Consider the following 57,671-nt stretch of genomic DNA (forward strand, 5'->3'; position numbering starts at 1 on the left):
CGGGGTGGACGGGACCGTGATGGGGACGTTCCCCATCCAGGAGTACAGCTCGGGAAAGACGACGTCGACGACGTTCGACTTCGAGTATGACGGGCGGCTGGAGGTCATCTACGCGGACGAGCTGAAGCTGCGCATCTTCGACGGAGTGACGGGAGCGCTGCGCTGGGAGACGGCGCACAGCTCGGGCACGACGCACGAGTTCCCGATTGTGGCGGACGTGGACGGGGACGGGGCGGCGGAGATCGTGACGGTGGAGAACAACCACGGCGCTCCGGGCTTCAACGGCGTGCGTGTGTGGCACGACAAGAAGGAGGGTTGGGCCGGGACGCGCAAGATATGGAACCAGCACGCCTACAGCATCACGAACGTGAACAACGACGGAACGATTCCGGCGGTGCAGGCGGCGAACTGGCTCAACCCCAAGCTCAACAACTTCCGCTCCAACGTGGCCAACTACTTTGGTGAAGGGCCGAGCCCCTTCGCGGCCGCGGATCTGCAGGCGTTGGACGTGACGACGTCGTGCGACGGATATGGCTCGCTGGTGCTGGGAGCGCGGGTGCGCAACCAGGGACAGGCGGCGGTGGGGGCGGGAGTGAAGGTGGCCTTCTACAAGGGCAACCCGGCCTCGGGTGGCACGCTGCTGGGCGTGGCCACGGTGACGGACGCGCTGCCGGTGGGCGGTTCGGCCATCGCGACCGTCGTGGTGTCCTCCACCAGCTTCGGCACCACCGAGGTGTGGGCAGTGGTGGATGATGACGGCACGGGCAAGGGCAGCATCTCCGAGTGCCGCGAGGACAACAACGGCGCCTCGGCCACGGGCAACCTGACGTGCGGCGTGACGACGCCGACGAACAAGCCGCCGGTGGCGCTGTGCCGCGATGTCACGGTGAACGCCGACGTGTACTGCACGGGCAGCGCGAGTGTGAACAACGGCAGCTACGACCCGGACAACGGGCCGTCGCCGCTGTCCATCAGCGAGGTGCCCTACACGTCGCTGCCCCTGGGCACGCACCCCGTCACGCTGACGGCCTCGGATGGCGCGGCGAGTGACCAGTGCGTGGGCAACGTCACCGTGGTGGACAACTCGAAGCCGGCCGTCAGCTGCCCGGCCTCGCAGGTGCTCGAGACGTGCTCGCCCGCGGGCGCCCCGGCCACCTTCGCGGCCTCGGCCACGGACACCTGCGGTCCGGCCACCCTGTCGTGCTCGTACGCCTCGGGCTCCACCTTCCCGGTGGGCGAGACGCCCGTCACCTGCTCGGCCAGGGATGACGCTGGCAACACGGACTCCTGCGGCTTCAAGGTGACGGTGACTGGCGACACCACGCCGCCGGTGATCAGCTGCCCGACCTCTCCGATCGTCATCAGGGCCTGCGCCCCGAATGGCACCCGGGTCACCTACGCGACCTCGGCCACGGACAACTGCGGCGCGGTGCCCGTCAACTGCTCGCATCCCTCGGGCTCCACCTTCCCGGTGGGCGAGACGCCCGTCACCTGCTCCACCCAGGACGCTTTCGGCAACACGGCCTCCTGCAACTTCTCGGTGATCGTGGGCAGCACGGGCGGTGGCGGCGGCGGCGGTGGTGGCGGCGGCGGTGATGACGATGACGACGATGGCCACGGCGGCGGTGGTGGTCACGACGACGACGACGATGGCCACGGCGGCGGTGGTGGTGGTCACGACGACGACGACGATGGCCACGGCGGCGGTGGTGGCGGTCACCACGATGGCGACGGCTGTGGTGGCAACCACGGCGGTGGCGGCCACGGCGGTGGTCACGACGATGACGACGATGGTCATGGCAACGGCGGTGGTGGCCACGACGATGACGACGATGGTCATGGCAACGGCGGTGGTGGCGGTCACCACGACGGTGATGGCTGCGGGAAGAACCACGGCCGCAATGACCTCACCGCTACTCGTCAGACCACCACCCACTTCAAGGGCGATAACTGTGGCGGCGGTCACGGCGGTGGCGGCCATGGCGGTGGCGGCCACGACGATGACGACGATGGTCATGGCAACGGCGGCGGTGGTGGCCATGGCGGTGGCGGCCACGACGATGACGACGACGGTCATGGCAACGGCGGCGGCGGGCACCACGATGGTGACGGCTGCGGCGGTGGCCACGGCGGCGGCCACGACGACGATGACGATGGCAACGGCGGCGGTGGTGGTGGCGGCGGCGACGACGTCTGCGGCTACTGCAACGACGGCGCGCCCGTGGCCGGAGCGGACAAGGGCGTGCAGCTCTGGTCGCCCAATCACAAGTACGTGACCCTGTCGCTGTCCGACTGCGCCCAGCCGGCGACGGACTCGTGCGGCAATACGCTGCCGATCGACACGTACGGTCATGTGCTCCGCGTCACCTCGGATGAGGTGGAGGATGCCAATGGCAACGGTGACGGCCGCACCTGCGAGGACATGTCCATCATCGTGGGCAAGTCGTTCGTGCAGCTGCGCGCGGAGCGCGAGGGCAAGGGGGATGGCCGCGTCTACACCATCCACTACGCCATCACCAACGACGCTGGCCTCTCCACCGAGGCCACCTGCCGTGTGCTCGTTCCGCACGACCAGTCCGGCCGCACGGTGGTGGACAGCGGTGTGAAGTACTGCGTCGGCACGGGGTGCCCCGAGGGCACCACCGAGGGCAGCCCGCTCTGCAAGTGAGTTCGTAATCGGGTGAAGTGGCGCGGGGCCCGGGACCAGCGGTTGGTCCCGGGCCCTTCGCTTTTCTGGAGGTTTCGAGGGCGGGCGCTGGCGTGGTTTGATTCGGGCCCATGCGCTCGTTGCAAGCCCGGCTGCTCGCCCCCACCGACATCGCGCCGCTGGTCTGGTTCCGGCTCGTCTTCGGCGTGGCGATGGTGGTCGAGGTCTTCCGCTACTTCTCCCGTGGATGGATCAAGAGCTACTACATCGAGCCATCCTTCTTCTTCAGCTACTACGGCTTCGATTGGGTCAAGCCCTGGCCGGGCGATGGGATGTACGTCCACTTCGCGGCGCTCGGCGTGTTGGGGGCGATGATCGCCGCGGGCTTCTCGTATCGGGCCGCCATGCCCCTGTTCTGGCTCGGGATCACGTACGTCTTCCTGCTGGACCAGACCCAGTACCTCAATCACATGTACCTGGTGTGCCTCCTGGCCTTCCTGCTCATCTGGTTGCCAGGAGGCAGTGCCTTCGCGCTCGATGCGCGGCTGGGGCTCGCTCGTCCGCGAGACACCGTGCCCACCTGGATGCTCTGGCTCGTCCGCGCGCAGATCGGCCTCGTCTATTTCTTCGGTGGGATTGCCAAGCTCGAGTCGGACTGGCTCAGCGGTGTGCCGGGCTCGATGTTCCTTCGCGGATGGGAGCTCACCGAACCGCTCGCAGGGCACGAGTGGGCGGCTCGCGCGTTCGCGCTCAGTGGAGCCGCGTTCGATCTGCTCGTCGTGCCCGGATTGCTCTGGCCCCGCTCCCGCCCCTGGGCCATCGGTGCCGTGCTGGTGTTCCATCTCACCAACGCCCAGCTCTTCCGGATCGGCATCTTCCCCTGGCTCATGCTCGCCGTGACGCCGATCTTCCTCGAGCCCGCGACGGTGCGGCGGTGGCTCGAGCGGTGGTGGCCCTGGCGTACGCCCAAGGCCGTGGCGGCTCCCGTGAGTCCCCGATGGCAACGGGCCGGGCTCGCCTTCTTCGGGCTCTGGCTCGCGCTCCAGTGCCTCCTGCCCCTGCGCCACTGGTTCTATCCGGGCGAGGTCAACTGGACCGAGGAGGGTCACAACTTCTCCTGGCACATGAAGCTGCGCAACAAGGAGGGCATGGTCCGCTACTACGCGAGGGATCCCCGCACGGGTGCGAAGTGGAAGGTCGACCCCAGGCCCCTGCTCAGCAACCGCCAGTACCAGAAGATGTCGACGCGGCCGGACATGGTCCAGCAGTTCGCCCATGAGCTCGCGCGCCGGTACGAGCGGGAAGGGCGCCCGGGCCTGGAGATCTACGCGGACATGCGGGTGTCGTTGAACGGCCGCCCGCGCCAGCGGCTGGTGGACGCGGACGTCGACCTCGCCACCCAGCCCTGGACCTGGAAGTCCGCCTCGTGGCTCGTCCCACTCGGTGATGAGCCGCTCGTCTTCTCCCGGGCGGTGGAGCCCTGAGGTGAGCCCCCGCCGGGAGGTACGCGCCGACCATGATCGGACGTCCATCGTCGTGTATCAGGCCTATCCGGACGCCATCGCGGATGTGGCGCTCGAGCGGCAACGGTTCGGTCCTCCGTTCTCGCTGAACCGGATGACGTGGATCAAACCCAGCTTCCTGTGGCTGATGGAGCGCAGCAACTGGGGGCTCAAGTCAGGGCAGGAACGGATCCTCGCCGTGCGCCTGCGGCGGGAGGGATGGGAGGCCGCGCTGGAGCTCGGAGTGCTGACGGGCTTCGAGCCGGGTGCCCATGGCACGCCCCAGCAGTGGGACCGGGACTTCCAGCGCGCTCCGGTCCACATCCAGTGGGATCCGGAGCGCTCTCTGCGAGGACAGTCGCTTCCCCATGACAGCATCCAGGTGGGGCTCGGGCGGACGGTCATCGGCCGCTACGTCGAGGAGTGGATCCTCTCCATCGAGGACCTCACGGAGCGGGTGAGGAAGATCCGCAAGCTCCTCGATGCCGGGCGGGCCGAGCAGGCCACACGGCAGCTCCCGCGGGAGTCCGTCTACCCGGTCCCCGCCCGGCTGACGCGTCAGCTCGGGATGTGAGCGGGGCTCCGGGAAGGGCCACCTGCCGTGGCGAAGGAGGTTTCGGGTAGCATCGCGCCATGCGCGGCTTCTTCCTCCTTTTCGTGTTTTTCGCGGCTGGCTCCGTCCGGGCCGAGCCGGACACCTTTGGCCTGGGGACGGGAAAGGACGGCTACCTGCGCATCGACTCCGGGAGCCGCATCGTCAATCGCTACGCGCGCCTGACCGCCGACGCCGCCGTGGGCGCGAGCGAGCTGCCGGTCTCGGACATCAAGGGCTTCGCCGCCGGAGACCTGGTGCTCGTCCACCAGTCCACGGGCATCGCCGGGCCAGACTCGGGGAATCAGAGGCCCGTCGCTCTCGCTGGAGGCCGGGTGGGCCGCATCGAGTACGCGCGGGTCGCCTCGGTGTCCCCGGGCCTGCTCCGTCTCTCCTCGCCCCTGCTGTATGCCCATACGGGCAACCTCTCACAGGTAGTGTGGGTGCCCGAGTACACCGAGCTGGAGGTGCGCTCGGGGGCCACGCTGCGCGCCGCGCCCTGGGACGGGGGCCTGGGCGGCGTCCTCGCGGTGATGGTCTCCGGACGCCTGCGCAACGATGGGCTCATCACCGTGGACGGCGCGGGCTTCCGGGGCGGTGCTTTCTTCTCCCATGGAAACCTCAACTCGTGCACGGACCTCGATGAGCCGGCGGACAGAGGCGGCGCCTACAAGGGCGAGGGACTGGTGGCCGGCCGTTTCGGCACGGCGGCCGGACGCGGCAACCTGGCCAACGGAGCGGGCGGTGGCATCTGCCACAACTCGGGCGGTGGGGGTGGCGGACATGGAGGACTCGGAGGCAAGGGGGGGCGCTCGGCGCCTGCCGACGGAGAGCAGGACGTGGGCGGAATGGGTGGGGCCCCGGTGGTGTACCTGCCCTACGAGTACCTCGTCTTTGGCGGTGGCGGTGGAGCGGGGGAGGGCAACAACGAAGAGGGTTCGAGCGGCGGGGCCGGAGGTGGGTTGATGCTCCTGCGCGCCACGGAGGTGCGAGGGTCGGGCCGCTTCATCGCCACGGGAGCCACTCCGCCACCAACGCTCGGAGACGACGGCGCGGGCGGTGGAGGGGCGGGAGGGGCCATCTCCATCCGCACGGTGGAGGAAATGGAGTGCGGTGCGGTGGATGCGCGAGGCGGCGCGGGCGGAGACAACAGCGAGCTCGTCTTTCCGCTCGCACCGGGGGGTGGTGGGGCAGGTGGCGTGGTGTTCCTCCAGGGAGAGAGCATCACATGCTCCCGCTCGGTGCTCGCCGGAGCGCCGGGCCGGATGGCGGCGGACGGCGGCACGCATGGCGCTGGCCCCGACAGCGTGGACGTGGGCACGGCATTGGGTACCGCGCAGGTGCTCTCCATTCCCTTCAGCCATCCCGCCTCACCCGTGCTGACGCTGCCGGTGGATGGCGCGATTCAGGTGGAACCTGGGCTCCGCATCGAGGGCCAGGCCCGGGAGAGAGTCACGCGGGTGCTGCTCTTCTTCGATGGCGTGCTCCTGTCCTCCGTCGACACGGGGGCCGATGGACGCTTCTCGTATGACGTCCTCGGAGACCTTCCACCGGGGCTCCACGAGCTGCGCGCCTCCGCGGAGTACCTCGGTGTGCACAGCCCTCCCTCCGCGCCCGTGCGCTTCACGGCCGTGGCCCAGGCGGGGGACGGGGGGACGCCCGACGCCGGAACGGCAGCGGACGGCGGGACGCTCGACGCGGGAACGTCGGGGGAGGGGAGCGGCGGTGGCCCATTGCCGGATGTGCTCGAGCCCCTGGTGCTGGCGGTGGGCTGCGGATGCGGGAGCGCCCCGGGCGCGGGTCTCTGGACCGGGGCGCTGTTGCTGGCCGCGGTGGCCGTGCGCCGCCGCCGCCAGCCGTGAGCCGTCCGGCGCTCAGTTCTCGCCGAACATCAGCCGGCGCACCACGGGCACGGGCGGGTAGCCGTAGGAGACCACGGCGTCATGGAAGCGCTGCAGGGTGAAGTCCTTGCCCCAGCGCGCCTTCGCCTCCTCACGCAGCTCGAGGATCATCTTCTTGCCCAGCGCGTACACCAGGTAGGTGGGATCGCTCGTGCCCCGGCGCGCCTCGCGCTCGGCGTTGATGCGCGTCATGTACGCCTCCTCCTCGAAGAAGCGCACCGCCTGCTCGTACGTCATGCCGCGCGTGTGCAGCGACAGGCCCACCATGTACCGCGCCAGCCGCTGCAGGTAGAGCGCCAGCTGGTTCAGCTTCAGCTTGTCCGCCGCCACCCCGCTGCCGCCATAGCCCGCCTCCAGCATCATCTGCTCGGTGTACAGGCCCCAGCCCTCGCTGAAGGAGCCGCTGCCCATCAACTGCCGCACCCGCGAGTCCACCTTCTTGTTGGTCCACAGGAACTGCACGTAGTGGCCCGGGTAGGCCTCGTGGATGGAGACGATCTCCAGCGCATGGCGGTTGTAGAAGCTCATGTGCTGCTCCGTCTGCTCGGCGTTCCAGGACGGGTCCGGCGGCGTGACGTAGTAGTAGGCCTCCGTGGCGGTCGTCTCGAAGGGGCCCGGCGTGTTCATGCTCGCGAAGGAGAGCGCCCGGTTGAAGCTCGGCGTCTCCGCCACCTGCGCCCGCACCTCGCTCGGGATGGTGATGATGCGGTGGTCCACCAGGAACTGGCGGATCGTCTCCAGCGTCGCCCGCGTGGTGGGCACCAGCTCCGCCGGCGTGGGGTGCTCCTTGCCCAGCTCCCGGTACACGTCCATGGGCGCCTTCCTGGCGTCCAGCCGGCGTGCCACCTCGCGGAACTCGTCCTGGGTGCGCTTCAGCTCCGCCCGGCCCCAGGCCAGCAGGCTGTCGATGTCCTCGGTGACGCCCTCCTCGTAGGAGAGCTTCCGGCGGTAGATGGACTCACCAATGGCGAAATCCCCGTTGGAGCGCGGCAGCAGGTCCTCGCGCAGGAAGCGCACGTAGTCCTCCAGCGCCGCCAGGGCCTTGGCTTGCTCCCGCGCGAAGGACTCCTGGAGGGCCGCGTCCTTCACGGGCGCGAAGGCCTGGGGCAGGGTGCTGGCGAAGAGCGAGCGCGTGCCGTTCGCCTGTTGCAGGGCGATCTCCGTCCACAGCCGGGGCGGGTTCTTCAGCGCCGCCTTTCCCGCGGCGAACACCTCGGGCAGCCGTGCCATGCGTGCCACCGCCGAGCGCATCCGCTGCTCGAGCGGCGCGAAGTCCCGGTTGATGAGCGCATAGACGGAGCTGGAGGCGACGCTCAGGTAGGTGTTGGGGTTGCGCTCCCAGTTCCGCACCTCCTCGATGTCCAGGATGCGGGCCTTCAGGTTGGCCTCGAAGATGTCGTAGTCGGCCTGATCGAGCGGGGGCAGCTGGGAGCGGTCCACCTGTTGGGGGAGGGTGGTGAGCTCCTGTTTCAGGAAGGCGGCCCAGGCCAGCTGCTCCTCCGCGGTGAAGCCGGCGAGCTGGTCATCGTAGGTGTGCAGGCCCCTGCTGGTGGCGGCCTGGGGGAAGCGGCGGAACTGCTCCGCGAAGTGCGCATCGACGATGCGGCGCAGGGTCTGCTTGCCGGGAGACAGCGTGGCCGCGTCCGACTGCGGAGCGGGGCGCGAGGTGGCACAAGCGGACAGCAGGACGAGCAGCGCGGCGGCGAGCGCGCGGGTGGACGGCATGTACAATCAACACCTCCGGTAGGGTCGGGAGCCTCGCCCACCCACGTCCCCGCGACAACCCGGGAGTCGAGGAGCAGGAGATGCACCCGAGTGTTGCCTTCAGCGTCGATGACACGGAGGACTGGGGACTGCCCCTGGCGGGCCCTGGCCTGCTGCTGGACGTCCCCCACGAGGGCCCCTGGCGCCAGCCGCCGTCCCTGCATGTCGAGGCCGCGCCGGGCTATCGGCTGCGCCTGACCAGTGGTGGGCAGCCCCTGTTCTGGGTGCGCATCGACCCCTGGTGGGACCGGTGCGGCTTCCTCCATGGCAACACCAGCGCCCCCTGGGGGCTGCCCCGGCTGTCAGCGGCCGAGGTTCGCGAGGTGGAGCACGCCCCGGGGACGGACAGGTGGTGGGAGGCCTGGCTGTGGCGCCTGGGGCGTGCGCTCGCTCAATCCGAGCATCCGGTGCTTCACGCGGGCCGCTGGTGCTTGCGGCCCCTCCAGACCATCCCCGCCATCAAGGCGTGCCACTACCCCATCAGCACGATGGAGTGGAGTTTCGGCCAGCCGCCGCTCCCGCCCCACTCACCCGAGGGAGTGTTCCGCTTCGAGCGGTTCCGGGTGGAGTCGTGGTCCTCTTATGGCGATCCCTTGGAGATGCGCACGGGGGCGGTGATGCCGCTGCGTGCGCCCTCGCCCGAGGACGATGGGCGGGTGAAGAGCTGGCGAAAGCGCGCACGGGACGGGACGCTGCCGCCCGTGGTGCTGCTCTACGTGGATCTGCTCATGAAGTGGCTGGTGCTCGATGGGCACGACCGCATGCAGGCCGCGCTGCTCGAGGGTGCTCCACCGCCTCTGCTCGGACTCTGGCCGGTTCACGAGGTGGTGTTGCCCGCGCTCCCCGAGAAATATGAGGGCATCATGAAGGCGGCGGAGTACCACCTGCGCGCCGGGAAGACACCGGCGCTCGTCGACAGGGTCAACCGCATGCTGCGGGTCAACTATGCGCGGCACAGGCGGAGCACCGTGACGCGGGGCTGGCCGCTGAAGGGGGGACTCCAGGCCTGGCGGGCCGAGGTGCTCGCCTCCCGCCAGTGGAGTCCCTTCCCGGCGGAAGCCGGGGACTGGGAGTGGTTCGTGTCCGCCCCGTGATCCCTTTCAGGAGTGTGACCGATATTCCCTCTCCCCTCGGGAGAGGGACGGGGTGAGGGTATCTGCCCCCGTTCTTCAACCCGTGGCCCGCATCGTGGACAGGGGGTTCAACCCGGGATGCGTGGCACCCTCACCCCGTCCCTCTCCCGGAGGGCGAGGGGAAATGGCCGCGTTGTCAGCGCTTTTTCTCATGGGCACACCTTCGCGGACATACCTGAAGGGATTTAAAGCAGTTTGTCAGGCGTGATGGGCAGGTCCCGGACTCGCTTTCCCGTCGCGTGGAAGATGGCATTGGCGATCGCGGCCGCCACGCCCACGATGCCAATCTCTCCCAATCCCTTGGCACCGAGCGGATTGACGATCGTGTCCTCCTCCTCCACGAAGAGCACCTCGATGTCCTGCACGTCGGCGTTCACGGGCACGTGGTACTCGGCCAGGTTGTGGTTCATGAACCGGCCGAGCTTCTGATCCAGCACAGACTCTTCTTCCAGTGCCATGCCGAGCCCCCAGACGATCCCACCGAGGATCTGGCTTCGTGCCGTCTTCGGGTTCAAGACACGGCCGCCCGCGATGGCGCTGACCACGCGGGTGACCTTCACGGTGCCAAAATCCTCGTCGACCTTGACCTCCACGAACACGGCCGAGTGTGTGCACAGCGTATAGGCCGATTGTTTGTGTTTGTCGGGCAGGGACACCGTCTGTTCCTCGAGGTGGAGGACTTCCCCGTGCCGCATGGCCGCGGTGATGGACACCGCCCGTGAGGGGTCCTCCTTCGAGCGGATGTGCCCTCCCGCGAAGGACACCTCGTCCAGGCGGGCCTTCGCGAGGGGCGAATCCTTCACCTTCCGGGCGAGCTCGAACAACCGCTCGCGCACCGTCTCGCAAGCCGCCTTCACCGCCGAGCCCACCGATGACACTGTCCACGAACCGCCCTCGAGGGGTGACATGGGCAGAGAGGAATCCCCCAGCTTGAACGTCACATCCTCGACCGGCAGGCCGAGCGTCTCCGCGGCGATCTGGGTCATGACCGTATAGGTCCCGGTCCCGATGTCGGCGGTGGCGCTGCTGACGGTGAGCTTGCCGTCGATGCTCAGCACGGCCTTCGCGCTGGCCGGCTGCTGCATGGCCTCCCAGACGCCGGTGGCCATTCCCCAGCCGATGAGCTGTTTGCCCTCTCGCATCGAGCGCGGTGCCGGGGTCCGTTTGGCCCAGCCGAAGCGTTCGGCACCTTGCTGGTAGCAGGCCCAAAGCTCCTTGCTCGAGAATGGCTTGTCCTCGTTCTGATCCCGCTCCGCGTAGTTCTTCAGCCGAAGCTCCAGCGGATCGATGCCCACCGCGTAGGCCAGCTCATCCATCGCGCATTCCAATGCGTACACGCCCACGGTCGCTCCGGGCGCGCGCATGTCGATGGGCGTATAGGTATCAAGCTGCGCCACCTTGTAGTCCAGCCGGACGTTGTCGCACTGGTAGAGCAGGCCGGACCAGTTGACGATGACCTCGATGTAGTCCTCGAAGCGTGAGGTCTCCGAGACGGTTTCGTGGATGACGGCCTCGAGTTTGCCCTCCGCCGAGGCACCGAGCGCCACCCGCTGCAACGTCGTGGGGCGGTGGCCGAAGGTGAACATCTGCTGGCGGGTCAGCGCCACGCGCACCGAGCGTTTCAGCTCACGCGCGGCCATCACCGCCAGGAAGAGCTGATACTGCGGCCGCAGGCCCGAGCCGAAGGCTCCTCCCACGAAGGGCGAACGCACGCGCACCTCTTCCGGCGAGAGGTGGAACACCTTCGAGACGTACTTCTGGGTGTTCATCACGCCCTGGGTCTTGTCGTAGACGGTGAGCGTGCCGTCGTCCTCGTAGACGACCGTCGTCGCGTGCGGCTCCATCGGGTTGTGGTGCTCGACCGGAGATGAATACTCCGCGTCGACCCGCGCCGCGGCGTTGGCGAGGGCCTTGTCGGCCTGGCCCCTGGGTTTCGGTGGCGGTTCGAAGCCTCCCTTTCCCTCGCCCGGCGCATAGGCCTTCCCTCGCCGGGCCCGCAGGTCCGTTTCGTGTGAGTGGAGTTTGTATTCCACCTGGACGAGAGACGCGGCGTAGCGCGCCACCTCGAGCGTTTCCGCGACGACCAGCGCGATGGGTTGTCCGCTGTAGACGATCTCATCGTCATGGAGCGGCCGGAACGGTGAGCCCGAGGGGGCGTCCTCGTCTTGATAGTTGCGGTCGAACCAGGCGAGCCGCGGCCGGTTCTCGTGCGTGAAGACATGCAGCACGCCCGGGACTGCGAGGGCGGCACTCGTGTCGAGCTTCTTGATCCGCCCCCTGGCGATCGCACCCGACACGACGTAGCCGTAGGTGAGACCAGGGGCGTTGAACTCCGCGGCGTACTTCGCCTCGCCCGTCACCTTGAGGCGGCCATCGACGCGGTTGATGGGCTTTCCAAGCAGGGTCGAGGTCTTCGTCATGACGGCTGCTCCATGCCGGTGGCCTGCTCCAGGGCCCGCACCACGGCCCGTTTCGCCAGTTCGATCTTGAAGGTGTTGTGCCCGAATCCCTTCGCGTCCCGGACGATCGCCTCCGCGACGGAGCGGAAGTTCTCCACGGTGGCGGGCTTGCCACTCAACATCGCCTCGGCTCCCGTGTCGCGCCACGGCATGTGGGCCACACCGCCGAGCGCGAGCCGGGCCTCCCGGATGTGGCCTCCGTCCAGGTCCAACGCGGCGGCCACCGACACGAGCGCGAAGGCATACGACTGTCGATCCCGGATCTTCAGGTAGGTGTAATGTGTGGCGAAGCCCTTCGCGGGCAGGTCCACCGCGGTGATGAGCTCATCGGGCCGCAGATTCGTATCAATCTCTGGTGTATCTCCGGGCAGGCGGTGGAATCCGGAGAAGGGAAGGGTCCGCTCGCCGTCCGGCCCGGTCACGCGGACGGCCGCTCCGAGTGCCGCGAGCGCCACACACATGTCCGAAGGATGGGTGGCGATGCACTTGTCACTGGTGCCCAGGATGGCGTGGATGCGATTGAAGCCGTCAATCGCACCGCAACCCGTGCCGGGCTCCCGTTTGTTGCAGGGTGTAGCCGTGTCGTAGAAGTAATAGCAGCGCGTGCGCTGGAGCAGATTGCCGCCCGTCGTCGCCATGTTTCGCAACTGTGCCGATGCGCCCGCGAGGATTGCTTTCGAGAGCAAGGGATAGCGCCGCTGGACCCGTTCGTCGTAGGCGGTGTCCGCGTTCGTGACGAGCGCGCCGATCCGCAAGCCCCCGTCCTCGTTCTCCTCGATCTTCCCCAGGGGAAGCCGCGTGATGTCGACCAGATGGGCCGGCCGCGAGACATTCTCCTTCATCAAATCGAGAAGGTTGGTGCCGCCCGCGATGAACCGGGCCCTGTCATTCTTCGCGATGGCTCCGACCGCACCCGCGATCGTCTCCGCGCGCTCGAAGGAAAACCGATTCATTGTCCGCCGCTCCCTTCCCGCTCCCGCCGCACCTTGTCGATGGCCGCGAGGATGTTGGGGTAGGCGCCACACCGGCAGAGATTGCCGCTCATCAACTCGCGGATGTCCTCCACCGTCTTCGCCTTGCCCTCGTTGAGCAGCCCCAGGGCGGAGCAGAGCTGCCCGGGAGTGCAGTAACCGCACTGGAAGGCGTCGTGCTCGATGAAGGCCTCCTGGAGCGGATGGAGCGTCTGGCCCGTGGAGAGCCCCTCGACGGTCGTCACCTCCGCTCCGTCCTTCATGACCGCCAGGGTCAGACAGGAATTGATGCGCTTGCCATTGACGAGAACGGTACAAGCCCCGCATTGGCCATGGTCACAACCCTTCTTCGTGCCGGTCAGTCCGAGGGACTCACGCAGCAGGTCGAGCAGGGTCGTCCAGGGCGAGACCTCCAGTTGCTTGTCCACTCCATTGATCCGGAGGGTGAGCCGCTGCGTCGAGGGAGGCCCCGCTGGGGGTTCTCCGGGGGCCGGGTTCCTGGCTGAATGGCTCATGTGACCACCTTCGTGGAGGGACGCTCAGGGGCGTCAATCTCCATCGGCTCGCACGCGGCAGCCGCACGAAGGTCTTCACGCTATCGAGTAGTCGATAACAGGCCCGCCAGGCCGGCCCGCTCCTGTGTTGAAAGCGACGGACCGCACGTCCTACGCGGCCCCACTTCGCGCCGGGCCCAGCGACTCCACGAAGGTGATCAACTCGTCGATGTCGATGGGCTTCACGAAGTGGTGGCGGAAGCCCGCGGCCTGGCTGCGCGAGCGATCCCCGTCCTGGCTGAAGCCGGTGAGCGCGGCGAAGACGGGGCTCGCTCCTCCCAGCCGCTCACGAATGCGCTCGGCGACCCCGTAGCCATCCACCTCGGGCAGGCCGATGTCGAGCAGCGCCACCTCCGGACGGAACGTGTCGGCTTGATGGAGCGCCTGAGGACAGTCGTGTGCCACCGCCACCTCGTACCCGCTCATGCCCAGCAATTCCGCCAGGGCCTCGGCGGCGTCCACGTTGTCGTCCACCACGAGTACGCGGACGCGCTTCCCCGATACCTCCGTTGTCCCGGAGGGCACGGGCGCCTGCTGCTCCTCCGGGGGCAGGGGGGCCTCGGCCTGGGTGTGCCTCGGCAGCCAGACCGTGAAGCGGCTGCCCCGGCCGGGCCCGTCGCTGTGTGCCTCGACCCGGCCTCCATGCTCCTCGACGAGACTCCGCACGAGCGCCAGGCCGAGTCCCAGCCCTCCCTCGCTTCGATCCAGCGTGCGTGGACCCTGGATGAAGGGCTCGAAGAGCCGGGGAATGAGCTCCCGAGCCAGACCCTGGCCATCATCCTCGACCACGAGCCCGATGCCGCCATCGTGTGCTCCGGCCTGGAGCCGGAGGTGTCCGCCAGGAGGCGTGTACTTCGCCGCGTTCGTGAGCAGGTTGGCGACCACCTGCGTCAGCCGATCGGCATCCCCCAGCACCGGAAGGCCGGAAGGGGATACATCGGTTTCGAGCACGTGCCGCCGCCGCTCGATGAGCGGGGCCGCCGCCTCCACCGCCCGGGCGATCGCGGAGGAGAGCTCGAGCGGCTCGCGGTGGAGTGACAGCTGTCCTCGCGCGAGCCGTGCCATGTCGAGCAGATCATCCACGAGGCGCACGACGTGCCGGAGCTGCCGGGAGATGACCTCATGCTCGGGAGTCTGCGCGAGACCCCGCCTGCGCAGCACCTCCATGGACGTGACGATCGGCGCGAGCGGGTTGCGCAGCTCGTGCCCGAGCATGGCGAGGAACACGTCCTTGGCCTTCGTGGCCTCGACGGCCGTGGCGCGTGCCGTCTCGGCGGCGGCGAGGTTCGCGTCCCGCTCCCGCTCCCGTTCCCGCAGCAGCCGTCCGGAGCGCTCCAGCGCCTCGCCCAGTTGCGCGAGCTCGCGCACGCCGGACGGCTCCATGTGGGGAGGGTTTCCCTGGGCGAGGGCGGCGGCGGCGTCCGAGGCCTGGATGATGGAGCGCTCGATGCGCCGGGAAAAGAGCCAGGCGCCGCCCGTGCTCGCGAGCAACAGCGCGAGCCCGAGTCCTCCCACGGCGAGCATCGAATCGGTCACCGGCGCGTCGAGGATCCGCCGGGGACTGACGACCGCCGCGGTCCAATCCGATGGCTGGGTCCGGCTGAACGCCACGTAGACGGGCGCCCCGTCCATCGACACATCGGAGTACACGCCCTCGAGCGAGGCCCGGGTTCTCTCGTGGAACGAGGGTGTCGACTGCTGGCCAACGAAGCGCGCGGGAGCCCGGGTGCGGGCCGCCACCCTGCCTCGAGGGTCCACCAACGTGCGCGTCCACTCCTCGCTCTCGCTCGAGGGGTTGGCCACGATGCCCGCGAGGAGCGCCGGGGTGATGACGGCCGTCAACACGTAGCGGAGCTCGCCGTCGCGCATCACCGGCACCCGGATGGGAAATGCCAGTGCCCGCTGCTTGCCCCGGCCCACGGTGATGCCTCCGACCGCGGGCTGGCGCGTCTCGAGGACGCGCGCGAAGCTCTCCTGTTCGGCGAGGGGCGGGAGCGAGGCTCCCCACGGATGGTTCGTGTTGAGCAGAATCCTTCCATCCGTGGAGATCAACATCACCTGCTTCCACGATGGCTGGGTGCGGCTCACCCGCCCGCATTCCGCGTGGAAGGCTTCCAACTCATCGCGCTCCAGATGTTCAGACTCGGCCAGGGCCTGGAGCGTCCGGATGGAGCCGGACATCTCCCGCTCGAAGGCCGTGGCCAGGATGCGCGCCGAACGGAGCACCCGCCGCTCGGCGTCCTTGCGCTCCAGGCGCGCCAGCTGGAAGACCATGATCGCGGCGAAGACGACGACGGGAAGCAGCGTGCCGGCCGCGAGCCGGACGAGATGCCAGCGGAGTGGGAGGGAGGGGGCCGGGGAGGACAAGGGGAGACTCCCCGGCACCGTAGCCGGAGCACCGTGGGCCGTGCAAACGAGGCGGTGCCCCGGTGTCTACAATTGCCTCAGCCCAGCGAGACCTCGAGCCGGGACATGGCGCGCATGATGGGGTGCGGCTGGAACTCCGGCTCGCCCAGCAGCCGCATGTTCGGGAAGCGCTGCACCAGCGTGCCCACGACGATGTCCAGCTCCTGCCGGGCGAGCGCCGCGCCCAGGCAGAAGTGCTGGCCCGCGCCGAACGCAATGGTCTGGCTCACGTCGCGGCGGATGTCGAAGCGCTCCGGCTCCGGGAAGACCTCGGGATCGTGGAGCGCGGCCGTGACGAAGGGGATGACCATCTGGCCCTTGCGGATCTTCTGGCCGGCGAACTCCAGCTCCTCCTTGGCGAACTTGGGGAGGCCGCCCTTGCCGAAGAGATCGTAACGCAGGGACTCCTCGATGGTGTTGCGGATCAGCGAGGGGTCCGCGCGCAGCTGGGCGAGCTGCTCCGGATGGCGCAGCAGGCTGTAGAGCGCCCAGTTGGCCGCGTGCACCGTGGTGTCGGAGCCTGCGGTGATGAGCGCCTGGATGAGGGAGATCATCTCATCCTCGGTGAGCTTGCTCCCGCCATCGTGCGCGGTGATGAGGGTGCTGAGCAGATCGTCCTCGAGCAGGTGCTCGCGGCGATCGGCGATGAGCTCGCGGATCATGCGGACCCACCGCGGCATCGGGGCGATGAGCGCGAAGAGCTCCTCGGGCTTGTTGAAGGTGATGGAGGCGCGGATCACCGTGAGCCCGAAGGCGCGGAACTCGGCGCGCATCGCGTCCGGAATCTTCAGCATGTCGCTGATGACGCGCATGGGCAGCGGCTCGGTGACGGACGTGAGATTGACCCGGTCTCCCTTCACGTTCTCGGCGATGATGTCGTCGACGGCCTTCTGGATTTCCCCGCGCATCCGCTCGGCGGCCCGGGGGGTGAAGGCGCCGCTGACGAGCCTGCGCACGCGGGTGTGATCGGCGTCGGCCAGGCCGAAGAGGCCGTTGTCCATCATCTTCTTGTACTCGGCATGCTCGGGAGGCCAGGCCGAGGTGTTCTGGGCGAACTCCCAGACACGGTAGTCATTGCTGAAGCGGCGATCGAGCAGCAGGGCCCTGACGTCCTTGTGACGGCTGAAGACGAGAGCGTCCCCCCGCGGCTTCCAGTTGTAGACAGGTGCCTGCTCCCGCAGCCACTTGTAGGTGGGGTAGGGATTGGTGACGAAGGCGGGATCATCCAGATTGAGGACGAAGTCTGGGCCAAACTCTCGCGTCGAGGATGTCTGCATCATGGCTCTCGGGGTGGAGGGAAGCGGCCATGAGCGTATCGTGCGAAGCGCGCCTGGTGCACCGGATGGACGCCGATGCACGTTTCTAGAATTCCCAGTACGTGGGAAAGCCTGTCAGCAGTGCGCCACGGGAGCCTTCATGGTGAAGAGGAGCACGGGGCGCACGAGCGCCTCGAGCTCGGCCTCGTGGTGGAGCTGCTGGGCCGCGGCGCTCCGGAGCTCCCGCTTGCCGGAGAGCAGGTAGCTCGCGCCGATGAGCGCCAGGGCCGTGACGTAGATGGCGAGTTCCAGGTTCATGCACTGGTAGTGCTCGCGAGGGCTCTTTGTGACGAGCCACCCGGCTCGACGTGCACCACCACGTCCACCACCTCGGGGAACTCGGCCTGCAAGCGGGCTTCCACGGCGTCGGCCAGCTCGTGCGCCTGGGCGGTGGTGAGCAGGGGATCCACCTCGATCTTCAGGTCCACGTACACCGTCCCCTCCATTCCCCGGCTGCGCACGTCGCGGCACGAGCGCACGCCTGGCACCTGGCGGGTGAGGAGGTTCATCACCTTCTGCGGATCCAAGCGCGCCGTGTCCGAGAGGATGCCCACCGCCTGCTTGACGATGCCCCACGCCACCCGGGCCACCACCACCAGCACGGCCAACGTGACGATGCCGTCCGCCTTGGGGAAGCCCAGCGACACCAGCCCCATGGAGCCGAGCACCGCCAGCGTCACGCCCACGTCCGACAGCGTGTGCCGCGCGTCCGCCAGCAGCAGCGGGCTCTGCAGCTTCTCGCCCTGTTTGCGCTCGAGGGTGGTGACGGCCAGGTTGACCAGCAACGTGCCCACCATCACCCCCGCCATGAGCGGCGTCACCGTGGGGTGCCGGTCGTGCAGCAGCGAGTCGAGCGCCATGCGCCCCAGCTCCAGCATGGCGACGCCGATCAACATCCCGATGCCCAGCGAGGCCAGGGCCTCGAACTTGCCGTGGCCATAGGGGTGATCCTCGTCCGCGGGGCGGGCGGCCACGGACATGGCCACCAGGCCGAGCACGTTGGAGCCTCCGTCGATAAAGGAGTGCACGCCGTCCGCGGTCACCGCGGCCGAGTCACTCATCCACCCGAAGACGATTTTCGCCACCGCCACGGCCCAGTTGGCCACGAGGATGGCGGCGAGCACGTTGCGCACCTTCCGGTTGCGCTCGATCAGCGAGGAAGCATCCACGCGGCGCAACCTAGTGCCAACGGGGCCCACACGCGAGCCTTCCCGGGCGCTCGTGTCGTCAGTTGGGCTGACGGAAGAGCCGCATCCGGGGGCCGCCGCCCATCTCCATGAAGAAGCCGAACTTGAAGCGCACCTTGGAGTCGTCCTCCAGGAGGCCCGGCGGCGGATTGGGGAAGGGCTGCGCCTTCTTGAAGGACTCCACGGCCGCCAGGTCCAGGAAGTCCAGTCCGCAGCTCTTCTCGACGGTGATGCTGGCCACCCGTCCGTTCTCGTCCAGGGTGACGTTGACCAGGGTGTAGCGATCCCTGCCGCTGTAGGTCTGCCCCGTGGGGTCGCGCATCATCAGCGCCGCGTTGGGATCCCACTGCGTGCCCACGCTCTGCTTCACCCGGTTGAAGAAGCTGGCGTACTTCCACTCGCGGGTATTGAGGTAGGTGCCATCTCCCTCCTCCGCGTCCTTGAGGTGATCATTGGGCGCCCCGCCGATGATCTGATCCATCACCGCCTGCGAGGGCATCAGCCTGGCCATCCCCGGAGAGCCCAGGCGGCCCTGGGAGCCCTCCTCGCTGTCCTCGAAGCCCTGCTGGATGCGCAGCCGCTTGGAGTTGCCGGCCACCTCGTCGCTCTCGTCGCTGTTGTTCACCTCCATGCCCGGGCCGGGCGAGGCGGGATCCTGCTTGAGGGCGATCTCCTGGCGCTTCTTGGCGTCGGGCAGCTCGAAGGCGGACTTCTTGCCGCCTTCCTTCATGGGCCGCTCGTCCGCGCCCATGCCGTTGTTGCCGGCGACGTGCGGCGCCGTCTCGTCGCTGGCCCCCGAGCCCTCGCGGGGCTGGCGCGCCGTCGTCTGCGGCATGGCGTTGCGGTAGAAGGGCGTCTGCTCCTTCGCGCGCGTTTCCTTCTCCACCTTGTTGTCGTGCTCGGCGAGGTACTTGGCGTCCGGCGCTTCCTGCTGGTTGCCCGGGGCCACGTCCACCACCTGGCCCTTGGGCTTCTCCTCGGGCTTCTTCTTCTCCGGCTTCTTCTGCTCGAGGGGAGGGGGCACCTTGGCGTTGGGCGCCTGGGGACCGCGGTTCTTCGCCCACTCCTGCGCACTCAGGGGGCGCATGACGACGGCACTCGCCGGCTTGGGAGGCTTGGGCTCGGGCGGCAGGTTGAGCTGGATGTGGGCCATCAGCGCCAACAGTCCGACGAAGGCGCCATGCACCAGGAGCGCCAGGACGGCGGCAATGAGGTAGCGAGCGGGGTGTTCCCGCCTGCGCCTCCGCCTGGACGTCTGCTCTGGAACCGAAGGACCCGTCGACACGCGTGGTGATGATAACCCCTGAGCGCGTCCCATACTCCCGAGACGTTTTCGAGGCGACAACCTGGGTTGGACCGCTCCCCCTGGAGTGTACGCACTCTTCTAGTAGATGGGCGCGACCTCGGCACCGTTGTAATAGAAACGAAGGATGTCCTGGTAACGCTGCCCGGCCTCGGCCCGGCCGATGGCACCCGTCTGGCACATGCCCACCCCGTGGCCCCAGCCGCCGCCCCGGAAGCGCCAGCCGGTGAGGCGGCCCTCGCCATCCCGCTCCTCCTCCACCAGGGCCATGGCGCTGTTCAGCATCCCGAAGAGCCGGCGGATGTTCAGCTCGCCCCGGACCTGGGTGACGCCCTTCTCGCCCGCCACGGTGAGGGTGCGGGCCCGGCCGGACACTCCCCGCTCACCCAGGCTCAGCGCGTGCACCGGTCCCACCGCGAGGTGCGCCGTGAGCGCGTTCACCTGCTCCACGGTGAAGCGCTTCTCCCAGCGGTACTTGCCCGCCCTCGCGAAGGTGGAGAGGCGGCAGGCCGCGGGCAGCTCCGCCTGGAGGTACTCCGCCAGCGACGCGGGCGTAGGCAGTCCCTCCGCCGGGCCGATCAGATCCGGCCGGCCGCGCAGGCTCGGGTTGGGGGGGCCTCCCCAGACGACGTCATTGTCCTCCGTGTGGCCTCCGCACATGGCGCTGTACACCGAGTCCACCAGCTTGCCGTCCGAGGAGAAGAGCCCCTGGCCTCGCGTGGCCTCCACCGCCGCGCTGGTGCTGGCCGCCTCGCCCGTGCGGCCCCGGTACACCGCGCAGTGCTGCTCGGAGCACAGGAGGTAGGGGTCCGCCAGGTGCTTGATGCCCACCTTCGCCAGCACCTCGCCGCGCGCCGTTACCGCCTGCGCCATGAGGGCCTCCGGGTGGGCACGGGCGTAGATCTCCGAGGGCACCAGCCCCTTGAGCAGCTCCTCCAGCTTCACCACGTTCACCACCGCCAGCGTCCCGTGGCGATCCACCGAGAGCTGCAGCGTGCCGCGGAAGCTCCGGTCCTCGAAGCCGTGGTTGTCGTAGCCGACGTCGTGCTCCACCTGCCGCACGTCGAAGCCGGCGCCGTCCAGCGTCTCCACGAACAGGTTGTCCTGCGCGAGCCCCGCCACGTTGCCCGCCTCGTCCCGCAGCTCGAGGATGGCGCGCGCGGGGGCGCGGACCTCTTCGAAGAGGGTGGTGCGCACACCGAACTGGCGCAGCAGCTCCGCCTGACGATCCGTGGCCTGCTTCGGGGTGAGCTCCTCGTCCAGCAGCAGCAGGTAGCGCCGGTTGTCGATGACCTTTCCGGCGATGCCGTAGAGCGCGCCGAGCACGTGCGCGCGCACCGTCACGCCCCGGGCCTGCCACCGTGACTGCATCTCGGCGAGGCCCTCCTTGTCGGCGAAGGGAAGCTCCTCGAGCTGGATGCGCGCGGACAACTCCGCGGGCGTGCCGTCGGTGACGCGCACCGTCCACATCGAGCCCGCCGGGGCCTCCAGCATCCGCTCCGCTTCCCCGCCGAAGCGCAGCCGCATCCGCCCCCTGGGGGAGAAGCGCACCTCGCGGCGGCCCTGCATCAACCCGATGGGGACTTGCGGCTCACCGCCCCGGAAGTCCAGGCGCTTGAGGCTGTCCGGCCCGGACAATTCACCCGGAGGGGGTGCCTCCAGGGCCGGGATGGCGGGCTTGTCCGGGGGCGCTGGCACGGCGCGGTGCGCGCGGGACGAGGACTCGGAGCGCAGGACCTCCGGAGCCGGCGCGGACGCGGGCTGGCGCGGAGCGGCGCAGGTGACGAGGAGCAGCGCGAGGAGTGGGAGAACGGCTTTGAGCAAAGCCCCCCGACGCTACCTGTGGACGGCCCGCACCGCCACCTCCTGGTTGGATTCCAGGCAGCCAGGGTGGAGGGGTGGCGAATACCGGGACCCGGTACGGGGGTTCCTCCTGCTCATGACAATCCAAGCAAGCAAGATGAGGAAGACTCCGGCGGCCCTCCTGGCCGCTTGCTCGCTGGGCCTGGGCCTGTGGGCCTGTGGCGGGAGTGGGGGAACTGATTCCGGCGGGCAGCCGGGCATGCCGGACGATGCTCCGCGCCTCAATGCACCCACGGCCGCTTCCAGGCCGGGCGAGCCCGCGCCCATTGGTGCGCAGCCCGTGGCGAACACGCCCGTGGCGGACCTGCCCTCGCACGAGGGGCACTCGCCCATCGCCCAGCCATCGCCGCAGCCGGCCCTCGCCGAGCCCCCGGCGGTCCCCTCCGCGCCGCGCTTCACCCGGGAGTGGGTGGTGAGCGCCTCCGGGAACGATTCGGGTGACGGGAGCGCGGCCCAGCCGTTCCGCTCCATCGCCAAGGCCATCTCCGTGGCCGGGCCGGGCGAGGCCATCCGCGTGCTCGCGGGCACCTACGCCGAGCGCGTCGTCCTCGGTGACAACGCCAAGGCCGGCTCCGAGGGCGCGCCCATCACCCTGCAGGGCGAGGGCAAGCCCCGCATCGTCCCGGGCTCCGGCTCCGGCGCGCTCGTTCAGGTGCGGCGGCCGTACTGGATCATCGATGGCTTCGAGCTGGACGCGCAGCGTCAGCCCGTCTACGCGGTGACCTTCCAGGGGAACGTGAAGGGCTCGACGGTGGCCAACTCGGAGCTGCACCACGGCACGCTCGGCGCGGCCATCACCACGTATGACAGCGCGACGGGCGCGGTCATCGAGAACAACCACATCCACGACTTCGTGAAGAATTCGGGCAACCAGGACTCGCACGGGGTGGTGGTGCAGCCGACGTCGCGCGACATCACGGTGCGCAACAACGACATCCACGACAACTCGGGTGACTCGGTGCAGTGCCTGGGGCCCGAGGGCTTCAGCTCGCTGCCGCCCGCGGATGGGCTGCTCATCGAGAACAACCACTTCTACGCCAATCGCGAGAACGCGGTGGACATCAAGACGTGCCACAACGTCACCATCCGCCGCAACAAGATGCACGGCTTCAAGCCGAGCTCCACGGCGAAGGGTGACGCGGTGGTGGTGCACTACTCGGCGCGGGACGTGGTCATCGAGGACAACGAGGTCTACGACTCGGGCAAGGGCATCTCGGTGGGAGGCAACCACGAGGGGCCGGTGCCGAGCGGCGTGGTGGTGCGGCGCAACCGCCTCCACGACATCACGAAGCAGGGCGGGGGCGAGGGGACGGCCATCCGGCTGGAGAACTCGGAGGGCACGGTGCTGGTGAACAACACGGTGACGCGCGCGGACACGGCGCTCATCCTCGGCCACGGCACGGGCGGCCCCACGAGCAACCTCCAGGTGGAGAACAACCTCATCGCGGAGTCGGGCGTGGCGGTGAGCCTGGGCGGCCAGCGGCCGGGCTTGAAGATGGGGCACAACCTCTTCCCGGCGGGTGCGCAGTTCCAGGCCAACGGCCAGGCGGTGGACCTGGTGGGCTTCCAGCAGGCCGCGGGGGACAGCACGTCCACCACGGGCAACGCGGGCGCGGCGCCGCCGGCCTTCGGACCGGACTCGGTGGCCGTGGACCGGGGCACCAACGTGGGCCTGCCCTTCTGCGGTGGGGCTCCGGACATCGGCGCGGTGGAGACCGGCTGCTAGTCCCTTTCAGGAAAGTGAGCGGAGATATCCCCTCTCCCCACGGGAGCTGATCATTAGCCACATCTGGCCTGCCCCTCATTTCTCCCTCGGAGAATCCCCTTGGAAGGAGCAAGCAACCAAGCATCTTCCAGAGGGGCGCTCCGAGGGGGAGCTGGAGATGTGACTAATGATCAGCCACGGGAGAGGGACAGGGTGAGGGTATCCGAGCCCGTTCTTCAGCCCGTGGCCAACAGTGTGGGCAGGGGGTTCAACCCGGGTTCACCCGACACCCTCACCCCGTCCCTCTCCCGGAGGGCGAGGGGAAATGGGCGCGGTCAGCGCATGGGACGCTCGGACGCTCCTGAGAAGGCCCGGTGTGGATATCGCTCCGCACCGGGCTTTTTCCTTTCTCACGCTCGCGCCAGGGCGTAGCCCATGTACAGCTCGCTCACGTCCTTCGTCACCCCCATGTTGAGCCGTTGACCGGCCTCGGCGTAGCTCACCGTTCCCTTCTGTACGCCGCGCAGTGTCCGGAGCAGCCGGAACGGAGACACTCGCGGCTTCAGACCCACGACCTCCCGGTCGTCGAGCGCGTGCCGTTTCAGCACCGTCCGCAGCTCGCCCGGTTTGATGAACATGTTCCAGTCATGCAGTCCCCGGGGCTGTACCCGGGTGAGTGGCCACTCCTGCAGGACCTTGATTTCGATGAGCCGGCTCCGCCAGGTCCGGTTGATGGTGTCGAAGAAGTAGATGCCACCCGGCTTGAGCACCCGGGAGGTCTCGGCGATCACCCGATCCAGGTCGTGCACGTGCTCGAGCACGTCACAGCAGTAGACGATGTCGAAGGTACCGCCCTCGTAGGGGATCGATTCGCCACTGCCCACGCGGTAGTCGATATCGAGCCCGGTGGCACGTGCATGTGCGCGGGCCGCGTCGATCGACGCCGGGGACGGATCGATGCCACTGACACGGCAGCCGAGCCGCGTGAATTCCTCTGCGAGGTAGCCGCCTCCGCAGCCGATGTCCAGGGCTCGCAAACCCTGGGGCTTCATCCCGAGCCGCTCCAGCATCACCTGCCGGAAATAGCCGAAGCGTGCGTCATTCAGCCCCGTGCGGATGAGGGTCAGGGCTCCATCCTGCTCCCACCACGTGTGGGCCAGGCGATTGTAGAGGTCATTGTCAACGGGCATGGGTCTCTCCTTCGCAGAGGGAAAACGCAGTGGATGGATGTGACGGGCGCTCGAGCAGTTCGATGACGGCACACGTCCAGGTGAAGCCCGCGCCGACGCCCATCAGCAGGCAGCGCTCCCCTGGCTCGAGCGCGTTCGTTTCCACCAGGTGGCCGAACCCGGCGATCTGATCTCCCGCGCCGAGGTGGCCCACGCGGCGTCCCCAGGACCAGGTGGTCGCCGACTCCGGGATGCGGAGCGCCGCGAGGTATTCGCGCTCGAACAGGATGCGGCCCACGTGGGGAACGACGAAGCGGGAGATGTCCTCGAGCTTCGTCCGCGCTTCGCGCAGGGCGCGTGTAACAGCCCCGGTCAGCCCCGCCCGGAATCGCCGCAGCATGTCTTCCAGGCCCACGGCTTTCAGGTACTCGCGCTTGCGCTGGTGGACATCGATGGGGCCGGGCGCGTGTGCGAAGGGGGCCTTGCCCCGGTGCAGTCCTTCCAGGCTCGGGTCCGATACCGTGGCGACACTGAGCACTCGCGCGAAGCCCTTCCTCCTGCTGAGGAGCATCGCCGTGGCGCCATCGGCCAGGACCATGCCGGTATCGCACTTCCAGCGGTCGAGCAGCGGAGGACTGAACTTGTCGGCCGTGGTGATCAGGGCCGCAGAGTTCCGTGGCATGGTGGAGAGGTAGGTCGCGGCGAGCTCCAGGCTGGCCATGCCTCCGTTGGAGGCTCCTTTCACCTCCAGCGCCAGTGCGGAATGCTCGCCCAGCGTGGCGTGGTGGATGTACGACGCCGTCGAATAGAGATCGATGCCCTGGAAGTAGATGCTGGCATGCAGGAGCAGCTCGAGCTCTTCCGGGTCCAGGCCGGAGCGGGCCAGCGCACCGCGAGCGGCGTGGACCGCCATGTCGGGTGGGGACTCGTTGCCCGCCACGAGGATCGACTCGAATCGGGTTTCCTCTGCCTCCCGGGCGTCATAGCGGCCATCCGCGACGGCCTCACGAACACTGACGGGGCGGGGCAGGAATGCGCCGAGGCCCGCGATGAAGAGTTGTTCGACTCTCACGAGCCCCTCCCCAGTAGTGGCTGGGCTCCGTCTCGAACGGCATGCGTCTGGACGTGTCTGGGATTCACGGTGCCTCTCCTGCTCGGGGACGTTGGGATGAATGCCGGTCTCTCCCGGGCCCGCCTGCTCGTGGGGCGCCCGGGGTTGCGAGACTCGTCCTGAGAGAGGAGGGGGGGATTTGGATGTGACGCCGGGCGTTCCTCGCGGGACGCTCACCAGCCGGGCCGCCTGATGCCAGGCTCCCTTGCCCGCATGGTGCGAGGTACTAACGTGGTAGTACCTCCATCATCCAGGGGACCTCCTGTCATGGCGACATCGCTCAAGCTTTCACCGCAGCTCAAGAGCCGGGTCGAGGCAGCGGCGAAAGGGGCGGGCAAGAGCCCTCACGCCTTCATGGTCGAGGCCATCGAGCAGCAGGTAGCCCAGGCGGAGCGCAGATGGCGCTTCGTCGAAGAGGCCCTGGCCGCGGAGAAAGAGACCCTCGAGACGGGCGAGGGCTTCAACGCGGACGAGGTGCACGAGGCCATGGCGGCTCGGGCGCGGGGTGGCAGGAGCCGGCGCCTCAAGGCCACGCCATGGCGCGAGTGATGCGGTTCGTCTACCTGGGGTACTGAGCGGTGCCGCGGCGCTGGCGGGCGGCCCGGGACTCATAGAGCCGGTGGAGCAGATCGTAGAGGACGAGCTCCTGGGCCCGCGCGGCCGTGCGCAGCATGCGGTTGACGTGCATGTGTACGTGGCTCTCGGCGAGCTGCTCCACGCCCTGGAGCAGCTTCCCCTCCGCCTCCCGGGCTCGCAGCTCGCCCACCCACGGCGCCGAGCGCTCCGAGCGTCTTCGCAGCACCTCCCGTGCCGGTGCGAGCGCATCCTCCACCGCGGAGCCAGGCACCAGCAGGGCCTCCAGCTCCTTGCGGTGCTCGCGGAACTTCTCGCCGAGCTGCCGCTCGAACGCCACGTCCACGCGGAACTCCCGGCCATAGCCCTCGCGCAGCCGGCCCATCACCCGGCGTTTCGCCTCCAGGTCCATTCCAAGGTCCCCGAGCAGTGCGTCGACGCCGAGCAGGCTCGTGCGCCAGCGTGCGTCCGCGTCGCTGGAGTACAGCTCCAGCAACTCCAGCACCGCCTCGCTGTCCACGTGGAAGAGGCGCTCGGCCAGCAACATGGCCTCGGGCCCTCCGTAGCGCTCCACCTCGCGCTCGTAGGTGTCGAGCTGCACGCGCCACACCAGCCCTTCGTGCTGCAAGGGCGCCAGTGCCTCATACAGTCTCCCGAGCACCTCTCCCCGTAGCCGGGTGGGGGGTCCGTGCAAGCGCATGCGCACATGCCAGTCCGGGTCCCCGTAGCGGATGAAGAACCCGTGATCCGCCGCGCCCGAGGCCAGCGCCTCCCTCATCAACGGTGCCACCGCCTCGAGCAGGACGCGGTCGGCCGTGGCCGTGCCCGTGTAGAGCTTCGCGTAGAGCCACTCGGAGCCGGGGGCGAACGAGCGGGGCAACGGCGCGGAGCGCACCAGGGGCGCGGCGGCAGCCGGACGCTCCGTGCGCACGAAGGGCACCACCACCTCGTTGACGAAGGAGCCCTCGGGACCCCGCACGCAGCGGGCCTCGGCGGGAAGCTCGACGAGCTCCACGTGCTCGCGCCCCTTCACCAGGTGGACGAACGTCTCCACGCTCAGCACGTTGTCGAGGTCCACTGGCAGCACGTTGTCCGAATCCGTCACCCCCACGAAGCGCGGCAGCCCCAGTTCGTCGCGCAGCCGCTGCACCGCCTGGAAGCGCTCGCCGCCGTGCACCTCGCCCAGTGCCGCGAGTGACGCCGCCGGCAGCCGCCACCGGGCGAGCTGGAGGATGAGCCGTCCGGTGACGACGCGGGGCAGGAACGGGCTCGTCTCCAGGGCGCCCCACCTCCACTTCATGCCCGACGCCGAGCCCTGCTGCTGGAGCGTGGCCAGGAAGCGGTAGAGCCGCAGGTGGGCCTGGACGAAGTTGTGCGCGTTCGTCAGCCGTGGCAGCACCTCGCGCCCCAGGCTCGCCGAGCGCAGGACGATGCGGCGCCCCTGGATGCTGACGCGCAGGTCGGTGATGGGAATCCGCCGCTCCGGCTCCGCGCCCGAGCGCCCCAGGAAGACGATCTCATGCCCGCGCAGCACGGGCCGGCTCAGGATGTTGCCCACCCGTCCCTCGGGCTGGTGGACGAGCTCCGCGTGGAGGACTTCCGGGCGCAGCGCCTCCTCGGCACGCAGGTGCGCCTCCACGTGCCGGTGGAGCTCCGGGTCCGCATGGCAGAAGCGGCCCAGCAGTTTCGCGCCGGACGGCCCCACCACCGCTTCGACGAGCACCTGGAAGTCCCCGGTGCCGAGGGCTTCCTCCGAGGGCGCCAGCAGCGTCGCCATGACGGCGAAGGCATCCGGCAGGGGCGGCGCGTCCCGGGTCTCCAGGGCCTTCAGATCGTTTTCGTCCAGCACCAGCTCCCGCGCGCCCGTGCGCAGCGTTTCCACCAGCCGGCGCTGCAGGTACTGCTGCCGGACACCCCAGGCGACGCGCTCCTCGGGGGCCATGGCGGGGAACACGAGTCCCTCCAGCAGGGGCGAGGCCTCCGCGGCGGGCACGTCCTCCTGCTCGAAGCCGATTCCCGCTTCCTCGTCGAGCACCTCGACGAGGGGGACCTCCCGCTCGCCGTACCGCTGTTGGAAGGCCTCCCGGAAGGTGCGCAGGTTGAGCGGCTCCTGGGCGGGGTGGAGGCGATGCAGCAGCCGGACGGCGCGGGTGAGCTCCTCCACCGGCCCCGGGCCCAGCTTCAGCTCCGCGGCGGGCTTCACCATGTCCACCTGGAACATGCGCGACAGCTCCACCGGGGCGGGCAGGGTCTCCAACCCCCGGGCGAGGGCCCGGTATCGCTCGGGATCCACGCCGGGCGGGAGCTGCTTCAACTCCTCGAGGACCTGGCGGGCCTCCTCCAGCCGCTGGTGGACTCCGGCGGCCGCGGGGAAGGGCCGCAGCCGCGCGAGCAGATCATGGATGGGCTCGGGGCCCGTCACCGCGGGCGTCAGCTCCGGGACGAGCAGCTGACTGGAGATCAGCTCTCCGACATAGGCCTCGGCGTCCTCCAGCGGCACGTCCGGGTCCGCGTCCGCGAGCGCCTGGGCCAGCGTGCGCGGGCTCGCGCCGGAACGGGCCCGGGTCAGCGTGGCCTCCAGGTAGTCCGTGGGCTCCACCGCGACGAGGTGGTACGTGCGCGTCCGGCCCTGGAGGCGGGACTCGGCGTAGCGGAGCCGGCCCCCCGCCCGGTAGAGGCTGGAGTTGGGATGGTAGAGGAGCTCCTCGCGCAGCCCGGGGAGGGCGGCCAGCCGCTCCGCCAGCGTGCAGACATAGTCCATGTCCAGCCGCGCGTGCCGCTGGTACCGCTCGCGCCCGGCCAGCGCGAGCCGGGTGGCCGCGTCCAGGTGTCCCACGGAGCAGCCCGCGAAGAGGCCGAACGGGGTGGCGCGTCCGGCGAGGCGGGACCAGTAGCGCACGAGGGCGCGCTCGACCTTCTGTCCCCGCTCGCTCTCGGGCGCCTTCCTCCAGCTGCCGTGACTCTCATCGAGCGACGGTGAGGCGAGGAAGAGGGCCTCGCGAACCTCGGGGCGGGCGAGCGCGGCCTGGAGCCGTTCGCGGAGCAGGGCCCGGTCCGCGGCGAGTGCCGCTTCCAGCCGGGCCAGGTCCCCCTGCCGTGCGGCCTCGCGGGCCGAGAGCCCCTCGCTCCACGCGAGCAGCTCGTCGAAGGGCAACAGGGGCGTGCGGAGGGCGAAGAAGCCCGAGGGAACGAAGCCGTTGGGCGTGGGCGCGGTCATGGCGTGGAGGAGGGCGAGGGCGGAAGGGACATGAGGAACATCCGATCCCACGCGGGCTCCACCGGCGAGGCCGCGGCCAGCAGTGCCAGCGCGACACCGGTGGCCCCCGTGAGGAGCGCCGGGGAGGCGAGCCACTCCCGCGAGAGGTCGGGCAGCACCTCATGGGAGAGGAATCCACCCAGCCCCTCGCCCGGGCGGTGGAAGGAGAGGGTGTTGCGGAACCAGGCACGCGCGGCCCGCGCGAAGCGCTCCTCGCCGGTGGCGCGGAAGAGCCGGTGATGGAGGTGGGCCAGCCCGGCGGCGCCATGACACAGGCCCGCGTCCTGTACCTGCGCGCCGTCCGTCGAGCGCTCCGCCACCTCGCGGCAAAGCGCCAGGGCCTCCTGCTCCCAGCCAGGCTCCTTCACGGCCCGCGCCACCTGCAACAGGGTGAGCGCCATGCCTGGATCGCCGTAGCACCACGCCGGGCGGTTGGGCCAGGTCTGATGGTTGGCGCCGAGCCACGAGGGAAAACGCGAGGCGCTGGCGGCCGGCTGGCGCTGTGCCATCAACCCGCTCCAGCCTCCCCGGAGCAGCTCGAGCGCCTGGGACGCCGCGGTGCCCGTGGCGGCGGCTCCCGCCAGCACCCAGAGCACTCCTGGCACACCGTGGGCCACGCCCAGGTTGCACGCCCCCTCGGGGAACTGCCCGCGCATGGATGCCGGCAGCAGGGGCGGTGGTGTCCACCAGCGCAGGCCTCCCTCGGAGGGCTGGGCGAGCTCCGCGAGCCGGGCGACGATCTGCTCCAGGCAGTCCCGCGCACCCGGACGGGGAAGCCGCTCCAGCGCGTAGACGCCCAGCCCCACCAGTCCGCTCACGAGATCATAGTGGTACTCCCAGGGCTGGGTCCGCAGCAGTCCGGCGAGGGCCTCGTCGATCTCCGTGAGAGGATCCTCCTCCGCGACGGCCGTGCCCCGCAGGTGCTCGACGGCCCAGGCGATGCCGGAGAAGCCCTGGTAGAGATCGGGCGGCAGCGGCTGCGTGGCCACCGCCTCCGAGGCCGAGTCGAGCAGTTGCTCCACGCACTCCAGGTGCCGGGCTTGCGCACTTTCTCGTGCGAGGTAGGAGAACAGCAGCGCCATTCCGGCCTGCCCCGAGGAGAGGGTGGGGTTGGGAGCCGCGAGGCGCTCGGGCCGCGAGAGCTCCTCCGCGATACCGGCGGCGAGACGCAGGGCCGTCTCGCGCTCCGCTCCTTCGAGCAGGGAACTCCATCTCATGGGCTGGGGCATACGGGTTATCCCTATGTAGCCAATGCGTAGCCAATGCGCTGCGCCTACGGATTATTCCTTGTACCCAATTCTGACCTATCTGTCCCCCGTGACGGTTTTACGGCAATTCTAAACCCAGGTGGCACGCTTCGGATTTTCGCCCAATGACTAGCAAAGAGAGCTTGAAATCGGGAATCCAGGACTGTTAGGTTCTACACGCCGTCCCCGAGGACGGTTGAGTCCTCACACGATGTCGAGGAGCAGGCCATGAACGAGCAGAAGAAGCAGCCGAAGAAGCTGAGCCTGAACAAGGAGACCCTCCGCAACATCACCGCGCAGGGCCAGCAGATGAAGGCCCCGTATACCAGCCCGCGCTGCTCGGACTACTCCTGTCCGTCCGACGATTGCGCGTAATCCATCACGCGTACGTCGCATCGTGAAACAGGCCTGGCGGCTCCTCGGGAAGATCCTGGAGCTGTCAGGCCGTTTGTCTTTGCGGGCCCGCGGGAAGATTCTCAAACTTCACTTCCAATTCCAGATGTTTGCTGTATACGGCGGCGCGCCGGAACGACCGGGGACCCGGGGATGGCCGCGTTCCGGCTTCTATCCATTGGAGATGTGGTTTGATGTCTTCTTTCAAGAAGCAGTGCTTGGGTTTGCTGGCGGTTTCTGGGGTGGTGGGTTTCTCCGCGTGTGGCGTCAGCGAGATGGAGCCCGAGCAGCCGAAGTCCAGCGAGGCGCAGCCCGCGCTGGGCCAGACGCAGCAGGCGCTCTGGGTCGATCTCTACAATGACCTGGGCGCGCCCGTGGCGACCGGCAGCACCTACAACGCCGCCGACGAGTTCTCTCCTCCCGCGAGCTGCACGGACTCCTCGGGGGGTCCGGACGTGTCCTTCAAGTGGACCGTGCCGCTCACGGGCAGCTACACCATCTCGACCGGGGCGCAGCTCGACAGCGTCCTGCACATCTACACGTTCAGCACCACCGGACTGGGGACGATCAAGGGGTGCAACGATGAGGCTCCGGGACAGGTCCTCGTCTCGTCGCTCACCCTGAACCTGACCGCGGGGGAGGTGCTCCGCATCGTCGTCGACAGCTATACGCCGCCGACGTCGAGGAATGGCTCGTTCGCGCTGAACATCACGCCCAACTTCGAGCCGTGCCCCACTCCGCCGGGTGGCTGCTACCTGTCGGTGGGCACCTGGACGCGGAATGGCTGTGTCTACAACCTGGCGCCCACCGGTACGGCCTGCGATGACGGGAACGCCTGTACGGTGAATGACGTCTGCTCGAGCACCGGTGCCTGTGGCGGTTCTCCGAAGGTGTGCAACACGCCTCCGGGCCAGTGCTACTCCTCGGCGGGCACCTGCTCCAATGGCTCCTGCAACTACGTGCCCGCGGAGGAGGGGACGCTTTGCAGTGACGGCCGCGGCTGCACCCGGGGCGACTCCTGCAACGGTTTCGGTGGCTGCTCGAGCGGAGAGGACAGCTGCGCCGGCGCCTACTATTGCGCCGCGTCGGGTAGCTGCCAGCCCCTCCCGTAAGGCATGGCAGTGCGGCTCCAATGGACGCACATCATTGGAGCCGCCATTGGAGTCCGGCGACAACAACCTGAGCATCGTCCCCACCCGGTGTGGCGCTCTCCGCACCGGGTTTTTTCATCCGGGCCTACGCCGCCTGCTCGGGTTTGCGGTACCGCGACACCCCGAGGCAATCCGGCTTCGTGGCGTTGGGGCGCCGCAGCCACGTCGTCACCCGGCGGCCGTCCGGTTCCTCCTCAATGGAGAACTCGACGTCGCAGGGCTCCAGCGGCACGGGCGCGCACACCGAGCCGGTGAGCGTGTCCGCGCCCAGCTCGAATCGCAGGGCGATGGGGAAGGGGAGCGTGTTGTGGAAGCGCAGATCCTTGTAGCCATAGGCCACCGTGGCATCCGCCCCCAGGGGCGCGAAGCGGGTCTGCTCCGTGTAGATGTCCACCGAGTGCGCGTGCCGCTCCGTCACCCACAGGCCACCGCGCAGGGCCAGCAGGTACGTCAACCCCGAGAGCTGGCACAGCCCCCCTCCGATGCTCACCTCGAGCCGCCCTCGCACGAGGTTGCGGCCGGGCACGAAGCCCCGGCGTTTCGTGGGCTGCCCCACCAGGTGCCAGAACGAGAAGAGTTCCTCCGGCCCCACGCGCGTGTCCTGCAACTCGCGGATGGCCAGGGCGAGGTTGTGCTTCTTGCTCTCCACGTGCGCGGACTGGCCGAGCGGCTGCGTGACGCTCACGTACGCCGGCCACCCCCGTGCCTCGGCGCGGGAGTGCTCCGAGCCGGTGGCCATCCTCCTCCTCGCCCCCGAGCGCAGATCGCGCAGCGCACGCCGGGCGGCGGCCACCCGCACCCGGACGGGCACCGGGACGAGCGGGCGGAGGAGCTCAGTCCACCTTCTCAAGCCTCACCAGGTAGTACGAGGCGAGGTGCTTCAGCGGCGTGCGCCCGAGCACCACCTCCGCGGCCATGAAGGCCGGACGGGCCGCGTGCGGCAGGCGGTGGACGGGCGCCAGCGCGAGGCCTCGCGAGCTGGCGAGGCGCCAGTGGCCTCCCCCCAGCATCTTCAGGTCCCACGTCATCAACTCCGTGCCCGCGTGCCATCCCGTGGTCTGGTGGCGCACGAGCCGGCGGCGCAGCGCATTGGGAAAGTCGAACACCAGCACCCCTCCCCGGCGCAGCACCCGCCGGCACTCGGCCATCACCCGGCGGATGTCTCCCAGGTGCAGGTGCATGAAGAGGTGCAGGGCGAAGACGCTGTCGTAGCTGCCGTCGGCGGCGGGGATGCTCCAGGCCGGGGCGTGGTGGATGCGCCTGCCCGGCCAGCGCTCCCGGGCGCGCTCCACCATCTTCTCGCTGAGATCCAACCCCTCGCTGGCCAGGTCCAGGAAGCGGCCCGTTCCACAGGCGAGGTCGAGCACCCGTGGGCCCCGGAGCCACTCGCGCAGGGCCCGGCGCTCCAGCCCGTCCAGGTAGGCCCCGTACGAGGTGCCGAAGCGTTTCGTGTCGTACGTCGGCGCGAGGGCGTCGTAGTAGGCGATGACCTCGCGGGTCTCCGCGGACAGCTCTTCCGCGGAGGCCGGGGCCTGACCACTGACTTCGGAAGGGTCCGAGCTCATCGGGACAGGCCTCTGGGAAACAGGAGTCAGGGCACCTGGTTCTCGGGCGGCTTCCAGTTCGCGAAGAAGCGCGCCTTGAAGCGGGTGCAGTAGCGGACCAGGTTCTCCTGGGACAGGGTGTACTGCTTGAACTCCGTGTCCACCGGGTTGGCGATGATGCTCACCAGGAACGAGTAGACCACCGCGTCGAAGGACGTGGGGGATTCCCCGAGCAGGAAGGTCTTGCTGCCCATGATCGTCGCCAGCGCGGAGATGTCCTGCTTGGCCAGCGCCTGGACCTCCTCCATGTTGTGACGGCCCGTTCCCTGGTCATGGAGGATCCCCAGCATCTTCTGGCGCAGCGCCGTCAGGGGCACGGGGCCACCGGTGACCCTGGGCACCATCGTCTCCACGATGGGGATGTAGGCCCGCCAGCCCGCCTCATCCACCCAGCGCATGTAGACGATGTACCAGTAGGTGCACTCCTCCAGCATGCGCCGGATGGTGTGGCCGACCGCCATCTGCTCCGGCGTCAGGTGCGCATCGAGCGTGTCCCCGTGCTTGCGCTTGAGGTACTCGATGATGAACTGGGAGTCGCCCATGAGCTGCTCGTCGATCTCGACGTAGGGCGCCTTGCCCTTGGGCGCCTTGAGCAGCTCGGCCATCTTCACCTGGTAGGGCAGGCCCACCATCCGGAAGTACGCCTCCAGTTTGAAGCAGAAGGGGCTCAGGTTGGGTGTGCCCCAAGCCATGGGGGTCTGATAGAGGGTGATCATCGGTGTTGTCTCATCCAGTTGCCGAATGCTGCTGTGGTTCTTCCGTGCGTCCTGATTCTACCGGCTTGACGCGGACCTGGACTCCACTGAACGCGGCGTTGCCACTGAGGACATCCAACGCCTGGTCGTCGGTCAGGTCATTGATGCTCACGCCCGCATGCTCCCCGGCTACCCGGAGCCGCACGCCCTCTCGCCCGTGTCCGTAGCCGTGCGGCAGGCTCACCACGCCCGGCATCACCTCGTCCGTCACGCTCACCGGAGCCTTCACCTCGCCGACGCGTGAGGATACCACCGCTTGCTCGCCTTCCCGTAGACCCAGTCGCCGGGCATCCTCGGGGTGTACCATCAGCGTACATCTCGGCTTGCCTTTGACGAGCTGCGGCACGTTGTGCATCCAGGAGTTGTTGTCCCGCAGGTGCCGCCGGCCGATGAGCAGCAGGGAGCCGTCCCCGGGGGCACCCGCACCCTCGGGGAAGCTCCGGCGCAGGCGCTCGAGGTCCGCCACCAGCGGCTCGGGGGCGAGCTGGATACGGCGGTCGCGGGTGGCCAGCCGCTTCGGGAGGCTCGGCGCGAGGGGCCCCAGGTCCACGCCGTGGGGTTGGGCCTTGAGGCTCGCCAGGTTCAGGCCCTTGCGGAACGGCCGGAGCTTCATGCCGTACGGGCCCGCGCGCAGTCCCAGGTCCAGCAGGCCATCCGGGCCGAGTGCCTTGAGCGTCCGGTACGTCAGCTCGCCGCGCATGCGGGGCTCGCCGCGCAGGGTCTCCAGCCGGTGCTTCAGCTCCAGGAAGAGCTGCCAGTCATGGCGCGTGTCCGGGCCCGGCTCGAAGAGGGGCGGGGAGTACTTGGCGGTGTTGCGCACCGCCAGGACGTGGAAGGCCAGGTCATAGTGGCTGCGCTCCAGCTTGGAGCTGGGCGGCAGGATGATGTGCGCGTGCCGCGTCGTCTCGTTGATGTACGGGTCGATGCACACCATGAAGTCGAGCGACGCGAAAGCCGTGTCGAGCTGCCGCCCGTTGGGCGTGGACATGACGGGGTTGCCCGCCGAGGTGACCATGGCGCGGATGCGTCCGGGGCCCTCGGTGAGGACCTCCTCGCCGAGCGCGGCCACCGGCAGCTCGCCCGCGAACTCGGGCAGCCCGCGCACCCGGCTCCGCCAGCGGCCGTAGCTGCCGCGGCTCATGGTCATGGCCTTGGGGCCTCCCACGATGTCGAAGGCGGGGCGCGTGAAGAGGGCTCCACCGGGGCGATCCAGGTTGCCCGTCACGATGTTGATGAGGTTGATGAGCCACTGGCACATCGCGCCGAAGGCCTGCGTGGAGACGCCCACGCGGCCGTAGCAGACGGCGGCTTCCGAGGCGGACAGCTCGCGGGCGATCCTCCGGGTGGTCTCCGCGGGCACGCCGGTGTGGGGCGCGGCGCGCTCGGGGGTGAAGCCGCGCGCCAGCTCGCGCACGGTGGCCAGTCCGTCCACGAGCTCCGCGAGCTTCCCCAGCTTCGGGCCCGTCTCCTCCAGCAGGACGTGCAGGAGCGCGAAGAGGAAGAGCGCGTCGGTGCCGGGGCGGATGAAGACGTGCTCGTCCGCGGCCTGGGCCGTCTCCGTCTTCCGGGGATCCACCACCACCACTCGGCCCCCGCGCTGCTGGATGGCCTTGAGCCGGTGGCGCACGCCCGGAGCGCTCATCAGGCTGCCGTTGGAGGCGAGCGGATTGGCCCCGAGGATGAGCATGTAGCGCGTGTGGTCGATGTCCGGGATGGGGATGAGGAACTGGTGCCCGAACATCAGGTACGCGGTGAGCTGGTGGGGGAGCTGATCCACCGAGGACGCGGAGAACTTGTTCCGCGTGCGCAGCGCCCGCAGGAGGAACGGCAGGAAGATCAGCGAGCCGTGGTCGTGCACGGTGGGGTTGCCCACGTACACGCCCACCGCGTCCTTGCCGTGCTCGCGCTGGATGGCGTGCAGCCGCCGCGCCGTCTCGTCCAGCGCCTCCTCCCAGGAGATGGGCTGCCAGCCGGTGGCCGTGCGCCGGACGGGCTGCCGGAGCCGGTCCGGATCCTCGTGGAGATCCTGGAGCGCCACGGCCTTGGGACAGATGTGGCCCTGGCTGAACGGATCCTCGTCGTCACCCCGGATGGAGGTGACGCGGCCCTCGGAGGTCTCGATGCGCAGGCCGCACATGGCCTCGCAGAGGTTGCAGGTACGGAAGTGCGTCATCGTGTGCTCCGTCGGCGGGTGGCGAGGGCCAGCAGCGACAGCAGCCCCATCCACCCGGCCGCGCCCATGCTACCCGGAGCGGCGGAACAGCCACTGGACTTCTCGATGCGCACGTTGAAGGTGCACGTGGCCGAGTTGCCCGCGTCGTCCCCGGCCGTCACCTCCACGGGAGTGTTACCGACCTGGAACACGCTGCCGCTGGCCGGGGAGTAGGTGATGGTGGGCGAGGCCGTCACCCGGTCCGTGGCGGAGGGCTGGGGCAACTGCACCGACACCGGTCCCTTGGCGATGTTCACGTCCTGCGGGCAGCTGATCAGCGGCGGCAGGGAGTCCACCACCACGACGGAGAAGCCGCACGTGGCCACGTTGCCCGAGGCGTCACGGGCCTGGACCTGGACGGGCGTCTCTCCGACCGGGAAGGTGCTCCCGGAGGCGTGGCTGAAGGAGAGCTCCACGGTGGAGGAGACGGTGTCCACCACGTTGTTCACGGTGAACTCCGCGGGAGCACCCGAGGGGCCGAGGGCCTCGGTCCGCAGGGTGGCCGGGCACCGGAGCGAGGGCGCCTGGGTGTCGCGGACGGACACCTGGAAGGTGCAGCTCGAGGTGTTGCCGGCACCATCCTTCGCGGTGGCCGTGACGGACGTATTGCCGACCGGGAAGCGGCCGCCGTTGTCATGGCTGTAGGAGAGGGTCGGGCGGGAGAGCTCTCCGTCCGAGGCCTCGGCGGGCGGCCAGGTGACGTTGGCGCCGGTGGCGTTCTCGGCCTCGACGATCTGGTCCGCCGGGCACGACACCACCGCGGCCGTCGTGTCCTGCACACGCACGGTGAAGGTGCACTGCTTGCTGTTGTTCTGCGTGTCGGTGGCCGTCACCGTCACCGTCGTGTTGCCCTGGGGGAAGAGGGTGCCGGACGCGTGGCTGACGGAGATGGCCGGGGCGCGGGTGACGGCGTCGGTGGCCTGCGGTGCGGCGTAGGTGACGATCGAACCGCCCGAGGTGGTGGCCTCCACCGTGGCGTTCGCGGGGCACACGGGCTCCGGAGGCGTGGTGTCGTGCACCGTCACGGTGAAGGAGCACGTGTCCACGAGGCCCGCGGTGTCGCGCGCGGTGACGTGCACCACGGTGTCACCGAGCGGGAACAGACTTCCCGGCACATGGCTGTAGGAGAGGGCGGGCGGGAGCCCGGTGTCATCGCTGGCCGTCACCTCGAAGTCGACCCGCGCGCCCAGGAACTGCTGGGCCTCGGCGGGCAGGACCACCGGGCAGGTGACGTCCGGGGGCGCGCTGTCGGTGAGCAGCGACACGGGCATCAGCCACGGCTCGCGGCCGCGCCGCCCATCGTTCGCGCTGAAGGCGATGGAGTCCCCGGTGGGGTTGCTGATGCGGGTGAAGCCCGCGGGGTTGGAGCCGAGCTGCCAGGGGGCGATGTCGTGCAGCACGAAGGTGCCCGCCTCGGTGCCGTCCGTGCGCCACAGCTCGGTGCCGCTCACGCCATCATTGGCGGCGAAGAGGAGCAGGTTCTCGGCGGGGAGCGCGAAGAGCGACTCGGCGAGCACGCCGCTGCCCGCACCCGGGAGGATGTCCTTGACGCGGACGGGGACGGGCTCGGACGCGGTGGTGTCGAGCTTCCACAACTCACGGCCGGAGGTGTTGTCGTCCGCGGTGAAGAAGAGCGTCTTGCCGAGCACCGTGAGGGCGCCGGGATGGGAGCCCCCGCTCGCCGGCGAGAGGTCCCTGACGAGGACGGTGCCACCCTCCGTGCCATCGGTGCGCCACAGCTCGGGGCCGGAGCCATCGTTGGCGGTGAAGTAGAGGGTGCCGTCGATCGCAGCGAAGGCGGAGGGCCCGGAGTCGAGCAGGCCCGGGGCGATGTCCTTCACCCGGGAGGTGTTCGCCGGGGTGCCGTCCGTCTTCCACAGCTCGATGCCCGTGGTGGCCTCGTTGGCCACGAAGTAGAGGGTGCTGCCCACCACTCCGGCGATGTTCATCACGGCGCTCATGTCCAGGCTGTCGCGGACGTCCGCCACCAGCGAGGTGTTCACCGGGGTGCCATCCGTCTTCCACAGCTCGCGGCCGCCAGTCGCATTCCGGGCGATGAAGTAGAGCGCGTCACCCATGGGCGTGAAGCGCGAGGGGCGCGAGGACGGGCCGCTCCCCGGGGCGATGTCCTTCACCAGGGTGGTGCCCGCCTCCGTGCCGTCGCTCTTCCACAGCTCGATGCCGTTCGCGGAGTCCTGGCCGGCGAAGTAGAGGAAGCCACCGTGCGCGACGATCTCCATGGGGGTGCCAGCCGCGGTGGTGAGCCGGACGGCGCTGGTCACCCGGGCCGTGCCCGCGGCGGTTCCATTCGTCTTCCAGAGCTGGAAGCCCTCCGCGAGCGAGGGCATGGCCGCGAAGTAGAGGGCTCCATTCAGCGGCGTCAGGGCGCTCAGGCCCGACTCCAGGATGACCCCGGCCTGGTCCTCGGGGATGATGTCCGCGAGCGGCAGCGTGCCCGCCACCGTGCCATTCGTCCGCCACAGCCGGGCCGCCGCCTCCTGCTCGAAGGTGGTGAAGTACAGCGCGCCCTCCCAGGCGGCGAAGGGCACGGGGTTCGAGCCCTGGGTGGGCGTCAGCTCGGTTCCCACGGGGACGGTGGTGGCCGCGTCGCCCTTCGACTTCCACAGCGTGGGGAGCGGCGGGTTCTCGTCGGAGAGGCCCGTGCCCGGCGCGGTCGCCACGAAGTACACCGTGTCTCCGAGGACGGTGAGCGCCTTGGGGGCCGGATCCGCGAGGCGGTCTCCCGAGAAGACGTTGGTGCCGATGCGCCGCGAGCCCGAGGGTGTGCCGTCGCTCGTCCACAGCTCATGGCCCACGCCCGGCTCGTACCCGGTGAAGTAGAGCGTGCTCCCCTGGGCCGTCATCAGCAGGGGGCCCTTGCCGCCCGCGGCCTTGAAGTCCACCAGCTTCGTGGTGCCCGCAGCCGTGCCATCCGTCGCGTAGAGGGCGCTCTCGGTGATGCTCTCGTCCTTCAGCTCTCTCAGCATGAAGAAGAGCCGCGAGCTGGCGGCCACGAGCGAGTCGGGCTTCTCCACGGAGTTGTTGCCGGGGATGAGCTCCAGGACGCGCTGCGTGCCCGCCTCGGTGCCATCCGTCTTCCACAGCTCACGCCCCGTCGTGCCGTCCGTGGCGACGAAGTACACCGCGCCCTCGAAGGCCGTGAACTGCACGGGGCTGGAGCCCGCCGCGCCCGGGAGGATGTCCTTGACGCGCACGGTGCCCGCCTCGGTGCCGTCGGTCTTCCACGGCTCGGTGCCCGCCGTGCTCTCGGTGCCCGCGAAGTAGAGCGCCCGGCCGGAGCGGACGAGCCCGCGTCCCGAAGTGGGGGCGGGGACGGTCAGGCCCGTGCCGACCCGGACGGTGCCCGCCGGGGTGCCATCGGTGCGCCACAGCTGCCGGGCGCCCCCCGGATCCTTGACCAGGAAGTAGAGCTTCCCTCCGAGCTCGGTGAACGACTGGGGCTCGCTGCCGCCCGTGCCCAGGGAGATGTCCCGGACGAGCTGCGTGCCCTCCGGGGTGCCATCCGTGCGCCACAGCTCGGTGCCGTACGTGCCGTCATTGGCGCTGAAGAAGATCCACCCATTGAGTTCGGCGAACTCCGTGGGCCTCGAGCTGTCCGGGCCGGGGAAGATGTCCTTGAGCAGGAGGGTCCCCGCGGTGGTGCCGTCCGTGCGCCACAGTTCCACGCCATGCGTGTCGTCCGCGGCGGTGAACCAGGTGAGCCCCCGCGAGTGGAAGAGCTGGGAGGGCGTCGAGCCGGTGTTGCCCGGGACGATGTCGGCCACCAGGGCGGGGCCCGAGGCATCGAGCCTCCACAGCTCGGGCCCGGTGCTGTCCTCGTTGGCCGTGAAGAGGAGCGTCGTCCCCGCGGCGACGGGGGACCCGGGGTAGCGCACCAGCGCGCGCTCGGCCTTCACGCCCACGTCCACCACGGAGGCGGGACCTTCACCCAGGGCACGGCGGGTGGCCTTCGGCGCCTGCCGGGCGGGTTCCTCGGGAGTGGGGGACGTGCAGGCCCCCCCCAGCGCCAGGACGCACAAGGCCGCCAGGATCGTGTTCGTTCTCACCATGCTGTTCCTCGAAGACTCCCCCGCCGGCCCCCTGGGGCCCGGCCATGTCGGATCGGCGGCATTCAACCATATCCAGACCCGGCGGAAGGCCCTCCGACCACCTCCCGCAGGGCAGGGGGGCGGGGGCTTCTGGCTCCCGTGACGATCTCTTTCAGATGCAGGAGGGGGTCCATGGAGATAAGAGGCGGCTCCATGCTCACCCTGCGTGGTGCCCCCGCCCTCTCCGAGTTCCGTCTGGCCAAGCTGCTCGCTCGCTGCCGTGAGCTGGAGCCCGCCGTGGCCTCCGTCTACGCGGAGTTCGTGCACTTCGTCGACCTCGCGGCCGCTCTCTCCGAGTCCGAGCGGACCTTGATGGACAGGCTGCTGGAGTACGGCCCCCGGCTGGCCCGTAGTGAGCGGCGCGGCAGCCTGCAGCTCGTCATCCCGCGTCCCGGCACCATCTCGCCCTGGTCCTCGAAGGCCACGGACATCTTCCAGAACACCGGCCTGCGCTCCGTGCGGCGCATCGAGCGGGGTATCGCCTGGTGGGTCGCTGACCAGGCCGGCAAGGCCCTGGACCCCGATCAGCTCGCCCGCCTCCAGCCGGCGCTGCACGACCGGATGACGCAGGCGGTGGTGGGGCGCGAGGAGGACGCCGCCATCCTCTTCGCCGGACACACGCCCCGGCCGCTCACCACCGTGGACGTGGTGGGCGGAGGCCGGGCCGCGCTCGTCACGGCCAACCGCGAGCTGGGCCTGGCACTGGCCGAGGACGAGATCGACTACCTGGTGGCGCGTTTCACGGAGCTGAAGCGCAACCCCACCGACGTCGAACTGATGATGTTCGCGCAGGCCAACAGCGAGCACTGCCGGCACAAGATCTTCAACGCCTCGTGGACCATCGATGGAAAGCAGCAGGAGCGTTCGCTCTTCCAGTCCATCAAGAACACCTACGCGGCGCACAAGGAAGGCGTGCTGTCGGCGTACAAGGACAACGCGGCGGTGATGGAGGGCTTCGAGGTGGATCGCCTCTTCCCGGAGGTATCCACGGGCGAGTACCGCTTCCACCGCGAGCCCGCGCACATCCTGATGAAGGTGGAGACGCACAACCATCCCACCGCCATCTCGCCGCACCCGGGTGCCTCGACGGGCTCGGGCGGAGAGATTCGCGACGAGGGTGCCACGGGCCGGGGCGCGAAGCCCAAGGCGGGCCTGACCGGCTTCTCCGTGTCCAACCTGCGCATCCCCGGCTTCGAGCAGCCCTGGGAGCAGCCCTACGGCAAGCCGGAGCGCATCGTCTCCGCGCTCGACATCATGATTGAAGGCCCGCTGGGTGGAGCCGCCTTCAACAACGAGTTCGGCCGGCCCAACCTGTGCGGCTACTTCCGCAGCTTCGAGCAGCAGGTGCCCACGCCCGAGGGCGTCGAGGTGCGCGGCTACCACAAGCCCATCATGATCGCCGGTGGCCTGGGCAACATCCGGGACCAGCACGTGCAGAAGGGCACGCTGAAGCCGGGGGACAAGATCGTCGTGCTGGGTGGCCCGGCGATGCTGATCGGCCTGGGTGGCGGCGCGGCGTCCTCGATGACACAGGGCTCGAGCGCGGCGGACCTGGATTTCGCCTCGGTGCAGCGCGACAACCCGGAGATGGAGCGGCGTTGCCAGGAGGTCATCGACCGCTGCTGGGCGCAGGGCGAGACGAACCCCATCCGCTCGATCCACGACGTGGGCGCGGGCGGCCTGTCCAACGCGGTGCCGGAGCTCATCCATGACAACAACCTGGGTGGCCGCTTCGAGCTGCGCGAGGTGCCCAATGCCGAGCCCGGCATGGCGCCAGTGGAGATCTGGTGCAACGAGGCGCAGGAGCGCTACGTGCTGGCCATCGCGCCGGAGGATCTGTCGCGCTTCGCGGCCCTGTGCGAGCGCGAGCGGGCGCCCTTCGCGGTGCTGGGCGAGGCCACGGAGGAGCAGGAGCTGAAGCTGACGGACCGGCAGTTCGGCAACGCGCCCATCGACATTCCGATGGACGTGCTGTTCGGCAAGCCGCCGCGCATGCACCGGGACGTGAAGTCGCGGCCGCTGACGCACGCCGAGCTGAAGCTGGACGCGCCGGTGAAGGAGATGCTGGGGCGGGTGCTGGGGCACCCGACGGTGGCGGACAAGGGCTTCCTGATCACCATTGGTGACCGGACGGTGTCGGGCCTGACGGCGAGGGACCAGATGGTGGGCCCGTGGCAGGTGCCGGTGGCGGACTGCGCGGTGACGCTGTCGGCGCACGCGGGCTACACGGGCGAGGCCATGTCCATTGGCGAGCGCACGCCGGTGGCGCTCATCGACGCGGCCGCCTCGGCGCGCATGGCGGTGGCTGAGTCCGTGATGAACATCGCCGCGGCGCGGATCGGGCGGTTGGGGGACGTGAAGCTGTCGGCCAACTGGATGGCGGCGGCCGGCAGCCCGGGCGAGGACGCCAACCTCTATGACGCGGTGAAGACTGTGGGCATGGAGCTGTGCCCGGCGCTGGGCCTCACCATTCCGGTGGGCAAGGACTCCATGTCCATGCGCACGGTGTGGGAGGAGCAGGGGACGCGCAAGGCGGTGACGGCGCCGCTGTCGCTCATCGTGTCCGCGTTCGCGCCGGTGCTCGACGTGCGCAAGTCGCTCACGCCGCAGTTGCGCGAGCCGGGAGCGGACTCGCGGCTGGTGTTCGTGGACCTGGCGGGCGGCAAGCAGCGGCTGGGTGGCTCGGTGCTGGCGCAGGCGTACTCGCAGGTGGGCCCGCGCTGCCCGGACGTGGAGAGCCCCGAGGCGCTCAAGGGCTTCTTCACCGCGATCCAGTCACTCAACGAGGCGGGCCTGGTGCAGGCCTACCATGACCGCTCCGACGGTGGCCTGCTGACCACGCTGGTGGAGATGGCCTTCGCGGGGCACTGTGGCTTCGACGTGGACGTGGCCGCGCTGGGCCCGGATGCGGTGGCGGCGCTCTTCAACGAGGAGCTGGGCGCGGTGTTGCAGGTGAAGGCCGTGGACCTCCAGCGCGTGCGCGACGTGCTGACGCGGAATGGGCTGGGCGCGCACTGCCACGAGCTGGGCCGGCCGAGCGCGGCGCTGACGGTGCGGGTGCGGCAGGGCACGAAGGTCCTCCTGGAGGAGGACACGGTGGCGCTGCGCAAGGTGTGGTCTCGCGTGAGCTACGAGATGCAGAAGCTGCGCGACAATCCGCGCTGCGCGGAGGAGGAGTACGCCGCCAAGTGCGAGCCGGGCGACCCCGGCCTGTCGGCGCGGCTCACGTTCGACCCGAAGGAGGACGTGGCGGCGCCGTACATCTCGAAAGGCGCGAAGCCCCGGGTGGTCATCCTTCGCGAGCAGGGGGTGAACAGCCAGTTCGAGATGGCGCGGGCGTTTATGCGCGCGGGCTTCAGCGCGGTGGACGTGCACATGAGCGACATCCTCTCCGGGCGGGTATCGCTGAAGGACTTCACGGGCGTGGCGGCGTGCGGAGGCTTCTCGTACGGCGATGTGCTGGGCGCGGGTGGCGGCTGGGCGCGCTCCATCCTGTTCAACACGCGGGCGCGGGATGAGTTCGCGGCGTTCTTCGCACGCTCGGGCACGTTCGCGCTGGGCATCTGCAACGGCTGCCAGATGATGTCGCAGCTGCGCGAGCTGATTCCGGGCGCGGAGCACTTCCCGCACTTCGTGCGCAACGTGTCGGAGCAGTTCGAGGCGCGGCTGGTGCAGGTGGAGGTGGCGGAGAGCCCGTCGCTGTTCTTCAAGGGCATGGCGGGGAGCCGCATCCCCATCGCGTCATCGCACGGCGAGGGCAGGGCGGAGTTCGCGAGCGCCGAGGAGGCGGCGAGGGTGAACGGGCTGGGGATGGTGCCTGTGCGTTTCGTGGACAACCACGGGCGGGTGACGGAGACGTACCCGGCGAACCCAAATGGCTCGCCGCACGGAATCGCGGGCCTGACGTCGAGGGACGGACGGGTCACCATCATGATGCCGCACCCGGAGCGGGTGAGCCGGAGCGTGCAGTACTCGTGGTGCCCGCAGGAGTGGGGCGAGGACGGTCCCTGGATGCGGATGTTCCGCAACGCCCGCGCGGCGCTGGGCTGACTCGACGTTCAGCACGGCCCCACGATTGACGGCATGGCGAAGCTCCGCCGATCCTGTTCGGCGGAGGATCAAGGTCTGCCGCAAGGGCCCAGGCTCGAGCTGCGGCTCTACCCCGTCCCGGACATCGTCTCGGGCCTCATGGCCTGGCCGATGGAGCGCCTGGCGGACTACTTCGGGCGCGAGAAGCATGAGCGCCTCCGGGCTCTGAAGCGCACGTGGGATCCAGAGAACGTCTTCCACCGGAACAAGAACATCGAGCCGTAGGCCGGTTCGTCTCCCCCAGGCCTGGGCCTCGCACTCTGGAGGATGCTCGGTGGGCGGCCGAGGGCCAGGGGGACAGCGGGAGAGGTGCTATGAATCACCTCCATGCGCGTTGCCTGGATTCCGCGGCTCCTCGTCGTGCTGGGTCTGCTCGGAGGGGGTCTGCTCTGGCTGGTCCCCCGTTTCGAGATATTAATGAATGGGACCAGTCCCTGGACTCCACCCGAGCCGGCCGTGGCCGGGCTCCCCGCCGATACCACCCAAGCACTCCAGGCCCTCGCGGTCCATGGCTCCGTCCCCGAGTGTCAGGCACACGCGAAGGAGGAGGGGGAAGACGACGCCGAGGAACATGTGCACCGTCACATCATCGTTCCCGTGGAACCCCTTGCGCGGTTGGAGGGACAGGCGGAGAAGATCCGGTCCTACCTGGGGCACCCCTCGGAACCCGTCGTCTACCGCGCGGCCTCGCTCCTGTGCTTCATCCAGGACCGGCCGTCGAGACGTGCCCTGGAGTGGCTCGAGAGCCGCTACCCCCGCCGTCCCTGGGTCAGGCAGATCATGGCGGGGGCCGGCCTTGTTTCCGACGAGGTGTTGAGGTCTCGTCGGGCAGTCGGCTATCAGGCGGAATATCCCAAGGCGGGCCATGAGGCGCTGTCCTCGCTGCCCAACGGCAGCAGCCCCTCGCCCGAGGCGCTTGCCCTGGCACGGCGCATCTCGGAGGGCGACGCCAGCGCCGTCCGCCAGGCGCTCCAGTTCACCCAGGCGATGGAACTGGCGCGGCGACCGGACGGTGGCCACGCCCTGAGACAGGTCTCGACTCCCCGGGGACTCGCCCTCGTCTATCAGGCGATCCTGGAGCGCTGGGAGGCGGAGGTGCTCTCGTATTCTACGGTCTCGCCCCATCAGCAGCGGGAGTGGAAGGAAGGTCCCCTGGAGGGGATGGGCCTGGAGATCCTGATGTCGGTGAGGGGGCGCACGGGGAAGGCGCGGGAGGCGGTGCTCGTGGAGACAGTCGGGCTGATGCCCGAGTCCCTGAGGGAGCCCATGTACGCCGCGATCAAGCAGGACACCTCCCTCTTCAGGGAGATCGCACGCTTCGCCCGCTCGCCGGAGGGACAAGAGGTGACCGAAGTCACGGCTCGCGCCTTCATGGAGCGGCTCGAGCAGGAGGACACCCGCGAGCAGGCCCAGAAGCGCGAGGCCATGTCCGAGCCCATCATCGCGCTCTTCCGGGCGGGAGACGTGGCGGCACTGAAGCAGGTGGCCGCCTTCGACATGAACAACCCGTTCCGCCCGCTCCAGCAATCGCTGGCGGCCAGTTATCTACTCGCGCTAGGGGAGCATGAAGAGTTCGCCCTGGGCACGCTCGAGGCCTCACATCTCACGCTGAGGATTCCCGAACGCAACATCATCCGCGGTGTGGTGAAGCTGGTGCTCGATGAGGCGAAGTCCGGAGCCACGAAGAAGCGCCTCCAGCGCATCTACGAGCGGTTGAGCAGGCACTGCCAGGGAGAGGACTGCTCTGTCGAGCGTCCGCGGTGAGTCTCGAATCCCCTTGGTTTGGGTGTGTGGTGCGCTGGCGCAGAGGCTGCCACAGCCGCTCAATCGGCTGTAGCTGGTATCCAGCCCAGACTCGGGGAGGGGCTCGACCCTGGCTGGCCTGCGGGGGCCCGGCCTATGCCTCCGCGAGCGCCCGGCGATGGATGGCCACCCAGAAGTCCGCTGCCTGGCGCGCGCCGTCCAGCAGGGGCTCGGGGCCGTGCGCACCGAGCGACTCGCAGAGCGCCTGGGCCCGCGCGCCGTGCTCCACGTCCACGTCCAGGTGCACGAGCAGGAAGCGCGCCCGCGTCCTGTCCAGGCCGAGCCGCCCCAACCCCTGGCGTGTGTCACCCCCGAGGTGCCGCGCCACGCCCTCCAGCACGTACAGCGCGCCGAGGAACGAGAGCTGGCGCTCCGCTGGGATGCCGCACAGCGAGAACACGCGGTGGCGCGCGGTGCCCTCCCACGCGTCCAGGTAGCCCGGCGGCGCGTTGTAGTGGAGCGTCTCGTAGACGAGCCGGGGCACGGGTCGCGCCGGGTCCACGGGCGTCTCCAGGTTGGCGAAGGCCACGTGCGCGTCCGCCATCAGCGCGCGCACGCCCGGGGAGAGGGCCTCGCGGAAGCCGCTGCGAATCCACATCACATCGCCCACGGCGCACAGGTTGAGCGCTGCGGGCGCGTCGGGCTTCCAGCTCCCGGAGGCGAGGTGCCGGGCGACGCGCGCGAAGTGCTCGGCGTCCTCGGTGCGGCTCGGGGACGTGGAGGAGGCTCTTGGCGATGTAGCGCAGGTTGAGGTCCCAGCGGGACAACGGCCAGCGTCCGTCCTCGTAGCGGATGTCCGCGTACAGCTGGCGCAGGGCGTTCATGGGCGCTTTCGTTCCAGGGTGACGAGCCGCACGTCCTCGTCCACGACGGTGGGCCCGGCGAGCAGCGCGCGTCCCATGACGTCGAGGTAGCTGTCGAAGACGGGGGCGCCGCGCGCGAGCAGCCCGGGGCGCAGGTGGGTGTGCAGCCTCGCGAGGTTGTAGCCGGGCACGCGCGGATAGAGGTGGTGGTCCAGGTGGTAGTTGAGCCCGTTCCAGAGGAAGGTGACGAGCCGCGTGCCGCGCACCGTCGTCGCGGTGTGGAAGCGGTCCCCGCCCCATGTGTTGGCGTAGTGGTCCGCGATGGACTTGAGGCCGTTGAGGGGGCTGGCGAAGAGCACCGGCAGCAGCCAGCACTCCACTCGGTCGAATATGGGCTGCTGGGATTCATGACTCGGGTTGGTAACCGAAAGCTTCGACCAGGCGGGCGATGTGCACGTCCGCCGCGGGAGCCAGGTTTCGCTCCCAGGCTGAGAGCAGGGCGTCCACGTCATCGAAGAGGCGGGCCGCCCAGCCGAGGACGTCTTCCGCTTGGAGTTTCATGCTGTCCACCTCGCACGTGAGCAGTAGGTCCCATAGTGCCTCCACGTAGGTCCGGACCGCGACGTGCTCCTCCTCGGGCCAGTCCTTCCATCCCGCCATGAGGATTTTCTCCGCGACCAGCTCCGGGAAGACGGCGCCCACGGACTGGAACGGGAACAGCTCGAGGATTCGCGGGAGGTAGTATTTGAAGTCACTCTCCGTTCCCCAAGTGGTCATGGCCTTGAAAGCGTAATTGCCGAGGCTCTCCCCGGTGTGCGCTCGCAGCGGCGTGGCCGTGAGCCGTGCCATCTCTTCTTCACTCATGCAATGCATGCAGCCCATGACCAATCCAGCAGGCGCGTACCGGGCGAAGACGCGGTAGAGCGCCTCCACGGCGGTCTCGAATGCGCTGCTTCGGAGTGCTCCGGGTTGGGCCATGTCCTGAAGCTTCACAGTGGGAGCTGGCTCGCATCAACGTCCAGTCCGGCCCCACCATTGACGGCATGACGAATCTCGGCCGATCCTGCTCGGCGGAGGATCCATGTCCCGTCAAGTGCTGATTGCCGTGCTGTGTTTGTCGCTCACTGCTTTCGCTGACACTCCGAATCGCTTCGAGCCGCAAGAGTTGTCCAGCGAGGCGGTCGTGACCTTCGTCATGACCTGCTCCGAGAAGGTCAAGAAGTCCGACGCCAGCATCGGCGAGGCGCAGCGCCTGAGTTTCTGCTCGTGCGCGGCAGATGCGTTGCGCCTGCGGCACAAGCAGCCGGGGAAGGACAAGGCTCCGAGCGCCGAGGACCTTCAGCACTGCGCGAATACGCTCACCCGGTCATCGCCGGAGGCGGTCGCCGGGCAGATCCGGAGTCAGCCTGCGCAGTCGCCGTCGGAGCACAAGGTGGCGCCCGCCTCCACGCAGCCGGACACGTCTCGGAGCATGGGTTGGGAAGACCCGGAGGACACCTCGTCGTCGGAGTCTCCCAGCAGTGTCGAGCCCGCGCGCAGCTGCTGCAAGGTGTGCACGAAGGGCTGTCCCTGCGGAGACTCGTGCATCTCGTGCAGCAAGGTTTGCCGCAAGGGGCCCGGCTGCGCCTGCTGAGTCACGAGGATGGGGGCGCAGTACTTCCCATTTAATCAACGGCGCCGTTGTCAGGTGGTGCGCTGCTCACGCGTCAGGAACATCATGCTCGTCTGAACGCGTGATGGTTGATTCGTCTGTTCGCCAGGGATGTCCGGCCGTACGGGTCCGACACGCCAACTATAACGGTCCTAAGGTAGCTATTCTCGGGCGACCGAGTGCGCGAAGCAGCGTGGCCTCTCCCGTAGAGTCCCGCCGCGTGCCCACTGCCGTCAGCAGTCGACGGTAAGAGCGGCCGTAACCAAGATGCCCCGTACACTCGGGCACCCTGGCGAGCAGACGAACCCAACACCCATTCCTACTCGGCCCAGACGAGCGCCAGCTCGAGCTCGAATGCCTCGAAGGGCTCGGCGCGCACCCGCTCGTCTCCGGCGGCGGAGTCGAGGAGCAGCCAGTGGCGCCCCTCGATCCGGTAGATTTCGAGCGTCTGGGCCACTCAGCGGTTCGCGGGGCCCGCGGAGGTGTTGCCCTTCCGCCCGCGCTTCCCGGACGTCCACTCCTCCAACATGTTGCCGAAGCTCTTCATCTGCTGGCCCAGGTCCGTGGTGCGGACCAGTTCCTCCACCTGGGCGCGTGACTGGCGCGGCAGCTTCGCGTCCATCTGCGCGAAGCCGTATGCCAGTGCCGCCGCGATGGCCGTGTTGAGCCGCAACTGCTGCGGATCGCACTTGTCCAGCTCGTCCGAGCGCGCGTGGTAGTTCGGGCCGTAGAGCGCCGGCTCCTGGTTGGCCACCAGGTTGGGCACGCCCTGCATCATGAAGTCGAAGTTGTCCGTGCCAACAATCGGCGCGTCCACATGCGTGAACGGGCCCAGTCCCTTCACCGGCTCGAGCGCCTGGTCCACCAGGGGCGGCAGCTCGGGGCGGCCTCCCGTGAAGAAGCCGTTGATGCGCCCGCAGCCGATGTCGAACGAGGACGCCATCACGTGCTTGTCCAGCTCGGCCTCGTGCGTCTTCACGTAGCCCTCCGAGCCGTACAGGCCCTGCTCCTCGCCGTTCCACAGCGCGAAGCGGATGGTGCGCGCCGGTTTGATCCCCAGCCGCTTCATCTGCCTCGCCACGTCGATCAACGCCGCCACGTTGGCTCCGTTGTCCAGCGCCCCCGTGCCCAGGTCCCACGAGTCCAGGTGCGCGCCCAGCACCACCACCTCGTCCGGGCGCGTGCTGCCGCGGATCTCCCCGATGACGTTGTAGCTCTCGTAGGCCGGACCGATCTGGAGATCGAGCTCGGCCGTGAGCGTCAGCGCCTTGCCCGTGCGCAGCAGGCGCTGGGCTCGCAGCGCTCCGTCCCGCTCCATCACCAGCATGGGCCGCGTGTTGCGCATGCCCTCCGACACGTTGTGCCGGTAGAGCAGGTTGTTGGGCCGCGAGCCCACGTACACCACTCCCGCCACGCCGGCCGCGAAGGCCCGCGCTTCGATCTCCGTGGCCTCGGCGTACTCGCGGAACAGGTCGTCCACGTTCTTCAGCTCCGTGGTGTCCACGAGCAGGAACGCGCCCTTCGCCTTCTCCCCGAGCGCCTTGAAGTCCTTCACCGTGCCCCTGCCCGCGTCGAGCAGCGGCGCCGTCAGCCCGCCCTTCGGCGTGGCGGTGGAGAAGGGCATGGCCGCGATGCGGGGTGAGAACTCCAGCCCCTTGCCGCGCAGGGTGGCGGATGCCGAGCGCTCCAGCCACAGGCCCGGCATCTGGAAGGGCTCCTTGCGCGCGTCAACGCCCGCCTCACGGAAGCGCGCGAGCGCCCATTCCACGGAGCGCAGGTTCGCCGGCGAGCCCGTGGCCCTCCCTCCCACCTCGTCCACCAGGGACTGCAGATCGCTCAGCAGCGGCGTGTCCCCGAGGAAGGCGCCCACCAGCCGTGCCGCCTCGGCCCGCGAGGCCTCCGAGGCCTTCGCCGCGGGCTTGGACGGCTCGGCCGCCAGGGCCGGTGAGCCGAGAAGGGACAGGGACAGGAGGGAGGACAGCAGCCGGCGGGAGGAGGCAGTGCTCAGGCAGAGGCTCCAGGAAGAGTGGGGCCGCCATCCTGCCAGACTCCGGAAACACGAAGGCCCGATGTGAACCGGAGTCCACATCGGGCCCTTGTTGTGAGGCGCCACCCGGATTCGAACCGGGGAATGAAGGTTTTGCAGACCTTTGCCTTACCACTTGGCTATGGCGCCGCGAGAAGCGTGTACGCCTTATATGAACCTGAAACAGCCGGGTCAAGACAGGAGAGTGGGGAGCGTGCACATCCGTGTCCGGTAGCATCCCGGCCGAGCGGTCCCGCCAGCCACCGGAGGAACTTCAACGATGCTGCAGGGTTACGGGCTGTACCAGGAGGAGCACGAGGCCTTCCGCCGCACCGTCCGGGCGGTGGTGGAAAAGGAGCTGAAGCCCTTCGCCTCCCAGTGGGAGGAGCAGGAGGAGTTCCCCCGGGAGCTCTTCACCCGCTTCGGCGAGCTGGGCTTCCTCGGTCTCAAGTACCCGGAGGCCCATGGAGGTTCCAACGCCGGGGAGCTCTACGAGGCGGTGCTGCTCGAGGAGATGGGGCGCTGCGGCTCGGGTGGCGTCGCCGCCGGCCTGGGGGCCCAGCACACCATCGCCACCGGCCCCCTCCACAAGTTCGGCACCGAGGAGCAGAAGCAGCGTTTCCTCGCCCCGGCCATCCGGGGGGAGAAGATCGGCGCGCTCGGCATCACCGAGCCCAATGGCGGCTCGGACGTGGCGGGCCTGCGCACCACCGCCCGCCGCGACGGGGACCACTACGTCGTCAACGGCTCGAAGACCTACATCACCAATGGCGTCCGGGCGGACTTCGTCGTGCTGGCGGTGAAGACGAACCCGGATGCCGGGCACAAGGGCCTGTCCCTGCTGGTGGTGGAGAAGGGCACGCCTGGCTTCTCCGTGGGGCGCAAGCTCAAGAAGCTCGGGTGGCGCGCCTCGGACACCGGGGAGCTCTTCTTCGAGGACTGCCGGGTGCCCGCGGCCAATCTGCTCGGCGGCGTGGAGGGGCAGGGCTTCTATCAGATCATGGGCAACTTCCAGTGGGAGCGCCTGTCGCTCGCCCTGGGAGCGCTCGGGGCCATGGAGGAGATGCTGGAGGTCGTCATGGCCCACGTGAAGGACCGGCGGGCCTTCGGTCACGCGCTCCACGAGTTCCAGGTGGTGCGGCACCGGATCGCCGAACTGGCCACCGACTTCGAGGCCGCGCGCCAGCTCACCTACCACGCACTGCGCCTGCACGTGGGGGGCGAGTACGCCATCGCCCAGACGTCCATGGCCAAGAAGGTGGCCACCGAGACGGCATGCCGGGTGGCCGATGCCTGCCTCCAGCTCCACGGCGGCGCCGGCTACATGATGGAGTACGACATCCAGCGCCACTGGCGGGATGCGCGCCTGGGCCCCATCGGCGGGGGCACCAGTGAGATCATGAACGAGATCATCGCCAAGCAGCTCGGCCTCTAGGCGGGCGCGGAGAGGGGGCGGGCAGGCGGGCCTGGGGGAAGGGAATCAGGGGGCTCCTCGTTCTGCGGGACAGACACCGCAGCAGGAGGTCCGGGTGGTGGATCCCCGTATGCCTTGTACCGAGCTCTATGTCCGGCTCGGAGACGAGGAAGTACTCGTGCTCGACTGCCGTGATCCCGAGGATTGGGATCGCTACGGCCTGCATATCCCTGGAGCCCTGTGGATGCCCTTCGAGGAGATTCTGCGGGACTCGGGGGTCCTCCCCGACGACGAGCTGATCGTGGTGTGTGGGTGTTCTCCGGATGGCTCGGATGCGCGCCGCGCCTGCCGGCTGCTCAACCACCGGGGGCTCAACGCGGTGTGCCTGGAGGGGGGCCTCCAGGGGTGGATCACCCACGGGCTGCCCACCGAGAGCCATCTGACGGGAGCCTCGGCGAGCGGGCTGTGCTGATGCGCTGAGCCCGGGCGGGCGAGGCTGTCGCCGCGGTGCGTAGCGGTCCGGCGCCAAAGGGTGTAAAGGGGCCCCACCTCTCGACCCCCACGAGAAAGGGAGTCTGACACCATGGCCAAGCTTCGCGCTGTCCTCATTGGCGCCACTGGACTCGCCGGCCAGCAGTTCATCGCCGCGCTGAAGGATCACCCCACCATCGAGCTCACCGGGCTGGCGGCCTCGCCGCGCTCGGCGGGCAAGGCCTACGCCGAGGCGCTCAAAGCCTCCAACGGGATGACCGCGTGGTTCGTCCCCGAGGCGCTCCCCGCGTCGATCGCGAAGATGAAGGTGGTGAGCGGCGAGGAGGTCCAGGCGAAGGACTACGACATCGCCTTCTCGGCGGTGGAGTCGGACGTGGCCAAGGACATGGAGCCCCGGCTGGCGCGGGACATCCCCGTGTTCTCCGCGGCCAGCGCCTTCCGCTACGAGGCGGACGTGCCGCTGCTCATCCCCCCGGTGAATGCCGACCACGCCCGGTTGGTGCGCGAGCAGCAGAAGCGCCGCGGCTGGAAGGGCTACATCGTCCCCATCCCCAACTGCACCACCACCGGCATGGCCATCACCCTGGCTCCGCTGGCCGAGCGCTTCGGCATCAAGTCGGTGCTGATGACCTCGATGCAGGCCATGTCCGGCGCGGGCCGCTCGCCCGGCGTCATCGGCCTGGACATCCTGGACAACGTCATCCCCTTCATCCCCAAGGAGGAGGAGAAGGTCCAGGTGGAGACCAAGAAGATCCTCGGCACGCTGGACGCCGCGGGAGCCGCCATCACCTCGCATGACGTGCGGGTGTCGTGCACCTGCACCCGCGTGGCGGTGATGGAGGGACACACCGAGTCCGTGTTCGTCTCACTGGCGAGCAAGGCTTCCGTGGCCGAGGTGGTCCAGGCGATGCGCGAGTGGCGGGGGGCCGAGGTGTCGCGCGGCCTGCCGTCCGCTCCGCCCCGGTGGATCGAGGTGCTGGATGATCCGTTCCGCCCTCAGCCTCGGCTGGACCGGGACACGCACGGCGGCATGGCCACCACGGTGGGGCGGGTGCGCGAGGACGGCGTGCTGGAGAACGGCTTCAAGTACCTGCTCGTGTCCCACAACACGAAGATGGGAGCGGCCAGGGGAGCGATCCTGGTAGCCGAACTGATGCGTGCCCAGGGGCTCCTGGGATGAGTAGGCTCTAGGAGTACTTCATTTAGGGAGTGCTCCCCCCGTCCCAACCCATGTACTGTGCGCGCGCGCACGGACTCAGTCCAAGAGGAGATTTTTCAATGGCTTACGTGGTCACCGAGCCTTGCATCAAGTGCAAGTACACCGACTGTGTCGAGGTCTGCCCGGTCAACTGCTTCTACGAGGGCGCCAACTTCCTGGTCATCCACCCGGACGAGTGCATCGACTGCGGTGCGTGTGAGCCGGTGTGCCCCACCAAGGCGATCTTCCCCGAGTCGGACCTGCCCGGCGAGTACAAGGAGTACAAGGATCTGAACGCGAAGTTCGCCGCCCAGTGGCCGAACATCGCGGAGAAGAAGGCGTCCCTGCCCGAGGCCGAGGAGTTCAAGGACAAGAAGGGCAAGCGGAGCCAGCTCCTGGAGAAGCCCGGCAAGTAGTTCTGTTGCCCGAGGCGTCCGAGGCCCTCCGCCGAGAGGCGGCAGGGCCTTTTCCATGTCCGGAGTCCGGCTCAGGACGCCAGCAGGGCACTGAGCTTCAGCCCGCGAGCGGCCAGCTCCTCGCGGATGCGCACCAGGTCCTTCTGGGGCAGACGTCCGCGGCGCCCCTGGATGCGCAGGGACACCTCGCGCTCGCCCGTGCGCTCCACCTCCACGGTGGCATCCAGCGCTCCTCCCAGGCGCATCGCCAGCGCGGGCCGCTGCGACTTCACGAACACTTCAATCTGCTCGATGAGCTCCAGGGCCGCCTGCACGCGGACCTCCGGGTTCGACGGCTCCACCGCCGCCGAGCCTCCGACGCCTCCCGGTGGTGGGTTCCCCGTGGAGGAGACGGCCTCCTCGGGGAGGCGCGAGGTGGGGGTCTCGGGGCCCGGCGTGGTGGGGGCCGAGCGGGGAGCCACCGGTTCCGCGCGTGGCTCCCGGGCGAGCTCCCGGGCGATGAGGTCGGTTACGCGCTGCTGCACCTGTTCCTGGTTCGTCTGGTGGGCGTCTCCGCGCACGTCCCGGAGCCGGTGGGCCTCGGCATGGAGGCCCTGGCGGACCTGACCGAGGTGCTCGGCGCTGGCGATGGCGCCTCTCGGCGGTGTCCGCGCCAGCGCGGTGGTGGCCATGGCTCCGGTGGCTCCCCGTGGAGCGGTGACGAGGCTTCGGGCAGCCTGTCCTCCCTGGAGCGGAGCCTTCACCGTCTCCGGCGGGGTCTTCTTCAGTGCTTCCTGGAAACGGCCCTTGTCCGAGGCGGGCCGGGCCTGTGCTGTCTCGGGGTGTCCGTCGACCTTCATGGGTCCCTCGTGGTGCGGGGTGGGACCCGAGGGAGAGCACGGCCCATGCCAGGGGGGCTCGACGGAGGGACACGGGGGTGGACTCCCGGACCGTGGACGGGGAGCCCACCGGCGAGACGCCCACCCCCGATGCTCCCCCGGGGGTGTTTCCGGCTCCGGTGGTCCTACCGGCTCGGCTTGCCGAAGGCGCCCGACTGCTCGGGGGTGACGCCCATCAGCTCGTTGACGGCGAGGGGGCAGCGGGCCACGACATTGGGATCGGCCAGCACGTTGCCCTGGGACCAGTTGCGATCCTGGAAGATGAGCCCGTCGCGCAGCTCCACCTCGTCCACCGCCTTCTTGAAGCCCCAGAAGCGCCCGCGCACCATCAACTGGGTGCCCTTGGGAATGCGGCTCAGGTCCAGGTACTGCTGGGGCGCGAGCTTCGCGGTGATGTTGACGGAGGGGCGCTTCTTCGGCGTGCCGAAGGGGTTGATCTCGTTGTCTTCAGCGGGAAACGGGTACCAGACCAGCTTCGCCACGGCCACGAGCGGCTCGGGCTCCTCCTCGATGACGGGCTGGCCCTTGCGCTTCTTGGCGGGCTTCTTCTTGGGCTTCTCGATGTCGAGGTCGATCAACTCGAGGCCCCCGAAGGCCACCTGCCGGTCGAGATAGTTCTCGCGGAACATCTTCTCGGCGGAGCGGACGGCGGTGGCGTTGGCGCGGCGGACCTCGATCTCATAGCGGTCGCGCAGGGCGGGCAGGGTGAGGAAGAAGCTGTCGATGGGCTGGAGGCCCTCGGAGAGGAAGCGCAGCTTGCCCACGTCGATGGTGAGCACCAGGGGCCCGAGGTCCGCGGCGGTCTGGAACCAGTTGGGGGACAGCTTCCGGTCGATCAACACGCGGCGCACCATGGCCACCATGTACGCGTTGGCCTGGAAGCGCGGGGTGCTCAGCTGGGTGTTGAGCGCCTGGACGAGCAGGGGATCCAGGAAGAAGTTCTCGTCGCGCTTGTGCAGCAGGGGCGCGGTCTCGCCGAGCAGCGTGAGCAGCCCGCCGAGGAGCTGGGCACAGTGGGGATCGTTCGTTCCCTGGTTGAGGGCCTTGTAGAGGCCGGTCCTGAGGAAGCGGCGGTCGAAGTCCTCCTCCTTGATGTTGGGCACGTCGTTACCGGAGCCGAAGAAGACCTCCGGTTGGGCGGCGGCGGGGAGGGACGAGAGACAGAGGACGAGTGCGAGGAGCGCGGTTCGCATCGGGCGCAGGCTATCACGCCGGGAGGCGGGGCTCCTGGGGCGGGATGCGGAGAACGAGCGCGGTGGCGGCCAGCTCGAGGACGGTGGCGGCGGCGAAGAGGCGGTGCCCACCGAGCCAGTCGTAGCCGGCCCCGGCGGAGGAGTAACCCACGAGCCCTCCCAGGCCGAAGGTGATGGCGGCGAAGAGGCCCTGGCCGGAGGCGCGCAGGTGCGGGGGGACGCGGCGGACGACGAAGGCGATGCTGGCCACGTAGAAGACGCCGAAGGACAGGCCGTGGAGCAGGGAGAGGGCGGCGATGACGCCCCGGGAGGTGGCGAGGGAGAGCCCGGCCCAGCGCAGGGCACTGGAGGCGAAGGCGAGCACCAGGAGATTGCGAGGGGAGATGCGGTCGGCCACGCGGGGGTAGAGGAGCATCACGAGCACCTCGGCGGTGACCCCGAGCCCCATGGAGATGCCCACCACGGAGGGGGGCAGGCCGAGCGAGCCGACGAAGATGGAGAAGGTGCCGTGGTAGGGGGCGCAGGCGATCCAGTGGAGGGCGCAGGCGGCGAGCAGCCAGCTCAGCTCCCTGTCGGCGAGGAGCTGGAGCCCGGCGAGGGGGTGGACGGGAACCCGGGCCGTGGGGCCGCTGGAGTCACGGAGGGTGAAGCTCCACAGGGTGAGGGTGAGCAGGAGGGAGAAGGCGGCGAGCACGGTGGCTCGGCCCACGGAGTCCACGGAGAGGCCGAAGACGGTGGAGGAGAGCACGAAGCCGAGCGAGCCGAAGAGGCGCAGGTGGGAGTAGGAGCCACCGGTGCGGGCGATGTGCTGGAGGGCGAGGCTGT

The 57,671-nt window shown here is 69.2% G+C and carries 44 protein-coding genes and 1 tRNA gene (1 of these 45 running past the window's edge); 17 read left to right on the forward strand and 28 right to left on the reverse strand.

What is annotated here, in order from left to right:
• The 4 genes from BO221_RS56950 to BO221_RS50730 form a co-directional block, all read left to right on the forward strand.
• On the forward strand, positions 1-2,668 hold a 2,668-nt coding region (locus BO221_RS56950), incomplete at its 5' end, for an HYR domain-containing protein (RefSeq protein WP_233166640.1).
• Between the two features lie 110 nt (positions 2,669-2,778).
• The gene (locus tag BO221_RS50720) at positions 2,779-4,131 is read left to right on the forward strand and encodes an HTTM domain-containing protein (RefSeq protein WP_083682768.1); all 1,353 of its coding nucleotides are present in this window, start codon (positions 2,779-2,781) and stop codon (positions 4,129-4,131) included.
• Between the two features lies 1 nt (position 4,132).
• Positions 4,133-4,723 (forward strand): DUF4291 domain-containing protein, encoded by a 591-nt coding sequence (locus tag BO221_RS50725; RefSeq protein WP_073568169.1) that lies wholly within the window; start codon positions 4,133-4,135, stop codon positions 4,721-4,723.
• Positions 4,724-4,782: 59 nt separating this feature from the next.
• Entirely contained in the window at positions 4,783-6,603 is a 1,821-nt protein-coding gene (locus tag BO221_RS50730) for an MYXO-CTERM sorting domain-containing protein (protein ID WP_073568170.1), read from the forward strand.
• Between the two features lie 12 nt (positions 6,604-6,615).
• Here the strand turns inward: BO221_RS50730 and BO221_RS50735 are convergent, their stop codons facing one another.
• Positions 6,616-8,367, reverse strand: a complete 1,752-nt coding sequence (locus tag BO221_RS50735; RefSeq protein ID WP_073568212.1) for a DUF885 domain-containing protein — start codon at positions 8,365-8,367, stop codon at positions 6,616-6,618.
• A gap of 80 nt (positions 8,368-8,447) precedes the next feature.
• Between BO221_RS50735 and BO221_RS50740 the strand changes: the two genes are divergently transcribed.
• Positions 8,448-9,500 (forward strand): hypothetical protein, encoded by a 1,053-nt coding sequence (locus BO221_RS50740; RefSeq protein WP_073568171.1) that lies wholly within the window; start codon positions 8,448-8,450, stop codon positions 9,498-9,500.
• A 224-nt stretch (positions 9,501-9,724) separates the two neighbouring features.
• On the opposite strand, the gene BO221_RS50745 is transcribed toward BO221_RS50740, so the two are convergent.
• From BO221_RS50745 to BO221_RS50785, 9 genes are all read right to left on the reverse strand, one after another.
• A complete protein-coding gene (locus BO221_RS50745; RefSeq protein WP_073568172.1) occupies positions 9,725-11,959 on the reverse strand; it encodes a xanthine dehydrogenase family protein molybdopterin-binding subunit in 2,235 nt (744 codons plus the stop codon).
• Positions 11,956-12,951, reverse strand: coding sequence for a xanthine dehydrogenase family protein subunit M (locus BO221_RS50750; protein ID WP_073568173.1), 996 nt, complete (start codon positions 12,949-12,951; stop codon positions 11,956-11,958). The genes BO221_RS50745 and BO221_RS50750 overlap by 4 nt, the downstream gene beginning before the upstream one ends.
• Positions 12,948-13,484, reverse strand: a complete 537-nt coding sequence (locus BO221_RS50755) for a (2Fe-2S)-binding protein (protein ID WP_073568174.1) — start codon at positions 13,482-13,484, stop codon at positions 12,948-12,950. The genes BO221_RS50750 and BO221_RS50755 overlap by 4 nt, the downstream gene beginning before the upstream one ends.
• Before the next feature lie 150 nt (positions 13,485-13,634).
• On the reverse strand, positions 13,635-15,890 hold the full coding sequence (locus BO221_RS50760) for an ATP-binding protein (protein WP_233166641.1): 2,256 nt from the start codon (positions 15,888-15,890) through the stop codon (positions 13,635-13,637).
• Between the two features lie 77 nt (positions 15,891-15,967).
• Entirely contained in the window at positions 15,968-17,209 is a 1,242-nt protein-coding gene (locus tag BO221_RS50765; RefSeq protein WP_083682769.1) for a cytochrome P450, read from the reverse strand.
• Positions 17,210-17,320: 111 nt separating this feature from the next.
• Positions 17,321-17,503, reverse strand: coding sequence for a hypothetical protein (locus BO221_RS50770; protein ID WP_073568177.1), 183 nt, complete (start codon positions 17,501-17,503; stop codon positions 17,321-17,323).
• Positions 17,500-18,423 (reverse strand): cation diffusion facilitator family transporter, encoded by a 924-nt coding sequence (locus tag BO221_RS50775; RefSeq protein WP_073568178.1) that lies wholly within the window; start codon positions 18,421-18,423, stop codon positions 17,500-17,502. Before BO221_RS50775 ends, BO221_RS50770 begins: the two co-directional genes overlap by 4 nt.
• Positions 18,424-18,472: 49 nt before the next feature.
• A complete protein-coding gene (locus tag BO221_RS50780) occupies positions 18,473-19,717 on the reverse strand; it encodes a cell envelope integrity protein TolA (protein ID WP_073568179.1) in 1,245 nt (414 codons plus the stop codon).
• A gap of 99 nt (positions 19,718-19,816) precedes the next feature.
• Entirely contained in the window at positions 19,817-21,559 is a 1,743-nt protein-coding gene (locus BO221_RS50785; RefSeq protein WP_073568180.1) for a SpoIID/LytB domain-containing protein, read from the reverse strand.
• 136 nt (positions 21,560-21,695) lie between these two features.
• Here BO221_RS50785 and BO221_RS50790 point away from each other — a divergent pair, with 136 nt between their 5' ends.
• Positions 21,696-23,324 carry a nitrous oxide reductase family maturation protein NosD gene (locus BO221_RS50790; RefSeq protein WP_073568181.1) on the forward strand — a complete coding sequence of 543 codons (1,629 nt, stop codon included), beginning with the start codon at positions 21,696-21,698 and terminating at the stop codon, positions 23,322-23,324.
• A 389-nt stretch (positions 23,325-23,713) separates the two neighbouring features.
• Here BO221_RS50790 and ubiG read toward each other — a convergent pair whose 3' ends face one another.
• A complete protein-coding gene (ubiG, locus tag BO221_RS50795) occupies positions 23,714-24,493 on the reverse strand; it encodes a bifunctional 2-polyprenyl-6-hydroxyphenol methylase/3-demethylubiquinol 3-O-methyltransferase UbiG (protein WP_073568182.1) in 780 nt (259 codons plus the stop codon).
• Positions 24,483-25,544 carry a ketoacyl-ACP synthase III family protein gene (locus tag BO221_RS50800; protein ID WP_073568183.1) on the reverse strand — a complete coding sequence of 354 codons (1,062 nt, stop codon included), beginning with the start codon at positions 25,542-25,544 and terminating at the stop codon, positions 24,483-24,485. The genes ubiG and BO221_RS50800 overlap by 11 nt, the downstream gene beginning before the upstream one ends.
• Before the next feature lie 306 nt (positions 25,545-25,850).
• On the opposite strand from BO221_RS50800, the gene BO221_RS50805 reads away from it, so the two are divergent.
• Complete coding sequence (locus BO221_RS50805) at positions 25,851-26,132, forward strand: CopG family ribbon-helix-helix protein (RefSeq protein WP_073568184.1); 282 nt, start codon at positions 25,851-25,853, stop codon at positions 26,130-26,132.
• A gap of 10 nt (positions 26,133-26,142) precedes the next feature.
• Here BO221_RS50805 and BO221_RS50810 read toward each other — a convergent pair whose 3' ends face one another.
• Entirely contained in the window at positions 26,143-29,424 is a 3,282-nt protein-coding gene (locus tag BO221_RS50810; protein ID WP_233166642.1) for a lantibiotic dehydratase, read from the reverse strand.
• Complete coding sequence (locus BO221_RS50815) at positions 29,370-30,629, reverse strand: lanthionine synthetase C family protein (protein ID WP_073568214.1); 1,260 nt, start codon at positions 30,627-30,629, stop codon at positions 29,370-29,372. The genes BO221_RS50810 and BO221_RS50815 overlap by 55 nt, the downstream gene beginning before the upstream one ends.
• A 258-nt stretch (positions 30,630-30,887) precedes the next feature.
• Between BO221_RS50815 and BO221_RS55270 the strand changes: the two genes are divergently transcribed.
• Together BO221_RS55270 and BO221_RS50820 are read left to right on the forward strand one after the other, a co-directional pair.
• Entirely contained in the window at positions 30,888-31,034 is a 147-nt protein-coding gene (locus tag BO221_RS55270) for a hypothetical protein (protein ID WP_158080061.1), read from the forward strand.
• A gap of 212 nt (positions 31,035-31,246) precedes the next feature.
• Positions 31,247-32,164, forward strand: a complete 918-nt coding sequence (locus tag BO221_RS50820; RefSeq protein ID WP_073568185.1) for a hypothetical protein — start codon at positions 31,247-31,249, stop codon at positions 32,162-32,164.
• A gap of 124 nt (positions 32,165-32,288) precedes the next feature.
• Here BO221_RS50820 and BO221_RS50825 read toward each other — a convergent pair whose 3' ends face one another.
• From BO221_RS50825 to BO221_RS50845, 5 genes are read right to left on the reverse strand one after another with little or no spacing between them, the layout of a single operon-like run.
• Positions 32,289-33,053: a VanW family protein gene (locus BO221_RS50825; RefSeq protein ID WP_143196173.1), complete on the reverse strand. Its 765-nt coding sequence runs from the start codon at positions 33,051-33,053 to the stop codon at positions 32,289-32,291.
• Positions 33,037-33,768 carry a class I SAM-dependent methyltransferase gene (locus BO221_RS50830; protein ID WP_083682771.1) on the reverse strand — a complete coding sequence of 244 codons (732 nt, stop codon included), beginning with the start codon at positions 33,766-33,768 and terminating at the stop codon, positions 33,037-33,039. Before BO221_RS50830 ends, BO221_RS50825 begins: the two co-directional genes overlap by 17 nt.
• A 26-nt stretch (positions 33,769-33,794) precedes the next feature.
• The gene (locus BO221_RS50835) at positions 33,795-34,523 is read right to left on the reverse strand and encodes a glutathione S-transferase family protein (protein WP_073568187.1); all 729 of its coding nucleotides are present in this window, start codon (positions 34,521-34,523) and stop codon (positions 33,795-33,797) included.
• 10 nt (positions 34,524-34,533) lie between these two features.
• Entirely contained in the window at positions 34,534-36,735 is a 2,202-nt protein-coding gene (locus BO221_RS50840) for a molybdopterin oxidoreductase family protein (protein WP_073568188.1), read from the reverse strand.
• Positions 36,732-40,844, reverse strand: a complete 4,113-nt coding sequence (locus tag BO221_RS50845) for an ELWxxDGT repeat protein (protein ID WP_073568189.1) — start codon at positions 40,842-40,844, stop codon at positions 36,732-36,734. The genes BO221_RS50840 and BO221_RS50845 overlap by 4 nt, the downstream gene beginning before the upstream one ends.
• A gap of 192 nt (positions 40,845-41,036) precedes the next feature.
• Between BO221_RS50845 and purL the strand changes: the two genes are divergently transcribed.
• The 3 genes from purL to BO221_RS50860 all read left to right on the forward strand — a co-directional run bounded on the left by purL (position 41,037) and on the right by BO221_RS50860 (position 46,736).
• Positions 41,037-44,933, forward strand: a complete 3,897-nt coding sequence (gene purL, locus BO221_RS50850) for a phosphoribosylformylglycinamidine synthase (RefSeq protein WP_073568190.1) — start codon at positions 41,037-41,039, stop codon at positions 44,931-44,933.
• Between the two features lie 33 nt (positions 44,934-44,966).
• A complete protein-coding gene (locus BO221_RS50855) occupies positions 44,967-45,197 on the forward strand; it encodes a BBE domain-containing protein (protein ID WP_073568191.1) in 231 nt (76 codons plus the stop codon).
• Positions 45,198-45,299: 102 nt separating this feature from the next.
• On the forward strand, positions 45,300-46,736 hold the full coding sequence (locus BO221_RS50860; RefSeq protein ID WP_143196174.1) for a hypothetical protein: 1,437 nt from the start codon (positions 45,300-45,302) through the stop codon (positions 46,734-46,736).
• A 133-nt stretch (positions 46,737-46,869) separates the two neighbouring features.
• Here BO221_RS50860 and BO221_RS50865 read toward each other — a convergent pair whose 3' ends face one another.
• The 3 genes from BO221_RS50865 to BO221_RS50875 all read right to left on the reverse strand — a co-directional run bounded on the left by BO221_RS50865 (position 46,870) and on the right by BO221_RS50875 (position 48,556).
• Positions 46,870-47,373, reverse strand: coding sequence for an iron-containing redox enzyme family protein (locus BO221_RS50865; RefSeq protein ID WP_143196175.1), 504 nt, complete (start codon positions 47,371-47,373; stop codon positions 46,870-46,872).
• 222 nt (positions 47,374-47,595) lie between these two features.
• Positions 47,596-47,958 carry a fatty acid desaturase gene (locus BO221_RS50870; RefSeq protein WP_073568194.1) on the reverse strand — a complete coding sequence of 121 codons (363 nt, stop codon included), beginning with the start codon at positions 47,956-47,958 and terminating at the stop codon, positions 47,596-47,598.
• Between the two features lie 25 nt (positions 47,959-47,983).
• Positions 47,984-48,556 carry a hypothetical protein gene (locus BO221_RS50875; RefSeq protein WP_143196176.1) on the reverse strand — a complete coding sequence of 191 codons (573 nt, stop codon included), beginning with the start codon at positions 48,554-48,556 and terminating at the stop codon, positions 47,984-47,986.
• A 103-nt stretch (positions 48,557-48,659) separates the two neighbouring features.
• Here BO221_RS50875 and BO221_RS50880 point away from each other — a divergent pair, with 103 nt between their 5' ends.
• The gene (locus tag BO221_RS50880; protein ID WP_073568196.1) at positions 48,660-49,211 is read left to right on the forward strand and encodes a hypothetical protein; all 552 of its coding nucleotides are present in this window, start codon (positions 48,660-48,662) and stop codon (positions 49,209-49,211) included.
• A gap of 337 nt (positions 49,212-49,548) precedes the next feature.
• On the opposite strand, the gene BO221_RS55275 is transcribed toward BO221_RS50880, so the two are convergent.
• The 3 genes from BO221_RS55275 to BO221_RS50890 all read right to left on the reverse strand — a co-directional run bounded on the left by BO221_RS55275 (position 49,549) and on the right by BO221_RS50890 (position 51,405).
• Entirely contained in the window at positions 49,549-49,686 is a 138-nt protein-coding gene (locus BO221_RS55275; RefSeq protein WP_158080062.1) for a hypothetical protein, read from the reverse strand.
• The gene (locus BO221_RS50885) at positions 49,687-51,318 is read right to left on the reverse strand and encodes a M20/M25/M40 family metallo-hydrolase (RefSeq protein ID WP_083682774.1); all 1,632 of its coding nucleotides are present in this window, start codon (positions 51,316-51,318) and stop codon (positions 49,687-49,689) included.
• A 15-nt stretch (positions 51,319-51,333) separates the two neighbouring features.
• A tRNA-Cys gene (locus BO221_RS50890) sits at positions 51,334-51,405 on the reverse strand.
• Between the two features lie 130 nt (positions 51,406-51,535).
• Here BO221_RS50890 and BO221_RS50895 point away from each other — a divergent pair.
• From BO221_RS50895 to fdxA, 4 genes are all read left to right on the forward strand, one after another.
• Positions 51,536-52,690, forward strand: a complete 1,155-nt coding sequence (locus BO221_RS50895; RefSeq protein ID WP_073568197.1) for an acyl-CoA dehydrogenase family protein — start codon at positions 51,536-51,538, stop codon at positions 52,688-52,690.
• A 109-nt stretch (positions 52,691-52,799) separates the two neighbouring features.
• Positions 52,800-53,141: a rhodanese-like domain-containing protein gene (locus BO221_RS50900; RefSeq protein ID WP_073568198.1), complete on the forward strand. Its 342-nt coding sequence runs from the start codon at positions 52,800-52,802 to the stop codon at positions 53,139-53,141.
• Positions 53,142-53,252: 111 nt separating this feature from the next.
• Positions 53,253-54,341 (forward strand): aspartate-semialdehyde dehydrogenase, encoded by a 1,089-nt coding sequence (asd, locus tag BO221_RS50905; RefSeq protein WP_073568199.1) that lies wholly within the window; start codon positions 53,253-53,255, stop codon positions 54,339-54,341.
• A gap of 98 nt (positions 54,342-54,439) precedes the next feature.
• Positions 54,440-54,775, forward strand: coding sequence for a ferredoxin FdxA (gene fdxA / locus BO221_RS50910; RefSeq protein WP_073568200.1), 336 nt, complete (start codon positions 54,440-54,442; stop codon positions 54,773-54,775).
• A 71-nt stretch (positions 54,776-54,846) separates the two neighbouring features.
• On the opposite strand, the gene BO221_RS50915 is transcribed toward fdxA, so the two are convergent.
• The 3 genes from BO221_RS50915 to BO221_RS50925 all read right to left on the reverse strand — a co-directional run.
• Positions 54,847-55,614, reverse strand: coding sequence for a hypothetical protein (locus BO221_RS50915; RefSeq protein ID WP_073568201.1), 768 nt, complete (start codon positions 55,612-55,614; stop codon positions 54,847-54,849).
• 164 nt (positions 55,615-55,778) lie between these two features.
• Positions 55,779-56,846: a hypothetical protein gene (locus tag BO221_RS50920; RefSeq protein ID WP_073568202.1), complete on the reverse strand. Its 1,068-nt coding sequence runs from the start codon at positions 56,844-56,846 to the stop codon at positions 55,779-55,781.
• 13 nt (positions 56,847-56,859) lie between these two features.
• Positions 56,860-57,671, reverse strand: the 3' portion of a protein-coding gene (locus BO221_RS50925; protein WP_073568203.1) for an MFS transporter. The gene runs 352 nt beyond the window's last position; only the last 812 of its 1,164 coding nucleotides appear in the window; the start codon falls outside the window, past its right edge; it ends in the stop codon at positions 56,860-56,862.

It is taken from the genome of Archangium sp. Cb G35 (assembly GCF_001896145.1).
Taxonomy (GTDB): Bacteria; Myxococcota; Myxococcia; order Myxococcales; family Myxococcaceae; genus Archangium; species Archangium violaceum.

Bases quoted from the DNA above. Each gene is read 5' to 3' on its own strand.
- BO221_RS50720 (WP_083682768.1), top strand. From the start codon at position 2,779: ATGCGCTCGTTGCAAGCCCGGCTGCTCGCCCCCACCGACATCGCGCCG.
- BO221_RS50730 (WP_073568170.1), top strand. From the start codon at position 4,783: ATGCGCGGCTTCTTCCTCCTTTTCGTGTTTTTCGCGGCTGGCTCCGTC.
- BO221_RS50735 (WP_073568212.1), bottom strand. From the start codon at position 8,367: ATGCCGTCCACCCGCGCGCTCGCCGCCGCGCTGCTCGTCCTGCTGTCC.
- BO221_RS50740 (WP_073568171.1), top strand. From the start codon at position 8,448: ATGCACCCGAGTGTTGCCTTCAGCGTCGATGACACGGAGGACTGGGGA.
- BO221_RS50745 (WP_073568172.1), bottom strand. From the start codon at position 11,959: ATGACGAAGACCTCGACCCTGCTTGGAAAGCCCATCAACCGCGTCGAT.
- BO221_RS50750 (WP_073568173.1), bottom strand. From the start codon at position 12,951: ATGAATCGGTTTTCCTTCGAGCGCGCGGAGACGATCGCGGGTGCGGTC.
- BO221_RS50755 (WP_073568174.1), bottom strand. From the start codon at position 13,484: ATGAGCCATTCAGCCAGGAACCCGGCCCCCGGAGAACCCCCAGCGGGG.
- BO221_RS50765 (WP_083682769.1), bottom strand. From the start codon at position 17,209: ATGATGCAGACATCCTCGACGCGAGAGTTTGGCCCAGACTTCGTCCTC.
- BO221_RS50770 (WP_073568177.1), bottom strand. From the start codon at position 17,503: ATGAACCTGGAACTCGCCATCTACGTCACGGCCCTGGCGCTCATCGGC.
- BO221_RS50790 (WP_073568181.1), top strand. From the start codon at position 21,696: ATGAGGAAGACTCCGGCGGCCCTCCTGGCCGCTTGCTCGCTGGGCCTG.
- ubiG (WP_073568182.1), bottom strand. From the start codon at position 24,493: ATGCCCGTTGACAATGACCTCTACAATCGCCTGGCCCACACGTGGTGG.
- BO221_RS50805 (WP_073568184.1), top strand. From the start codon at position 25,851: ATGGCGACATCGCTCAAGCTTTCACCGCAGCTCAAGAGCCGGGTCGAG.
- BO221_RS50815 (WP_073568214.1), bottom strand. From the start codon at position 30,629: ATGAGATGGAGTTCCCTGCTCGAAGGAGCGGAGCGCGAGACGGCCCTG.
- BO221_RS55270 (WP_158080061.1), top strand. From the start codon at position 30,888: ATGAACGAGCAGAAGAAGCAGCCGAAGAAGCTGAGCCTGAACAAGGAG.
- BO221_RS50820 (WP_073568185.1), top strand. From the start codon at position 31,247: ATGTCTTCTTTCAAGAAGCAGTGCTTGGGTTTGCTGGCGGTTTCTGGG.
- BO221_RS50830 (WP_083682771.1), bottom strand. From the start codon at position 33,768: ATGAGCTCGGACCCTTCCGAAGTCAGTGGTCAGGCCCCGGCCTCCGCG.
- BO221_RS50835 (WP_073568187.1), bottom strand. From the start codon at position 34,523: ATGATCACCCTCTATCAGACCCCCATGGCTTGGGGCACACCCAACCTG.
- BO221_RS50840 (WP_073568188.1), bottom strand. From the start codon at position 36,735: ATGACGCACTTCCGTACCTGCAACCTCTGCGAGGCCATGTGCGGCCTG.
- BO221_RS50845 (WP_073568189.1), bottom strand. From the start codon at position 40,844: ATGGTGAGAACGAACACGATCCTGGCGGCCTTGTGCGTCCTGGCGCTG.
- purL (WP_073568190.1), top strand. From the start codon at position 41,037: ATGCTCACCCTGCGTGGTGCCCCCGCCCTCTCCGAGTTCCGTCTGGCC.
- BO221_RS50855 (WP_073568191.1), top strand. From the start codon at position 44,967: ATGGCGAAGCTCCGCCGATCCTGTTCGGCGGAGGATCAAGGTCTGCCG.
- BO221_RS50860 (WP_143196174.1), top strand. From the start codon at position 45,300: ATGCGCGTTGCCTGGATTCCGCGGCTCCTCGTCGTGCTGGGTCTGCTC.
- BO221_RS50865 (WP_143196175.1), bottom strand. From the start codon at position 47,373: ATGTGGATTCGCAGCGGCTTCCGCGAGGCCCTCTCCCCGGGCGTGCGC.
- BO221_RS50875 (WP_143196176.1), bottom strand. From the start codon at position 48,556: ATGGCCCAACCCGGAGCACTCCGAAGCAGCGCATTCGAGACCGCCGTG.
- BO221_RS50880 (WP_073568196.1), top strand. From the start codon at position 48,660: ATGTCCCGTCAAGTGCTGATTGCCGTGCTGTGTTTGTCGCTCACTGCT.
- BO221_RS50885 (WP_083682774.1), bottom strand. From the start codon at position 51,318: ATGTGGACTCCGGTTCACATCGGGCCTTCGTGTTTCCGGAGTCTGGCA.
- BO221_RS50895 (WP_073568197.1), top strand. From the start codon at position 51,536: ATGCTGCAGGGTTACGGGCTGTACCAGGAGGAGCACGAGGCCTTCCGC.
- BO221_RS50900 (WP_073568198.1), top strand. From the start codon at position 52,800: ATGCCTTGTACCGAGCTCTATGTCCGGCTCGGAGACGAGGAAGTACTC.
- asd (WP_073568199.1), top strand. From the start codon at position 53,253: ATGGCCAAGCTTCGCGCTGTCCTCATTGGCGCCACTGGACTCGCCGGC.
- fdxA (WP_073568200.1), top strand. From the start codon at position 54,440: ATGGCTTACGTGGTCACCGAGCCTTGCATCAAGTGCAAGTACACCGAC.
- BO221_RS50915 (WP_073568201.1), bottom strand. From the start codon at position 55,614: ATGAAGGTCGACGGACACCCCGAGACAGCACAGGCCCGGCCCGCCTCG.
- BO221_RS50920 (WP_073568202.1), bottom strand. From the start codon at position 56,846: ATGCGAACCGCGCTCCTCGCACTCGTCCTCTGTCTCTCGTCCCTCCCC.